Raw genomic sequence first — 56514 nt, 5'->3', positions numbered from 1 at the left:
AGCCCAGTGGTAAATGCAGTTGTACACCGGACATGGTTCAGCGCTATCGCAACAAACTGTCGGGGCCGCTGCTGGACCGCATCGATCTGCACCTGACGGTTGCTCGCGAAGCCACGGCGCTGAATCCTGCGTCGAAACCCGGCGACGACACTGCCACCGCCGCCGAGTTGGTCGCCGATGCACGAGAACGGCAACAAAAACGCCAGGGCTGCGCCAATGCATTCCTCGATTTGCCCGGCCTGCGCAAACATTGCAAGTTATCCACAATCGACGAAACCTGGCTGGAAACGGCGTGTGAACGGCTGACCTTGTCGCTGCGAGCGGCTCATCGACTGCTCAAGGTTGCTCGCACGTTGGCGGACCTTGAGCAAGTCGATGGCATTACCCGCGAGCACTTGGCCGAAGCGCTGCAATATCGGCCGACAACGCTCTAATCGGCATCACCCCTTGGTGAGATCAACCAACGGCGTCTGTCGCACCTCAGTCTCCCGCCCACCCTGAATCTCGCTCACCCGCTTCAACGCCTTATCCACAGCAGCCTTATCCGCCAACAAGCTGTAGCTGATCCCGAACTGCTTCTGTTCCTTAGGCCCAATCGTCGGCACCAGATTCAGTGGCCGCTGATACCGGCGGTTGTAGGAAAAACTCGTCCCCGGCTCCAGCCCCGTGACATAGCCCTGCCCTTGGGTATCGGTGTTTTTCCACAGGGAGAACACTGGCAGTGTTTGAGTGTTGAAGCCGACCGAAACCCCCAAGCTGCCGGCCTTGTTATGCAACACGGTCAATGTGTCGCCCTTGGCATCGGCATACGGCACCACGTTGTAGACCGTTTCGTCGTAGTCCTTGGTCGGTGCGCGGTAGGTTTGCCAGTCGGGCAGATCGCCCTTGGCCTTGTCGTTGAATGGCGACACTTGTTTCACCGGCGCGGCGAAGCGGGCGCCCTGTTCCAGGAATGGGGTGCTGAAGTTGCTGTGATACAGCGCCTGGTATTCCTTCGGATAGTCGCCGTTATTGGTCAGGGTGTCGTTGAGGGCGAACGCTACGCTGCCGGGTTCGGTGACCAGTTCGGTCGCGACGGAGAAGTCGACTTTCTTGAACGCCTGTTCTTTAAGCTCGCCGCGCAGAGTGATGGCGTACGGCGGTTTTTCATCGATGTGCAGGGTGACTTTGTTCGCAGGGATGTTAGCGGCCCGGCCGTGCAGGGTCAGCAGTTCGCCGTTGTCCATGCCGGGGTGGCCTACCCATTCGTAGCCGCAGCGGGTGACCAGTTCATTGAAACCTTCCAGCCAGCCCAGGCCACCACGGCCGTTGAGTTCGATGAAGGAAGGATTGACCACTTCCTTGACCGGCGAATCCCAGCCCATGCGCACATCGCCGACCGAGGCCTGCAGGACGTTCATGCCGCGAGTCGGTACTAGCGAAAGTTTCATCGTGCCGTTATCGATGTCGACGATGCTGACCCCTTCTTGCCGACCGCCGTGCAAGGTGCGCAGGGTGACGCTGAAGGGTTTGTCGGTTTTTACGCCGAGTTGCTGGCTGGTGATTTGCCAGTTCTGGGCGGCTTTATCGGTATCGAGCAGGACATAGTCCCAAGCCATGGCTTGGGAGGCAGCGGACAGTGCGCTGAGGGCAACAAAGAGTTTGAGCGGGGTCATGGCAGCAGCCTTTCTTGGAGTTGTGCCAATTTTATAGACTTGAAGAAACGTTTCAGCAAGCATAAAAATCGAGACACTGGTGCTAAATGCCAAGGAAGACTATTAGTGAGGAATTGATCCACAGCGTTGAGACAAATTGGGAATCGAGTCGATCCCTTCGCGGGCAAGCCCGCTCCTGATCTCCAGCGTTCACAAATACTGTGTTCACCGCAGATCTACTGTGGGAGCGGGCTTGCTCGCGAAGGCGATTTCAGAGGCGACTCAACGAAACCGGTCAACCTCATGCCGCAAGTCCGCCGCCAGCTTCTCCAGCTCTTTGGCAGTCACAGCCAGGTTCGACACCACTTCGCGCTGCTCACTGTTCGCCAAAGCGATACTTTGCAGATTGCTGCTGAGCAAGGTCGCGGTGCTGCTTTGCTCCTGGGTCGCAGTGGTGATCGCGGCGAATTGCTGACCGGCCGAGCGGCTTTGTTCATCGATCCGTGCCAGCGCCGAGGCGACGTTGGCGTTGCGCGACAGGCCTTCCTGCATCAGCACGTTGCCCTGCTCCATGGTGCTGATGGCGTTGCCGGTTTCCTGCTGGATGCTTTGGATCATCCCGGAAATTTCGTCAGTGGCCTGGCGGGTACGTGAGGCAAGGTTGCGCACTTCATCGGCCACCACCGCAAACCCACGACCTTGCTCTCCGGCGCGGGCAGCTTCGATGGCGGCGTTGAGCGCCAGCAAGTTGGTTTGCTCGGCGATCGCGGTAATCACCCCGACAATGCCGCCGATTTCCTGGGAGCGCTGCCCCAAGGTATTGATCACCGTCGCGGTGCTGTTCAGTGCACCGGCGATTTGCTCCAGGGATGAGGACGCTTCGTCCATCGACGTACGACCGATCTGGGTTTGCTGTGCGTTTTCCTGCGCCAGACGCTGGGTGTTGCCCATGTTGTCGGCGATGTTCAGCGAGGTGGCGCTGAATTCTTCTACGGCGCCAGCCATGCTGGTGATCTCGCCAGACTGCTGCTCCATCCCTTCATAGGCACCACCGGACAAACCGGATAAGGCCTGGGCACGGCTGTTGACTTCTCCCGACGCTCGGCGGATGTGCTCGACCATGGTCGACAAGGCCTGGCTCATCTGGTTGAAGGCGCGGGCAAGTTGACCGATTTCGTCATTGCTCGACACGTTCAGGCGAACGCTCAAATCACCGGCACCCAAGGCTTCGGCCTGACGCACCAGATCACCCAGTGGAGCCAGTTTGCTGCGCAGCAACCAGACCGCCGCACCGACCGCCAGCAGCATCGCCAGCAGACTGCCGATCGCCAATTGAATGCCGACGCTCCAGGTCACGGCGCGGATTTCGGTTTTCGGCATGCTCGCCACCACCGACCACGGCCCGCCTTCGAACGGCACGGCAACACTGTAAAAGTCTTGCGACTTGTCGTTCCAGAAGTCGCCTTTGCCCGGTGTCTTGGCCAGACCGACGATGCTCGAGACCGCCTGATCCAGCGCTTGTACACCGGCAATCGGCACCAGCCATTTGCCTTGTTCATCCAGCAACGCCAGGGAACCGGTCTGGCCGATGCGGAAGCGTTTGAGGTTGGCGAACTGCGCGTTCTGCGCGTCGGTGTAATCGAATCCTACGTACAGCACGGCAATGATCTTACCGCTGCTGTCGCGTACAGGAGTGTACTGCGACATGTAGAAGCGTTCGAAAAGCAACGCTCGACCCACGTAGCTCTGCCCCGCCATCAAACGGGCGTAAGCCGGGTTCGCGTGGTCGAGCAGAGTGCCGATGGCACGGCTGCCATCTTGTTTGCTGACATTCGTGCTGACCCGAATGAACTCCTCACCGCTGCGCACGAACACGGTCGCGACGCCTGCGGTCATCTGCTTGAACTCGTCGACTTCTGCGAAGTTGTTGTTCAACACTTCACTGCCCAAGTGCAGGCCCGGAGTCTGCACACCCGCCACGGTCACCGGCTCATCCGGATGCACGCTCAAACCGGCGCTGAAGCGCTTCTCGAACAGGCCGGCCAGGCGCTGGGTGCTTTCACGCAAGGTGCCGTGAAAGGTGCTCAGCTGATCGGCAAGCAAGCGGGCCTCACTGGCCAGATGCTCTTCGCGGGTGGCGAGGTTGGCGGTGTCCAGCGAGCGCAGGGCGAATACTGTACTGCCACTGATGACAATCGCCAGAATCACGGCAAGCGCAAGACCCAGCTGTGAGGCAATCCGAGCACGAGGTTGAGACATGACAGCTCCTGACCCAGTGGCCGGATCATTCTGATCCCATCGCACACTCGGCAAAATTTCTGATTGTGGGGAAAACATGGAACCTGCACGAAGGTCCCATCAGCAGATTTTCGGCGGCAAAGCTGAATACTTGAGTAATTAACGGGGATATGGCTCAAGGCCGCCATTGCGGCGGCTCCATCGATTCAGCCCAGGCGTTCGACATCCGGTAATTCCATGGCCCGGACCTCGCCTTGCAGGAAATCGCTGAGGCGGCGCAAACGTTCACCTCCAGGGCGGGTTTTCGGCCAGACCAGGTAATAATTCTCACCACTGGCGACGGCCGTCGGCCACGGCAAACTCAGACGTCCCTGCGCAACATCCTCCGCCACCATCAGCAAGTCGCCCATGGACACGCCGTAACCTCGGGCGGCAGCAATCATGCCCAGCTCCAGCGTGTCGAACACCTGACCGCCCTTGAGCGAGACTTGATCGGTCAGGCCCATGCGCTCCAGCCAGTTGCGCCAGTCACGGCGGTCCGGCGTCGGGTGCAGCAACTCAGTACTGGCCAGGCGCGCAACGTCCCACGGTTGATCCTTCAGAAGATTCGGCGCGCCCACCGGAATCAGCTCTTCGGGGAACAGGAAAGTCGCCTCCCAGTCCGGTGGAAAATGCCCATTGCTGAGAATGACGGCGCAGTCGAAGGGTTCGTGGTTGAAGTCCACCCGATCGATGTCCATCCAGGCGCTGGTCAATTGCACTTCGTTCCCCGGTCGCAGGTGGCGAAAACGGCTGAGCCGGGCCAACAACCAACGCATGGTCAGGGTCGATGGGGCTTTCATGCGCAAGATGTCGTCCTCGGCGCGCAAGGTATTGCAGGCCCGTTCGAGGGCGGTGAAGCCTTCGCGAATGCCGGGCAGGATCAGCCGCGCCGATTCGGTCAGTTGCAGGTTGCGCCCGCTGCGATGAAATAGCCGACAGGCGAAATGCTCTTCGAGCGTACGAATGTGCCGACTGACCGCACTTTGCGTGATCGACAGTTCTTCGGCGGCGCGGGTAAACGAGCTATGCCGCGCCGCCGCTTCGAATGCTCGAAGGGCATACAAGGGAGGAAGACGACGAGACATCGGGAAAGCTCCTATAGCGCGATTGCATCAACTTATCAGAAACTCCCCAGCATGAGTTTTAATCATGCCACCCATCCTTTTTATCCCTTTGTGCAAACCCCGCAGAGCGCCGAGAATCGACGCTTCCTGTTCTCTCTGACAATCGAGCGTGATGATCATGCAGCATCCAGCGCGTATTGAACTCTGGGCCATCCTGCGGCTGGCGGGGCCGTTGATTGCCTCGCAGTTGGCGCACATGCTGATGGTTCTCACCGACACGTTGATGATGGCGCGCCTGAGCCCCGAGGCATTGGCCGGCGGAGGCCTGGGCGCGGCGACGTATTCATTCGTGTCGATTTTCTGCATCGGCGTGATCGCCGCCGTCGGCACCCTGGTGGCGATCCGTCAGGGCGCGGGCGACATCATTGGCGCGGCGCGACTGACCCAGGCCGGGTTGTGGCTGGCATGGTTGATGGCGCTGGTGGCGGGTTTGCTGCTGTGGAACCTCAAACCGGTGTTGCTGCTGTTCGGCCAGACCGAAACCAACGTCCAGGCTGCCGGCCAGTTTCTGTTGATTCTGCCGTTCGCCCTGCCCGGCTACCTGAGCTTCATGGCGCTGCGCGGCTTCACCAGCGCCATCGGCCGGGCGACGCCGGTGATGGTCATCAGCCTCGCCGGTACTGTGGCCAACTTCCTGCTCAACTATGCATTGATCACCGGCATGTTCGGTCTGCCGAAAATGGGTCTGGTGGGCATCGGCCTGGTCACGGCGATCGTTGCCAACCTCATGGCGCTGGCGCTCGCGCTGCACATTCGTCGGCATCCGGCCTACGACGCGTATCCGTTGCGCCAGGGTCTGTCGCGGCCCAACCGTCAGTACTTGAAGGAATTGTGGCGCCTGGGCCTGCCGATTGGCGGCACTTATGCGGTGGAAGTCGGCCTGTTTGCCTTCGCTGCGCTGTGCATGGGCACCATGGGCAGTACGCAACTGGCGGCGCATCAGATCGCCCTGCAAATCGTCTCGGTGGCGTTCATGGTGCCGGCGGGGCTTTCCTACGCGATCACCATGCGCATCGGCCAACATTATGGGGCAGGCCAATTGCTTGATGCGCGGCTGGCCGGACGGGTCGGGATCGCCTTCGGGGCGGCGGCAATGCTCGGCTTCGCAATGGTCTTTTGGCTGCTGCCGCATCAATTGATCGGCTTGTTCCTGGACCACAACGATCCGGCGTTCCGCGAAGTTATCAACCTGGCCGTGAGCCTGCTGGCAGTGGCGGCGTGGTTCGAGCTGTTCGATGGCACACAAACCATCGCCATGGGCTGCATCCGCGGGCTCAAGGATGCCAAGACCACATTCCTGGTGGGTTTGGGTTGCTACTGGCTGATCGGCGCACCGGCCGCCTGGTGGATGGCCTTCCATTTGAACTGGGGGCCAACGGGGGTCTGGTGGGGGTTGGCGCTGGGGCTGGCGTGTGCGGCGGTGAGCCTGACGTTGGCGTTTGAGTGGAAGATGAAGCGGATGATCAGGCGGGAGCCGTCGTCAGAGCAGAATTTCGAGATCGCCTAGCCCTGTAGGAGCGAGGCTTGCCCGCGAAGGCGTCGTGTCAGTTAACAACAATGTCGACTGACACGACGCCTTCGCGGGCAAGCCTCGCTCCTACAGGGCCTGAGGTTAGCTCACGACTTCCAGTACGTGCTGCTGACTGCTGCCGAATGTCAGGTACTCAACCAACTCCGTCAACGGCAACGGCTTGCTGATCAGATATCCCTGAACCTGATCGCAACCAAACCCGCGCAACAAATCCAGTTGCTCCAGCGTCTCCACGCCTTCGGCGACCACTTCGAGGTTGAGGTTATGCGCCAGGTTGATCATCGCGTGGACCAGTTTGCGATTCTCTTCCCGCTCCTCCATGCCGCCGACAAAGCTCTTGTCGACCTTCAACAAGGCAATCGGCAGGCTGTTAAGGTGCACGAACGAAGAGAACCCGGTGCCGAAATCATCCAGTGAGAAGCGCACGCCCAAACGCCCGAGGGCGTCCATGGTCTGCTTGACCAGATCGCTGCGACGCATCACCGCGGTTTCGGTCAGTTCGAATTCCAGCCATTGCGCCTCGACGCCACGCTCGGCAATCAGCCGGCTCAGGGTCGACAGCAACTGGCTGTCCTGAAACTGCCGGAACGACAGGTTGATTGCCATGTGCAGCGCTGGCAGACCTCGTTCGCGCAACGCTTGCATGTCCCGCAGGGCCCGGGAAATCACCCAGTAACCCAGCGGCACGATCAAACCACTTTGCTCGGCCAGCGGCACGAATTCGCTGGGGGGCAACAAGCCGCGTTCGCCATGACGCCAGCGCACCAAGGCTTCGAGGCCGACGATCTGGCCGTCCTCAAGGTTCAGGCGCGGCTGGTAATGCAATTCCAGCTCATCGCGACGCAAGGCCCGGCGCAGCTCGCTTTCGAGGTCGGCGATGCTGCGGGCATTGCGATTGATCCGCTCGTTGAAGATGTGAAAGGTACAGCCCTGAGTGCTCTTGGCCTGCTGCATGGCGATGTGCGCGTGCCACATCAACGGGTCGGGGCCGGCCTGCGCTCGTGCGTGAGCGATACCGAGGCTGGAACCGATCAACAGGCTTTCGCCATCGACCCAATAGGGTTCGGACAGGGCTTCGGTAATGCGTTCGGCCATCCATTCGGCACGCTGAGGGGCGCGACGGGTGTCGATCAGCAGGGCGAATTCATCGCTGCCCAGCCGCGCCAGTTGATCGCTGGCCTCCAGTTGGCTTTTCAGCCGCGAGACCACTTGCAGGATCAACCGATCGCCGGCCTGGTGGCCGAGGGCGTCGTTGGCGTGTCGGAAGTTGTCGAGATCAAGGTGACCGAGGGCCAACCCGCGGCCTTCGTTTTCAGCCAGGCGCGCCGCCAGCAAGGTCTGGAAACCCTGACGATTGGCGATACCGGTCAACGGATCCTGCTCGGCCAGGCGCTGCAAAGTGTTTTCCAGCACGCCGCGCTCACGCACATGGCGCAGGCAGCGGCGTAGCATGCCGGGATCCAGCAGATCGCGCACCAGCCAGTCGCTCACACCGTCGGGCGGCGCCAGCGGCTCGTGTTCAAGCAGCAACACGGTCGGCAAGTTGCAACGGCCGGGTGCTGGCTGGAGAGCAGGAATCGTCAACAACACCGCGCTGCGGTTGTCATCGAACAGGTTGCTGACTGACTCCCAGCTCGGCGCGCTGAGCAGCACAGCCGAACTCCCCATCGGAGCCAGACACTCGCGCAACAACGCTGCCCACGCCGGCTCTTCGGCCAGTAGCAGCAAACGCAAGGGTTCGACAGGCGTAGACAAGCTAGCTCCCTAGACTCTGCAAAGATGTAGGCGGCGGGCATTATGCCGCGCAGATAACCAATGACAACATGACATCGGTTATCAAACACGACTTTGGCGTATTGAATACGAACATTAGACGCAAATTCACTGCGCATCCTGCGTGAAAGAAGCAAAACCGGCAAATAGAGATAGCGTGTTGGGTCACAAGTCGGAGAGAGCAGCACAATTCGCTGAGCCTGTTAAAATGCCGGCCCATTTCGCTAATGACTCCCTGATTTCGTATGTCCCGACTCAATCCCCGGCAGCAAGAAGCCGTGAGCTACGTCGGCGGCCCTCTTTTGGTGCTCGCCGGCGCAGGCTCCGGCAAGACCAGCGTGATCACTCGCAAAATTGCGCACCTGATCCAGAGCTGTGGCATCCGCGCCCAATACATTGTCGCCATGACCTTTACCAACAAGGCCGCGCGCGAGATGAAGGAACGGGTTGGCACGCTGCTCAAGGGCGGCGAAGGCCGCGGCCTGACGGTCTGCACCTTCCACAACCTGGGCCTGAACATCATCCGCAAGGAACACGTGCGGCTGGGCTACAAACCGGGCTTCTCGATCTTCGACGAGACCGACGTCAAAGCCCTGATGACCGACATCATGCAGAAGGAATACTCGGGCGACGACGGCGTCGACGAGATCAAGAACATGATCGGCTCGTGGAAAAACGACCTGATCCTGCCGCCCGAAGCCCTGGAAAACGCACGCAATCCCAAGGAACAGACCGCCGCCATCGTCTACACCCACTACCAGCGCACGCTCAAGGCGTTCAACGCGGTGGACTTCGACGACCTGATCCTGCTGCCGGTAAAACTGTTCCAGGAACACGACGATATCCTGGAAAAATGGCAGAACAAGGTTCGCTACCTGCTGGTGGACGAATACCAGGACACCAACGCCAGCCAGTATTTGCTGGTGAAATTGCTGATCGGCAAGCGTAACCAATTCACCGTGGTGGGCGACGACGACCAGTCGATCTACGCCTGGCGCGGCGCCCGTCCGGAAAACCTGATGCTGCTCAAGGACGATTACCCGTCCCTGAAAGTGGTCATGCTCGAGCAAAACTACCGCTCCACCAGCCGCATCCTGCGTTGCGCCAACGTGCTGATCTCGAACAACCCGCACGAGTTCGAAAAGCAGCTGTGGAGTGAGATGGGCCATGGCGACGAAATCCGCGTGATCCGTTGCCGCAACGAAGACGCCGAAGCCGAGCGCGTGGCCGTGGAACTGCTGACCCTGCACCTGCGCACGGACCGGCCATACAGCGATTTTGCGATCCTGTATCGCGGCAACTACCAGGCCAAGCTGATCGAGCTGAAGCTGCAGCACCACCAGATTCCGTATCGCCTGTCCGGCGGCAACAGCTTTTTCGGACGTCAGGAAGTGAAAGACCTGATGGCCTACTTCCGATTGATCGTGAACCCGGACGACGACAACGCCTTCCTGCGGGTGATCAACGTCCCACGCAGGGAGATCGGTTCGACCACGCTGGAGAAGCTGGGCAACTACGCCACCGAGCGCAAAATCTCGATGTACGCCGCCACCGACGAAATCGGCCTGGGCGAGCATCTGGACACGCGCTTCACCGATCGCCTGTCGCGCTTCAAGCGTTTCATGGACAAGGTCCGCGAGCAGTGTGCCGGCGAAGACCCGATCTCCGCCCTGCGCAGCATGGTCATGGACATCGACTACGAGAACTGGCTGCGTACCAACAGCTCCAGCGACAAGGCCGCCGATTACCGCATGGGTAACGTCTGGTTCCTGATCGAGGCGCTGAAAAACACCCTGGAGAAAGACGAAGAAGGCGAGATGACCGTCGAGGACGCCATCGGCAAACTCGTTCTGCGCGACATGCTGGAGCGTCAGCAGGAAGAGGAAGACGGCGCCGAAGGTGTGCAGATGATGACCTTGCACGCCTCCAAGGGTCTGGAGTTTCCCTACGTGTTCATCATGGGCATGGAAGAAGAAATTCTCCCGCACCGCTCCAGCATCGAAGCCGACACCATTGAAGAGGAACGTCGCCTGGCCTACGTCGGGATTACCCGAGCGCGTCAGACGTTGGCGTTCACCTTCGCCGCCAAGCGTAAGCAATACGGCGAGATCATCGACTGCGCGCCCAGCCGTTTCCTCGATGAACTGCCGCCGGACGACTTGGCCTGGGAAGGTAATGACGACACTCCCGTTGAAGTCAAAGCCGTCCGCGGTAATACCGCACTGGCGGATATACGCGCGATGTTAAAGCGCTAGAATTGAGCACTTTTTAACCGAACACTTTTTACAAGCTAGGCGCACACGGCGCCGGTAGAGGAAAGCTTCATGGAAGCACTGCACAAGAAAATTCGCGAAGAAGGCATCGTGCTTTCCGATCAGGTTCTGAAAGTCGACGCCTTTCTGAACCACCAGATCGACCCGGCCCTGATGAAGCTGATCGGCGACGAATTCGCCACGCTGTTCAAGGATTCGGGCATCACCAAGATCGTCACGATCGAAGCCTCGGGCATTGCCCCGGCGATCATGACCGGCCTGAACCTTGGCGTGCCGGTGATTTTCGCCCGCAAGCATCAGTCCCTGACCCTGACTGAAAACCTGCTGTCGGCGACCGTTTACTCGTTCACCAAGCAAACCGAAAGCACCGTGGCAATCTCCCCGCGCCACCTGACCAGCAGCGACCGCGTGCTGATCATCGACGACTTCCTGGCCAACGGTAAGGCGTCGCAAGCGCTGATCTCGATCATCAAACAGGCCGGCGCGACCGTTGCAGGCTTGGGTATTGTGATCGAGAAGTCGTTCCAGGGCGGCCGTGCGGAACTGGATGCCCAAGGTTATCGCGTTGAATCGTTGGCGCGGGTGCAGTCGCTGAAGGATGGCGTTGTAACCTTCATCGAATAAACCAGCTGCATCACCGAACCTGTGGGAGCGGGCTTGCCCGCGATGAGGTCATGACATTCAACATTGATGTTGGCTGTTCCACCGCCATCGCGGGCAAGCCCGCTCCCACAGGTTTTTGTGGTGGCAGTTATTGCGCGGTGGCTTTGAGGCCGGTGAGCAACAGCCGCTGAAACAAATCCTCTTTCAGCCCTTCCGGTTTCGTCAGCTGCATCCTTTCCAGATGCACCGGGAATTCCGAAGCCGCTGGCGCATCCAGCGCTGCCTTGCCCAGCTCCAGAATCTCCGTGAGCTTGAACTTGCTCTTCAACCAGTTCAGCGCCCGCAATAAGTCCCGTTCCTCAGCGGTGAAATCACAGCCCAGCGGATACTCTGGAAACAGATTCGAATGCCGCCCCTGAATGGCCTGCAATCGCTGTGGGCTGTTGTCGGCGAAATGCGGATCGAGTCGAAAATGCTTCGGCAATTTGCCAACGCTCTGCGCCTGCTCGATCAGCCCCGATTGGAAACGTGAGTCGCTGATATTCAGCAACGCCTCGATCACCGCCGCGTCGGTTTTTCCGCGCAAATCGGCGATGCCGTACTCGGTGACGACGATGTCCCGCAGGTGCCGTGGGATCGTGCAGTGGCCGTATTGCCAGACGATATTCGAACTGACGTCACCGCCCGACTCGCGCCAACTGCGCAGCAGCAGGATCGAACGCGCGCCTTCCAGCGCATGGCCCTGGACGACGAAGTTGTATTGCCCGCCGACACCGCTCAGCACCCGCCCGTCTTCGAGTTGATCGGCCACGCCGGCACCGAGCAAGGTCATGGTGAAGACGGTGTTGATGAAGCGCGCATCGAGGCGCTGCAAGCGTTTGAGTTCTTCCTGACCGTAGAGCTCGTTGATGTAGCTGATGCGGGTCATGTTGAATTCGAGCCGTTTACCTTGAGGCATCTCCCGCAGGCGTTCATAGAAACTGCGCGGCCCGAGGAAAAACCCGCCATGCACCGAGATGCCGTCAGTCTGCGCGGCCTCGTCCAGCGTTCCGGCATTTGCCTGCTGCTGGGTCGGCACGTCCGGGTAAACTTTGCGCCGCACGATCCCGGCGTCGGCCAACACCAGCAAGCCGTTGACGAACATTTCGCTGCAACCGTAAAGGCCCTTGGCGAACGGTTCGATACCCCCTTCGCGCTCAATCAACTGCGCCCACTGGCTGAGATTCAGATCCGCCAACAACGCCTTGTAACCCTCACTGTCAGCCTGTCGCGCCAGCAACGCTGCCGTCAGGGCATCACCCATGGCGCCGATGCCAATCTGCAGCGTGCCGCCATCGCGCACCAGCGTACTGGCGTGCAGCCCGATGAAGTGATCCTGGAAACCCACCGGCATATTCGGCGTGGAAAACAGCGTGGTGCGGTCCTTCGCGTCGATCAGCAGGTCGAAGGAGTCGATGCCGATTTCCGCATCGCCGGGCATGTACGGCAAATCGTTGTGCACCTGGCCCACCAGAAGGATCGTTTCCCCCGCCGCCCGGCGCTTGGCGATCATTGGAAACAGGTCGAGGGTGATGTCCGGATTGCAGCTCAGGCTCAGGCGATCGGGATGCTCACTATGGCTGGCGACCAGTTGCGCGATCAGGTTCAATCCGGCGGCATTGATGTCCCGGGCGGCGTGGCTGTAATTGCTGCTGACGTAATCCTGCTGGGCCGATGCGCTGTTAAGCAGGCTGCCTGGCTGCAGGAAGAATTGATGGACGTGAATGTTGGCAGGCAGGCTGTCGCGATGCAGGTCGGCGAGAAAATCCAGCTCCGGATAATCGCCGAACACCCTTTCGATGAAGGGTTCGAGGAAGCGCTTTTGCAAGCCATCTCCCAATGGCGGGCGTCCGAGGCACAGGGCGGTGTAAATCGTCAGTTGCCGCTTAGGCAGTTGCGCGATCCGTTGATACAGCGCGTTGACGAAGTGGTTGGGCTTGCCCAGCCCCAGCGGCAATCCCATGTGAATGTGCGCTGGTAACCGCGCCAGAACATCATCGACCGCCTGCTCGATAGAGCACAACTGCACCATCTGATCCTCCCGCCCGTTCCATGAATTGGGGTTGGGTCTTTGCAGCAAAGAATAGCCTCAGGGAAAAATCGCAGGCACAAAAAAGCCGCTCGAAAGCGGCTTTTCGTTGAAGACCGGGCTTACTTCAGACCGGACATCTTCTGGATGGCGCCCTTGAGATCGGCATCAGAGCAATCGGCGCAGGTGCCTTTTGGGGGCATCGCGTTGACGCCGGAGATCGCTTTCGCCAGCAAGCCGTCAAGGCCGCCTTCTTTCTTGGCGCGCTCGCCCCAGGCTGCGGCATCACCGACTTTCGGTGCGCCCAACAGGCCGGTACCGTGGCAAGCGTTGCAATGTTTTGCAATCACCGAGTCAGGGGTCTTGGCATCACCACCCCCCGCAGAAGCAGTGACTTCCATCCCCTTGCACTCTTTGCCCTGCACACAAACCTGGCCGACTGGCTCAAGACGTTTAGCGATATCGTCGTTGGTCGCTGCTTGTGCGCTGACTGCCCAAAGGGCCAATACGGTTGCTGGTACGGCCAGCATTTTCATAATTAGATTCACGCGTTCACCCTCAATGGTGGCTAGTCACGCCCACGGCCACGGTTCGCAGGCGGGCGCAAGTATAGCGGTAAGCCCGCCACACTGAAACAACCCCAAAGTCGAAGGGGTTTTGTCGTGGGATGGGAATACAGCATGGGCGTCTCCACAATCCGGGCAGGACGCCTCTTCTCTTAGAAATTCGCTGGGGTAGCTGCGCTGATTAGTCGCGCCGGGGCATCGAACGGATTACGGAAGCGATGCGGCTTGGTACTTTCAAAGTAGTAGCTATCGCCGGCTTCGAGCACAAATGTTTCGAGCCCGACCACAAGCTCCAGCCGACCTTCCACCAGAATCCCGGTTTCCTCGCCCTCATGGGTGAGCATCTCGTCACCGGTATCGGCGCCTGGCGGGTAGATTTCGTTGAGGAACGCGATAGCCCGGCTCGGGTGAGCCCGACCGACCAGTTTCATGGTCACTGCCCCATCGGAAATATCGATCAGCTCGTGGGCTTTGTAGACGATCTGAGTCGGTTTTTCCTGCAGGATTTCTTCGGAAAAGAACTCGACCATGGACATGGGAATCCCGCCCAGTACCTTCCTCAGCGAACTGATCGAGGGGCTGACGCTGTTCTTCTCGATCATCGAAATGGTGCTGTTGGTTACACCCGCGCGTTTGGCGAGCTCACGCTGGGAAAGACCTTTGAGCTTACGGATCGATTGCAGTCGTTCACCGACGTCCAATGCTGGAGCCTCCAGGGATTCAGGTTTGCAGGAATATTGAGCGTTATCATGGCGACAGCGTTCAGTATTTACAACACTTGGACCTGAATCCTGTTTGGCGAAGCGACTTTCGGTCGGGAACCTTATTCGTCAGGCCCCGGAATAGAGCAGCGGCACTCGACGCAGGTTGCAGAAGATCTGGTAAGGAATCGTGCCCGCGGCCGTCGCAACGTCACTGGCGAGGATATTTTTGCCCCACAACTCGACGGGCGAACCGAGGCCGGCTTGCGGCACGTCGGTCAGGTCGATGCAGAGCATGTCCATCGACACGCGGCCAATCAACTGGCTGCGCTGCCCGGCGACCATCACGGGCGTACCGGTCGGTGCCTGACGTGGATAGCCGTCGGCATACCCCATCGCCACCACGCCAACGCGCATTGGCTTGGGGGTGACGAATTTCGCGCCGTAACCAATCGGCTCGCCGGCCGGCAGTTCACGCACGCAAATCACTTTCGATTCCAGAGTCATCACCGGTTGCAGGCGGGCTGCCACGGCATTGGCCTCTTCGAAAGGTGTCGCGCCGTAGAGCATGATGCCCGGACGCACCCAATCGCTCGGAATCTGCGGCCAACCGAGCACCGCTGGCGAATTACGCAGGCTGATTTCAGCCGCCAAACCCTGACGCGCCGCCTCGAACACCGCGACCTGCTCGGCGCTGGTCTGGCAATGTAGCTCATCGGCGCGAGCGAAGTGACTCATCAGCACGATCTTCGCCACTTTGCCGCTGGCCAGCAGCCGTTGATAGGCCGCCTGGTAATCCGCCGGGTGCAAGCCAACCCGATGCATGCCCGAGTCGAGCTTGAGCCAGACTGTGATCGGTTTGCTCAGCGCGGCTTTTTCGATGGCTTCGAGCTGCCACAGCGAATGCACCACGCACCAGAAATCATGCTCGACGATCAGCGACAGCTCATCAGCTTCGAAAAAACCTTCGAGCAACAACACCGGCGCACGAATACCGGCGGCACGCAGCTCCAACGCCTCTTCGATGCACGCCACGGCAAACCCGTCCGCCTCGGCTTCCAGCGCCTGGGCGCAGCGTACCGCGCCATGGCCATAGGCATCGGCCTTGATCACCGCGAGGGCTTTTGCCCCTGTGACTTCACGGGCGATCCGGTAGTTGTGGCGCAGGGCTTGAAGGTCGATCAGGGCACGGGCTGGACGCATGGCGGCAGACTTCTAGTCGGTCATTTGAAAAAAAACCGGCGCTGGCTGACAGCGTGAACCGCCAACAGCGCCGGGAGAGGGATCTTTCTGGCTGAGCGTTATGGCAGCGCGGCAACAACCGACAGCTCGACCAGGATTTGCGGTTCGCACAGCTTCGATTCAACGGTAGCGCGGGCCGGGGCGACGCCTTTTGGCAGCCACTGGTCCCACACCGAATTCATGCCTTCGAAGTGCGCATCGATGTCTTTCAGGTAAATCGTCACCGACAGCAGACGGTTCTTGTCGGTCCCGGCCAGATCCAGCAAACGCTCGATGTTGGCGAGGGTTTCACGGGTCTGCTGTTCAATCCCGGCGCTCATGTCATCGCCGACCTGCCCTGCCAGATACACGGTACTGTTGTGGACAACGATCTGGCTCATGCGCTCATTGGTGAGCTGGCGCTGGATTGACATGTTTTGCAGACTCCTTGAGTTTGTTGCCATAACGGGAGATATCGAGACCTTCGGCGCTGATCTGCGGCGTTCTCTTGGCCATCAGGTCCGCCAGCAAACGACCGGAACCACAGGCCATAGTCCAGCCGAGCGTACCGTGGCCCGTGTTCAGAAACAGATTTTTGAACGGCGTGGCACCGACAATCGGCGTGCCATCCGGAGTGGTCGGACGCAGACCGGTCCAGAAACTCGCCTGAGGCAGATCGCCGCCCTGAGGATAAAGGTCGTTGACGATCATCTCCAGGGTTTCACGCCGACGCGGGTTCAATGACAGGTCAAAACCGGCTATTTCAGCCATGCCGCCGACGCGAATGCGGTTGTCGAAACGGGTGATCGCAACCTTGTAGGTCTCGTCGAGAATGGTCGACGTCGGGGCCATCGCCGGGTTGATGATCGGCACGGTCAGTGAGTAACCCTTGAGCGGATACACCGGAGCCCGGATGCCCAACGGCTTGAGCAATTGCGGCGAGTAGCTGCCCAACGCCAGCACGTAGCGGTCGGCAGTTTCCAGCTTGCCGTCGATCCATACGCCGTTGATGCGATCACCGGCGAAGTCGAGGCGCTGAATGTCCTGGCCGAAACGGAATTCCACACCCAGTTTCGTAGCCATCTCGGCCAGGCGGGTGGTGAAGATCTGGCAGTCGCCGGTCTGGTCGTTCGGCAGGCGCAAGGCACCGGCGAGGATGTCGGTGACACTGGCCAGGGCCGGTTCGACCCGGGCAATGCCGGCGCGGTCGAGCAATTCGAACGGCACGCCGGACTCTTGCAGCACGGCGATGTCTTTGGCGGCGCCATCAAGCTGCGCCTGGGTGCGGAACAGCTGGGTAGTCCCCAGGCTGCGGCCTTCGTAGGCAATGCCGGTTTCGGCGCGCAATTCGTCGAGGCAGTCGCGGCTGTACTCGGACAGGCGCACCATGCGTTCCTTGTTCACCGCGTAACGGCTGGCGGTGCAGTTGCGCAGCATCTGCGCCATCCACAGATATTGGTCGATGTCGGCGGTGGCCTTGATCGCCAATGGCGCGTGACGCTGCAACAGCCACTTGATGGCTTTGAGCGGCACGCCCGGCGCGGCCCACGGCGAGGCATAACCCGGCGAAACCTGCCCGGCGTTGGCGAAACTGGTTTCCATGGCCGCTGCTGGCTGACGGTCAACCACCGTCACCTCAAAGCCGGCCCGTGCCAGATAATAGGCACTGGCGGTACCGATGACGCCGCTACCCAAGACCAGAACGCGCATTTTCATATCCCTCATCGCGGCTTACCGCTGACGTTTATTGTGCAGACCGAAGATGTGGGCAGTTTAAAAAAGATTAGCCAGTGCTTTTCACTATATAAGTGCCTATATTTGGCGACAATTCTCGGCAAAAACCCTTTTCACGGAGGCGCATCCCCTATGCGGACCAACACTCAGACCAAACGTGAGCTGGACAAGATCGACCGCAACATCCTGCGGATCCTGCAAGCGGACGGGCGCATTTCCTTTACCGAACTGGGGGAAAAGGTCGGCCTCTCCACCACGCCCTGCACCGAGCGGGTACGGCGACTGGAGCGCGAAGGGATCATCATGGGCTACAACGCCCGCCTGAATCCGCAGCACCTCAAGGGTAGCTTGCTGGTGTTCGTCGAGATCAGCCTCGACTACAAATCCGGCGATACTTTCGAAGAGTTCCGACGCGCGGTGCTGAAACTGCCCCACGTACTGGAATGCCATTTGGTGTCAGGTGACTTCGATTACCTGGTGAAAGCACGGATATCCGAGATGGCCTCGTACCGCAAACTGCTGGGCGACATCCTGCTCAAGCTGCCGCATGTGCGCGAATCCAAGAGCTATATCGTGATGGAAGAAGTGAAAGAGAGCTTGAACCTGCCGATTCCGGATTGAGGCTTTGTGGTGCATGTTCGGGCCCCATCGCGGGCAAGCCCGCTCCCACAAGATCGGCGCAACACCTGTGGGAGCGGGCTTGCCCGCGATGGAGTCGACTCGGTGAGGCTGATTCACGCAACAGTCAGACCAACACCTGTCGGGTAGAAGCCATGTACTCATGAATCTGCTTCTCGACCCGCGGATGGATCAGCTCCACCGGCCGCCGCCCGTTGGGGCATGGCAACGTCTTGGTGGTACCGAACAGCCGACAGATCAGCGGTCGCTCGTCATACACTGTGCAACCGTTGGGCCCCAAATGAACGCAATTGAGTTCATCCATCGCCGCATCCTGCTCCGCCCGGGTCTTGCGCGGCAGGCGGGACATTTCTTCGGGCGAGGTGGTCACCGGCCCACAGCAGTCATGGCAGCCGGGCACGCACTCGAAAGAGGGAATCTGCTGGCGTAGCGTGCGAATCTTCTGACTGTTGCAACTCATCGAAGCGGTGACCGAATGTGGAATAGACCGGGATTCTGACGCAAAAGCCCCGATCCAGACAGCGCCAACCGACCGGTGTTGCTCGCGTGCGAAGCGGCGGCTTATGCTCCGTCAACTTTTTCAAACACACGCATCAGGATGACGGATATGAACGCCCCCGTTCAGCAACCTGCCTCGAGCCATCAACACGCGGCCTCTTATTACGCCGCCAGCAGCTTGCCGCAACCCGATCTTGCGGTGCTCACAGGTGAGCTGGTTGCGGACGTGTGCGTGGTGGGCGGCGGATTCTCCGGGCTGAACACCGCGATTGAATTGGCCGAGCGTGGCTTCAGCGTAGTGCTGCTGGAAGCGCACAAGATCGGTTGGGGCGCCAGCGGACGCAATGGCGGGCAATTGATTCGTGGTGTCGGGCATGGCCTTGATCAGTTCACCAACGTGATCGGCGTCGACGGTGTGCGTCAGATGAAACTGATGGGCCTGGAAGCGGTGGAAATCGTCCGACAGCGGATCGAGCGTTTTCAGATCCCTTGCGACCTGACCTGGGGTTACTGCGACCTCGCCAACAAGGCTCAAGACCTGGAAGGCTTCGCCGAAGACGCCATCGAGCTGCACAGCCTCGGTTACCGTTACGAAACCCGTCTGCTGCAAGCCCACGAAATGCACAGCGTGGTGGGTTCCGACCGCTATGTCGGCGGCTTGATCGACATGGGCTCCGGGCATCTGCATCCCTTGAACCTGGCACTCGGCGAAGCGGCCGTCGCCGGGCAATTGGGCGTGAAGCTGTTCGAACAATCGGCGGTGACCCGCATTGATTACGGCCCCGAGGTCAAAGTCCACACCGCCCAAGGCACGGTTCGCGCGAAGACACTGGTGCTGGGTTGCAACGCGTACCTCAACGATCTCAATTCGCAACTCGGCGGCAAGGTGCTGCCCGCCGGTAGTTACATCATCGCCACCGAACCCTTGAGTGAAGAACAGGCTCACGCCTTGCTGCCGCAAAACATGGCGGTCTGTGATCAACGGGTGGCGCTGGATTATTACCGACTCTCGGCGGACCGACGCTTGCTGTTCGGCGGCGCCTGCCATTATTCAGGACGCGACCCGAAAGACATCGCCGTGTACATGCGACCGAAGATGTTGGCGGTGTTCCCGCAACTGGCCGGAGCGAGAATCGACTATCAATGGGGCGGGATGATCGGCATCGGCGCCAATCGCCTGCCGCAGATCGGCCGGCTCAAGGAGCAGCCGAATGTGTATTACGCCCAGGCCTATTCCGGTCATGGGTTGAATGCCACGCACTTGGCGGGGAAGTTGTTGGCTGAGGCTATCAGTGGTCAGCAGAGTGGAGGGTTCGATCTGTTCGCCAAGGTGCCGCACATCACCTTCCCCGGCGGCAAGCATTTGCGTTCGCCGTTGTTGGCGTTGGGGATGTTGTGGCATCGGATGAAGGAGTTGGTCTGATCGGTTAGCTGCGTTCTTTCGGGCCTCATCGCGGGCAAGCCCGCTCCCACAATGGTCGCTGGTGTTCACAAGAATTGTGTTCACCGCCAATCCCTGTGGGAGCGGGCTTGCCCGCGATGAGGCCCGAAAAAACGCCCTGGATCTCAGATCCGCCAGAACGGTTTAAGCCCCTCCTCCAACGCCTGCTCCTGACTCAATCCGACATCCCTGAGCTGCTCCGGCGTCAATTCCAGCAACGCCTTGCGCGTGTGCAGACGATGCCAGAACAGGCCCCAGCGACCCAGGCCGGACGGTGCGTTGCGCATGACCGCCTCGCGTGCGCCGTTTTTTTGCCCTGCCGCCAGTTCCTGACTGTGTAACGTCAGCCGCACATCGCTCAAGCCGTTCATTTTCATTGCTCCTGTTTACTTGGGTAGCCAGAGCTTTCATGATGCGCGGACGGCGAAAAGCATTACAGATTCAACGATGGTGTATTAACTCCATACAGATTTTTCGTTTCAGCCTCTGAATCACATATTTTTGCCCCATCTGTACTGGTTAACCGAATCACCCACACCGAGACTGCGCCATGACCCTTTACGTCAACCTCGCCGAATTGCTCGGCACGCGTATCGAACAGGGCTTCTATCGCCCCGGCGACCGGTTGCCCTCGGTGCGGGCACTGAGTGTCGAACACGGGGTCAGCCTGAGCACGGTGCAACAGGCCTATCGAGTGCTGGAAGACGTTGGTCTGGCGATGCCCAAACCCAAGTCCGGCTACTTCGTACCGGTGAGTCGCGAACTGCCGGAGCTGCCAGTGGTTGGCCGGCCAGCCCAACGACCAGTGGATATTTCGCAGTGGGATCAAGTGCTGGAACTGATCCGCGCCGTACCGCGCAAAGATGTCGTGCAACTAGGTCGCGGCATGCCGGACATCACCACGCCGACCATGAAACCGCTGCTGCGCAACCTGGCGCGAATCAGCCGTCGGCAGGATATGCCCGGTCTGTATTACGACAACATCTGCGGCACCCTCGAACTGCGCGAACAGATCGCGCGGCTGATGCTCGATTCCGGCTGCCAGTTGAGCGCCAACGATCTGGTGATCACCACCGGTTGTCACGAAGCTCTATCCACTAGCATCCGCTCCATCTGCGAACCGGGCGACATTGTCGCCGTGGATTCGCCAAGCTTTCACGGCGCCATGCAGACGCTCAAAGGCCTGGGCATGAAAGCGCTGGAAATTCCCACTGATCCGCTCACCGGCATCAGCCTCGAAGCTTTGGAACTGGCGTTGGAGCAATGGCCGATCAAAGCCATACAGTTGACCCCCAACTGCAACAACCCGCTGGGCTACATCATGCCGGAGTCACGCAAACGTGCGTTGTTGACGCTCGCACAGCGATTCGACGTGGCGATTATCGAGGACGATGTGTATGGCGAACTGGCCTACACCTACCCGCGCCCCCGCACGATCAAATCCTTCGACGAAGACGGCCGCGTTTTGCTCTGCAGTTCTTTTTCCAAGACTTTGGCACCAGGCCTGCGCATTGGCTGGGTCGCACCGGGTCGTTATCTGGAACGGGTGCTGCACATGAAGTACATCAGCACCGGCTCCACCGCGCCGCAACCGCAGATTGCGATTGCCGAATTTCTCAAGGCGGGGCATTTCGAACCGCATTTGCGGAAGATGCGCACGCAATACCAGCGCAATCGCGACGCAATGATCGACTGGGTGACCCGCTACTTCCCCGCTGGCACCCGGGCCAGCCGTCCGCAAGGCAGCTTCATGCTGTGGGTCGAACTGCCGGAGGGCTTCGACACCCTGAAACTCAATCGGGCGCTGCATGATCAAGGCGTACAGATTGCTGTCGGCAGTATCTTTTCCGCCTCGGGTAAATACCGTAATTGCCTGCGGATGAACTACGCAGCCAAACCAACACCACAGATCGAAGAAGCGGTGCGCAAGGTCGGCGCGGCGGCGATCAAACTGCTGGCGCAAACCGACTGACCTTTCCGCGGGATCCGGCGTCCATATGCTAACCGCCACCACCGGAACACGCGCCGTGAGAATCAGACAGCCCTTGCTCGCTCTTCTGTTACTCGCCTCGTTCCTGGGTGGCTGCGCGACACTCAACGTCCCTCGCGAACCGAGTCAGGCCCTGCCGGCGGCCGATTCAGCGTTCGGCCGTTCGATCCAGGCACAGGCCGCCCCCCATAAGGGCCAATCGGGCTTTCGCTTGCTCTCCGATAGCGCCGAAGCCTTCACCGCCCGCGCCGAGCTGATTCGCAACGCCCAAAGCAGCCTCGATCTGCAGTACTACATCGTCCATGACGGCATCAGCACACGAATACTGGTGAGCGAACTGCTCAACGCCGCCGACCGCGGCGTGCGGGTGCGGATTCTGCTCGACGACACCACCAGCGATGGCCTGGACCGGATCATCGCAACCCTCGCCGCCCACCCGAAGATTCAGATCCGCGTGTTCAACCCGCTGCACCTGGGCCGCAGCACCGTCGTTACGCGAACCATGGGCCGATTCTTCAACCTGTCGCTGCAACACCGGCGCATGCACAACAAACTGTGGGTGGCGGACAACAGCGCTGCGATCGTTGGCGGGCGCAACCTGGGGGACGAGTATTTCGACGCTGAGCCCAACCTGAATTTCACCGACATCGACATGCTCAGCGTGGGCCCGGTTGCAGAGCAATTGGGGCACAGCTTCGACCAGTACTGGAACAGCGCCCTGAGCAAGCCGATCGAACAGTTTCTCTCAAGCAAGCCGACAGCCAGGGATCTGAGAAACACCCGGACCCGACTGGACGAATCCCTGGAGGAAACGCGCAAACAGAACCATGCCCTTTATCAGCAGTTGATGGCCTACACCACTCACCCGCGCCTGGATGTCTGGCGCCGGGAGCTAATCTGGGCGTGGAACCAAGCGTTGTGGGACGCACCGAGCAAGGTGCTGTCCAAGGGCGAGCCGGCTCCGCACTTGCAGTTGACCACCCAGTTGGCGCCCGAGCTCAATGGGGTCAGTAAGGAGCTGATCATGGTCTCGGCTTACATCGTGCCCGGCCAACCGGGGCTGGTGTATCTGACCGGTCGCGCCGATGCCGGCGTGTCGGTGAGTTTGCTGACCAATTCACTGGAAGCCACCGATGTACCGGCCACACATGGTGGTTACGCACCTTATCGCAAAGCCTTACTGGAGCATGGCGTGCAGCTGTTCGAATTACGCCGTCAGCCTGGCGACAACGGCGACAACGGCAGCGGCCCGAGCCTGTTTCATAAAGGGAGCAGCTCCTCCCGCAGTTCCGACTCCAGCCTGCACAGCAAGGCGATGATTTTCGACCGACAGAAAGCCTTCATCGGCTCATTCAATTTCGACCCGCGCTCGGTACTGTGGAACACCGAAGTCGGGGTATTGGTGGACAACCCGCAGCTTGCCGGGCGGGTGCGCGAACTGGCACTGGAGGGCATGGCGCCTGCCCTCAGCTATCAGGCCCGGCTGGAAAAGGGTCAGATCGTCTGGGTCACCGAAGATGACGGCAAGCAGCACACATTGACCAAAGAACCAGGAGGTTGGTGGCGACACTTCAATTCATGGCTCAGCAGCATGGTTGGGCTGGAGCGGATGTTGTAGCTTAAATTGCCAGGATCGCAGCCTTCGGCAGCTCCTACAGGGATCGCATTTCAAATGTAGGAGCTGCCGAAGGCTGCGATCTTTTGATCTATGCCGGCTGCACCACACCAAACGCCCCTTGCCGCGACACCAGAATCACCAGCCCCAACGCGCCCGCCGCCATCAGCAATGGCAAGGCATGCCCGCTGATCCACTGGCTCCCGGCACCGGCCGCCAAGGGCCCGATCAGGCAACCAATTCCCCACAGCTGGGCGATATGGGCATTGGCGCGCACCAAGGCATCGTCGCGATAACGTTCGCCGATCAGGATCAGCGACAAGGTGAACAAGCCACCGGCACTGGCGCCAAACAACACCCACAGCGGCCAGATCAGCAGCGTATCTATCAGCAGCGGAATCGCCAGACTCGACAGCAGCAAGAGCATCGCGCAACCGGTAAACAATGTACGCCGCGACAAGCGATCGGCCAGCGCGCCAATCGGCAATTGCAGCAAGGCATCACCCACCACCACCGTGCTGACCATCGCCAAGGCGATTTCCGTGGTAAAGCCCTGACGCAGGCAATAGACCGGCAGCAACGTCAGGATCATCGCTTCGAATGCGGCGAACAGCGATACCGCCCAGGCAATCGCCGGCAAGCCGCGGCAGAAGGTCAACAAGTCAACGAGGGTTACGCTACAGGCTTCGCTGGTGGGTGCGCCGCCGCGGCCCAGCAGCAGAAACGGTGACGTCATCAGCAAACCGACGCCGACCCAAAAACCATAATCGTGCTCGGTGCCCAATGCACCCAACAACAACGGCCCGGCCAGCTGACTCAACGCATAACTGCTGCCATACAACGCCACCAGTCGACCGCGCCATTGCTCGACCACCAATTGGTTGATCCAACTTTCGCCGAGGATGAAGACGAGCGTCAGAATTACCCCGATCATCAACCGCAACACGAGCCAGACTGGATAGCTCGGCCACACGGCCAGCAAACCGATAGATATCGCACCGGCCCACAGGCACAGGCGCATCAGATTGGCCGTGCCTAGACGCGCCGCGAGGTGACTGGAGATCTTCGCCCCCAGCAATACGCCAATGGCCGGCATCGCCGCCATCACGCCGATCGCGAACGAGCCGTAACCCCAGCCTTCCAGACGCAGCGATACCAACGGCATGCTGACACCCAGGGCCAGGCCGACGCTCAAGACAGACGCCAAAACGGCGAAATACGTCGCCCAACGCATGTTCCACACTCCTGTGGATATTTTTATGTACAGCACAAAACAGTGTGGGAGTGGGCTTGTGTGGCGAGGGGGCTTGCCCCCGTTGGGTCGCGGAGCGGCCCCAAAACCTGCAATTGCGGTGCATCAAGTACGCCGCGCGCAACGATTTTGCGACTGCTTCGCAGCCGAACGGGGGCAAGCCCCCTCGCCACACAAGCCCGCTCCCACAGGGATCTCTGTCCTTCAGGAGCCCGATGTTCAATCGGGCTCCCTTACTGACTTACAACTTGATCCAGGTCGCCTTCAGCTCGGTGTACTTGTCGAACGCGTGCAGCGATTTGTCGCGACCGTTGCCGGACTGTTTGAAGCCACCGAACGGCGCGGTCATGTCGCCGCCGTCGTACTGATTGACCCACACGCTACCGGCGCGCAAAGCCTTGGCGGTCAGGTGAGCCTTGGAGATGTCGGCGGTCCAGACTGCAGCGGCCAGACCGTAAGGCGTGTCGTTGGCGATCTGGATGGCTTCTTCAGCGCTGTCGAAGGTGATGACCGACAACACTGGCCCGAAGATCTCTTCCTGGGCGATTTTCATCGCGTTGCTTACGCCATCAAAAATCGTCGGTTCAACGTAAGTGCCACCGGTTTCCTGAAGAATGCGCTTACCGCCGGCCACCAGTTTGGCGCCATCGGTGTGACCGGACTCGATGTAGGACAGCACGGTGTTCATCTGCTGGGTATCCACCAGCGCACCGACGTTGGTCGCAGGGTCCAGCGGATTTCCCGGCTTCCAGGTTTTCAGGGCCTCGATCACCAACGGCAGGAATTTGTCCTTGATCGAACGCTCCACCAGCAGGCGCGAACCGGCGGTGCAGACTTCGCCCTGGTTGAAGGCAATGGCACCAGCAGCGGCTTCGGCGGCGGCTTGCAGGTCCGGCGCATCAGCGAACACGATGTTCGGGCTCTTGCCCCCAGCTTCGAGCCAGACGCGCTTCATGTTCGATTCGCCGGAGTAGATCAGCAGTTGCTTGGCGATCTTGGTCGAACCGGTGAACACCAGGGTGTCGACGTCGTTGTGCAGGGCCAGGGCCTTGCCGACGGTGTGACCGTAGCCCGGCAGCACGTTCAGCACACCTTTCGGGATACCGGCTTCAACGGCCAGCGCCGCAATGCGAATGGCCGTCAGCGGCGATTTTTCGGAAGGTTTGAGGATCACCGAGTTACCGGTGGATAGCGCCGGGCCGAGTTTCCAGCAGGCCATCATCAACGGGAAGTTCCACGGCACGATCGCACCGACCACGCCGACCGGCTCGCGTGTCACCAGACCCAGCTGATCGTGCGGAGTGGCGGCGACCTCGTCGTAGATCTTGTCGATGGCTTCACCGCTCCAGCTCAGGGCTTGCGCCGCGCCGGGAACGTCGATGTACAGGGAATCGCTGATCGGCTTGCCCATGTCCAGGGTTTCGAGCAGGGCCAGCTCTTCGGCGTGCTGTTTCAGCAGGCCGGCAAAACGAATCATGGTGGCTTTGCGTTTGGTCGGCGCCAGGCGCGACCAGGCGCCGGAATTGAAAGTGGCGCGGGCGTTGTCCACGGCACGTTGGGCATCGGCGGCGTCACAGCTGGCAATCTTGCCCAGCAGACGGCCATCGACCGGGCTGATGCACTCGAAAGTCTCACCGGAGACGGCATCGGTGTATTCGCCATTGATGTAGGCGCGGCCTTCGATCTTCAGATCGCGAGCCCGTTGTTCCCAGTCGGCACGAGTCAGGGTGGTCATTCGAGTGTCCTCCTCTTATTGAATACGAGTGCCCCGCGTTCTATGCGGGCGCTGTCAGGAATTCTGCCCGGCCAGCCTGCTTTTCGGCTCAAGGCAACCGTTACCCTAAACCAGCGGCCGGTAAAGTTTCAATATATTTGACACAAGGCCAGCAAACGGCCTTGCGATGTTCATTTTAATAAACATAGACTTTCAATTTTCCAGCGCAATCACGGGGGAATACCAGCATGAGCATTCAGGATATCGTCGATTTCAACCAGGCCAACACCCAGCCCGATCGTTATCGGCCCGACCCTGCAAAAATCCTCAAGGGCGACCCCGAGCAAGCGGTGTACAACCACTACAACAGCCCGTGCGGCCAGATGAGTGCAGGTGTCTGGGAAGGCGAAGTCGGCCAGTGGCTAGTGAACTACACCGAGCACGAATACTGCGAAATCGTCCAAGGGGTTTCAGTGCTGCGCGACGGCGATGGCAACGCCAAGACCCTGCGTGTGGGCGATCGCTTCGTGATTCCGGCCGGTTTCAAAGGCACCTGGGAAGTGCTGGAGCCGTGCCGCAAGATTTATGTGGTGTTTGAACAGAAGGCTTGAGGATTTGTGCTGTCCGGGCCGGCCTCATCGCGGGCAAGCCCGCTCCCACAGGGATCTGTGTCGATCACAAAACCTGTGGGAGCGTGGCTTGCCCGCGATGAGGCCCTGCCAGACAACACAAAACCCACAGGCAACAAAAAAGGCCCGTATCTCGCGATACGGGCCTTTTTCGTAAGAGGGAAAAATCAATTACTTGATTTTGCCTTCTTTGTAGATCACGTGCTTACGAACAACCGGATCAAATTTCTTGATCTCGATTTTGTCCGGAGTAGTGCGCTTGTTCTTGTCGGTAGTGTAGAAGTGACCAGTACCGGCGCTCGAAATCAAACGAATCAATTCACGCATGATTAGCTCCCTTAGATCTTGCCAGCTTTGCGGATTTCGGCCAGCACGACAGTGATGCCACGCTTGTCGATGATACGCATGCCTTTGGCAGATACGCGCAGACGCACGAAACGTTTCTCTTCTTCAACCCAGAAGCGGTGATGCTGCAGGTTCGGCAGGAAACGACGACGGGTTTTGTTGTTTGCGTGGGAAATGTTATTCCCAGTCACCGGACCCTTACCGGTAACTTGACATACTCTCGACATGCCTCAGCCCTCTAAAACCACATGCCCAACCCGGCATGGGTTGGCCGCTTAATCTCTCAGTCATTTGGCGCCAGGCGCCGCGTTTCTTTAGAGGTCTTACCGGCTACACCTACAGTGAAGGAACCGGGCCCCTAGAAAAGAGCGCTGCTTTATACCAGAAAGACTGGAGAGCAACAACATTCCGTGTGCGCGGACTCGATAAATTCCCCATTTTTCGGGCGGCGGGCGCCTTGGATAAAGGCTGTGGTCAATGAAGACCGCTCGTCGCAGAGAATCGGCCAACCGACCGATTCCGGGTTTTCCTCGGCCCGCATCACGGAAACAAGCGCCCATAGTCCCCTTAAAACGAAAAAGGGGATAGTCATTTGCAAAAGAGCCTACTAGGGTAAGCCTTTTCCAGACTGCACTTGCAGATGGGCCTTCGATCTGTAAAGGAATCCGACCATGCGCCTCGCTGCCCTACCGCTGCTGCTCGCCCCGCTTCTACTGAGCCCACAGGCTATGGCTGCCGCCCTGAGCGTCTGCACCGAAGCCAGCCCGGAAGGGTTCGACGTGGTGCAATACAACTCGCTGACCACCACCAACGCCTCGGCCGACGTGCTGATGGACCGCCTGGTGGACTTCGACACGGCCAGCGGCAAAGTGGTCGCCAGCCTGGCGGACAGCTGGGAAGTCACACCCGATGGCCTGACCTACGTCTTCAAATTGCACCCACAGGTGAAATTCCACAGTACCGAATACTTCAACCCGACGCGCGACCTGACCGCCGAAGACGTGAAGTTCAGCTTCGACCGCATGCTCGACCCGGCGAACCCGTGGCACAAAGTCGCCCAGAGCGGCTTCCCGCACGCCCAGTCGATGCAGTTACCGGCGCTGATCAAGAAGATCGACGCACTGGACCCGCTTACCATCCGCTTCACCCTCGATCACCCGGACTCGACTTTCCTGCCCACCCTGAGCATGGGTTTCGCCTCGATCTATTCGGCCGAATACGCCGACCAACTCATGAAGGCCGGCACTCCGGAAAAACTCAACAACCAGCCGATCGGCAGCGGCCCGTTCATCTTCTCGCGCTTCCAGAAAGATGCCTCGATTCGCTACAAGGCCAACCGCGACTACTTCCGCGGCAAGCCATCGGTAGACCCGCTGATCTTCGCCATCACCCCCGATGCCAACGTGCGCCTGCAGAAATTGCGCCGCAACGAGTGCCAGATCGCCCTGTCGCCCAAGCCGCTGGACGTACAGGCCGCGCTGAAAGAGCCGACCCTGAAAGTCGAAAAGACTGACGCCTTCATGACCGCCTTCGTTGGCATCAACAGCCAACATCCGCCGCTGGATAAACCTGAAGTACGCCAGGCGATCAATCTCGCGTTCGACAAGGCCAACTACGTCAAAGCCGTGTTCGAAGACACCGCCGAACCCGCCAACGGCCCGTACCCACCTAACACCTGGGGCTACGCCAAAGGCTTGCCGGGCTACCCGCATGACATCGAAAAGGCCAAGGCACTCATGGCCAAGGCCGGGCTCAAGAATGGTTTCCAGACCACCATCTGGACCCGCCCTTCCGGCAGTCTGCTAAACCCGAACCCAAGCCTCAGCGCGCAAATGCTGCAATCCGACCTTGCGGAAATCGGCATTCAGGCCGAGATTCGCGTGATCGAATGGGGCGAACTGATTCGTCGCGCCAAGGCCGGCGAGCACGACCTGCTGTTCATGGGCTGGGCCGGCGACAACGGCGATCCGGACAACTTCCTCACGCCGCAGTTTTCCTGCGCGGGGCTCAAATCCGGCACCAACTTCGCCCGCTACTGCAACCCGGACCTGGACAAACTGATCAGCGCCGGCAAGACCACTGGCGAGCAAGGTGTACGCACCAAGCTCTACGAACAGGCCCAGGCGCAGATCCAGCAACAGGCGTTGTGGCTGCCACTGGCGCACCCGACGGCCTTTGCGCTGACACGCAAGGATGTGCAGGGTTATCAAGTCAGCCCGTTCGGTCGTCAGGATTACTCGAAGGTCAGCCTCAAGTAATCCGCCTCGCCACAAAACCCTGTGGGAGCGGGCTTGCTCGCGAAAGCGGTCTGTCAGTAGACATTGATATCGACTGACACGACGCCTTCGCGAGCAAGCCCGCTCCCACAGGGGTTGCTTACCTCTAGCCCTCTTACATCCACCCATACTCGGCCATGGACAGCGGATCGCCGTCACCAACTATGAAATGGTCGAGCACCCGCACATCGATCAGATCCAGGGCCTCTTGCAGGCGCTTGGTCAGCATTCGGTCGGCTTGACTGGGGTCTGGGTTACCCGACGGATGGTTGTGACACAGGATCAGCGCTGCGGCGTTGTGAGCCAGGGCGCGCTTGACCACCTGCCGCGGATAAACGCTGGTGCTGTCGATGGAGCCGCGAAACAGCGCCTCAAAGGCCAGCACCCGGTGCTTGGAATCGAGAAACAGGCAACCAAACACCTCGTGAGGCTCATGGCGCAGCATCGACTTGAGGTAGTCACGCACCGCCAATGGATTCTCCAGCACCGAGTTGTGACGCAAGCGCTCGGCCAGATGCCGCCGGGCCATTTCCAGCACTGCCTGCAACTGGGCGAACTTTGCCGGCCCAAGGCCAAGCTGACCGCTGAAGGTCGGCTGATCGGCCTCCAGCAAGGTGCGCAGGCTGCCAAATTGATGCAGCAGGTGTCGCGCCAGATCGACCGCGCTTTTACCGGACACGCCGGTTCGTAGAAAGATTGCCAGCAACTCGGCGTCTGAAAGACTTGCCGATCCCTGCTCAAGTAGCTTCTCCCGCGGTCGCTCCGCCGCCGGCCAATCGCGAATGCTCATAGCACCTCCATGTATGTGGGCGCCGCTGTTCCATAGCGGTCGCTGTGATATCGTAGCCCATCTTTTTTGCTGGCGAATTCATCCCTGGGGAGGGGGTATCGCCAAGCAGTCATCAACGAAATGAAAGGCAGACCTATGCAGCGGCTGTATCGGAAACGCATCGTTCTGGGCGTCGGCGGCGGCATTGCTGCCTACAAGAGCGCCGAGCTGGTTCGCCGCCTGATCGACCAGGGCGCCGAAGTGCGCGTGGTCATGACCCGTGGCGGTAGCGAATTCATTACCCCGCTGACCATGCAGGCGTTGTCCGGGCATCCGGTCCATCTCGATTTGCTGGACCCGGCGGCCGAAGCCGCGATGGGCCACATCGAGCTGGCCAAATGGGCCGACCTGGTGCTGATCGCTCCCGCCACCGCGGACCTGATCGCCCGACTGGCCCAAGGCATTGCCGACGACCTACTGACCACGCTGGTGCTGGCCACCGACGCGGTGGTCGCGGTTGCCCCGGCGATGAACCAGGCCATGTGGCGCGACCCGGCGACCCAGGCCAACCTGCAAACCCTCGAAAGCCGTGACCTCAAGGTTTTCGGCCCAGCCTCCGGCAGCCAGGCCTGCGGCGACGTCGGCATGGGCCGCATGCTCGAAGCCACCGACCTCGCCCAGTGCGCGGCAGACTGCTTCCAGCGCCAGGCGCTGACCGGCAAACATGTGCTGATCACCGCTGGTCCGACCCAGGAAAACATCGACCCGGTGCGCTACATCACCAACCACAGCTCCGGTAAAATGGGATTTGCCCTGGCCGAAGCCGCGGTAGAAGCCGGCGCCCGCGTGACCCTGATCACAGGTCCCGTGCACCTGCCGACCCCGGATCGCGTCACGCGCATCGATGTGGTCAGTGCCCGCGACATGCTCGCCGCCTGCGAAGCGGCGATCCCTTGCGACCTGTTCATCGCCTCTGCCGCGGTCGCGGACTACCGTCCGGAAGTCGTCGCCCCACAGAAACTCAAGAAAGATCCTACGAACGGCGACGGCTTATTGCTACAGATGGTCCGCAACCCGGACATCCTGGCAACCATCGCCACCCGTCCCGACCGTCCGTTCAGTGTCGGCTTCGCTGCCGAAACCGAACATCTGCTCGATTACGCTGCCCGCAAGTTGAAAGACAAAAACCTCGATCTGATCGTCGCCAACGACGTCGCGAACCCGAGTATTGGCTTCAACAGCGAAGAAAACGCCTGCAGCGTGATCGACCGTGAGCTGCACGCCACACTCTTCGCCCAGACCAGCAAGAGCAAAATCGCTCGCCAGCTGATCACTTTTATCGCCGAACGTCTGAACCAGGTTTAATTTACATGCACGCTTTGCAAGCCAAGATCCTCGACCCCCGCATTGGTACCGAATTTCCGCTGCCGCAGTACGCCACGCCAGGCTCCGCCGGCCTCGACCTGCGCGCCATGCTGGAAAAAGACACCGTCATCAAGCCGGGCGAAACCCTGCTGATTCCGACCGGCCTGTCCGTCTACATTGGCGATCCAGGTTTAGCCGCGCTGATTCTGCCGCGCTCCGGCCTGGGCCATAAACACGGCATCGTGCTCGGCAACCTGGTCGGCTTGATCGACTCCGATTACCAGGGCCCGCTGATGGTGTCGTGCTGGAACCGTGGCCAGACCGATTTCAATATGGTGGTAGGCGAACGCCTGGCCCAATTGGTGCTGGTGCCGGTGGTTCAAGCGCATTTTGAAATGGTCGAAGAGTTCGTCGAAACCCAGCGCGGCACTGGCGGGTTCGGCCATTCGGGTAGCCACTGATCATCGGCATTCAGGCTGGGAGCCCTACCCGGCCTGACCTGTCCTCTGCATTTTAAGGATGAAAATTGCAAAGACGTCATCTGGAAGGTTTACCACTGGAAATCAAGGCATTGGCCGGCCAATTGCTCGCCGATGCTGATGGCATGGCACTTACACACCACGAACTCTCTGCCGAAAACGCCGTCATACCCTTCAGTTTGAGCCAGCCCACGAATTTTTCGCAGGCTTGTCCAGCCACTTTAGAGATGGAGCATTCCTACAGATGAGCACCCCAGCCCAAGTCGCACCCAAGTTCCCCGACAGCATCTTCCGCGCCTACGATATTCGCGGCACCGTCCCGGAATTCTTGAACGCTGAAACCGCTTATTGGCTTGGTCGCGCCATCGGCTCCCAGAGCCTGGCCCAGAACGAACCCAACGTATCCGTTGGCCGTGACGGTCGCCTGTCCGGCCCGGAACTGGTCGAGCAACTGATCCAGGGCCTGGCCGACAGCGGTTGCCACGTCAGCGACGTCGGCCTGGTGCCAACCCCAGCGCTGTACTACGCCGCCAACGTACTGGCTGGCAAATCCGGCGTGATGCTCACCGGCAGCCACAACCCGTCGAACTACAACGGCTTCAAGATCGTCATTGCCGGCGACACCCTGGCAAACGAACAGATCCAGGCCCTCCATGAACGCCTCAAGACCAACAACCTGAGCAGCGGCAAGGGCAGCATCACCAAGGTCGAGATTCTCGACCGCTACAACACTGAAATCGTCCAGGACATCAAACTCGCCCGCCGCTTGAAAGTGGTGGTCGATTGCGGTAACGGCGCGGCTGGCGTGATCGCCCCGCAGCTGATCGAAGCCCTGAACTGCGAAGTCATCCCGCTGTTCTGCGACGTCGACGGCAACTTCCCGAACCACCACCCGGACCCGGGAAAGCCTGAAAACCTCGTCGACCTGATCGCCAAGGTCAAGGAAACCAACGCCGACCTGGGCCTGGCTTTCGACGGCGATGGCGACCGTGTGGGCGTCGTTACCAATACCGGCAGCATCGTCTACCCGGATCGCCTGTTGATGCTGTTCGCCCGCGACGTCGTGGCACGCAACCCGGATGCGGAGATCATCTTCGACGTCAAATGCACCCGTCGCCTGACACCGTTGATCAAGGAATACGGCGGTCGCCCGCTAATGTGGAAGACTGGTCACTCGTTGATCAAAAAGAAAATGAAACAAACCGGCGCCCTGTTGGCCGGCGAAATGAGCGGGCACATCTTCTTCAAGGAGCGCTGGTTCGGTTTCGACGACGGTATTTACAGCGCCGCGCGGCTGCTGGAGATCCTGAGCAAGGAAAAATCCACCGCGGAAGAGCTGTTCGCAACCTTCCCGAACGATATTTCTACGCCAGAGATCAATATCCATGTGACCGAAGAGAGCAAATTCAGCATCATTGATGCACTGCACGATGCGCAATGGGGTGAAGGCGCCGACCTGACCACCATTGACGGCGTGCGAGTCGACTATGCCAAAGGCTGGGGCCTGGTTCGCGCCTCCAACACCACACCGGTGCTGGTGCTGCGCTTCGAGGCCGATGACGAGGCTGAATTGCAGCGCATCAAGGATGTGTTCCACGTCCAGCTGAAACGCGTTGCCCCTGATCTCCAATTACCGTTTTGATCTTCTGAAGCACCCGGAGCCCTGAATGACCCTCGAACGCGAAGCCGCCGCCAACACCGCCAAGGTCCTGTCCGAAGCGCTGCCTTACATTCGCCGCTATGTCGGAAAGACGCTGGTGATCAAATACGGCGGCAACGCGATGGAAAGCGAGGAGCTGAAAACCGGCTTCGCCCGCGATATCGTGCTGATGAAAGCCGTGGGCATTAACCCGGTGGTGGTTCATGGTGGCGGCCCGCAAATCGGCGACCTGCTCAAGCGCCTGTCGATCGAAAGCCACTTCATCGATGGCATGCGCGTGACTGACGCGCAAACCATGGACGTGGTGGAAATGGTCCTCGGTGGCCAGGTCAACAAGGACATCGTCAACCTGATCAACCGGCATGGCGGCAGCGCCATCGGCCTGACCGGTAAAGACGCCGAGCTGATTCGCGCGAAAAAGCTCACTGTCACCCGTCAGACGCCGGAAATGACCCAGCCGGAAATCATCGACATCGGTCAGGTGGGCGAAGTGGTCGGTATCAACACCGACCTGCTGAACCTGCTGGTCAAAGGCGATTTCATTCCGGTGATCGCGCCAATCGGCGTCGGTGCCAACGGCGAGTCGTACAACATCAACGCCGATCTGGTGGCCGGTAAAGTGGCCGAGGCACTAAAGGCTGAAAAGCTGATGCTGCTGACCAACATCGCCGGCCTGATGGATAAGTCGGGCACGGTTCTGACCGGCCTGACGACTCAACAGGTCGACGACCTGATCGCCGACGGCACTATCTACGGCGGCATGCTGCCGAAGATTCGGTGCGCGCTGGAAGCGGTACAGGGCGGCGTGGGCAGCTCGTTGATCATCGATGGTCGGGTGCCGAACGCGATTCTGCTGGAAATCTTCACCGATACAGGTGTGGGTACGCTGATCAGTAATCGCAAGCGTCACTGATTCAAACCTTAGAAAGGTCGCAGCCTTCGACAGCGCCTACGACAGCGGATTTTCGGACGTACGAAAACCCTGTAGGAGCTGACGAAGTCTGCGATCTTTTTTATGCGCGCAGGAAATGCCTGACCTGACTAAGCGAAACGTCTGACATCGCGAAGTAAGCAATCTGCATAGGATCTTCCCTGAGCCCACAGGAGATCTATCCATGCAAAAAGACTATGTTCCATACGGCAGCGATGTTTCACCTGGCACCTATGCCTGCGTCGATTGCGGTCATGAGTACTCGAATCAGGCCAAGACCTCGATGCCGCCGTGCCCGCAACTCCGGAAAACACCACACACCCGTCATGGCTGGAAAATTCTTACCGGTCAGGGCGATGCGGCTATTGATCCGTACCCAGAGAAAACCAATAAACCCGTCGGGATCAAAAAGGCCGAGACGCTCAGCAGCACCAGCAAAAAATAATCCTGGAGGACTGAGCCATGCAGATCTCGTTCACGATCGACGCCCAGGCCTTCGACCTGGAACAAAAAGAACCGGTCAAAAAGACCCTGAGGATTTCCGATCATGAAATCGCTCATGCCCTACAGCGAATAGCCAAGGCGAGTCTGACCGAATACTTGAAAATGCTGGTCGAAGGCGGCATGCCCAGCAGGGCCGATGAGGCGAAACAGGATCGTCTGCTGTATCTGATTCAAAGCTACTTCGGGCAAACGCTGCCGACCGAATCGCAGATATCAACAATCTTCCAACTGACCCAGAGCCAAAGCAAAACGCTCCTGAAGAACACGGTCTCGCGGTTTCGCAACCAACTCGACGAAATCCTCCACAACAGCATGCGGGCCGTGATCGAAACCGCAGAGCATGCGCAGACGGTTTACCTGGTGGTCATCAGCTCCGACGTCATTCGTGACGAATTGAACATGCTGATCACCCAGAACGAGCCGACCTTCAAACCCATCACCAAACGCAAAGGCAGCGCCGGGCTGTTCGAAATCAGTGAAGACTCTCACGACCTGTTGTGCCGGACGCTTGGCCTGAATGCCGTTCAGTGACATCGTCGCGGTCAGCGGCCTGCTGCTGACCCTGACCACTTTCATGTTCAACCTGGCGTGGCCCAGGCTGCATGAAGCGCTGGAACTGGATGAAAAACAATCAGGTCCGCAGGCGAGAAAACGCAGCCGGGAACAGGTGATCAATGTTTTCTTCAGCTGTGCATTGCCGCTGACTTGCACCTTCGTGGCGCTGTTTTACGTCAATTTGCCCGCCGCCGTGCGGATCATGCGCAGCAGCACGCTGGATCTGTGGGATTTCGAGGTGGATCGCACGCTTTACGTGTTAGTTGTCCTCGCACTGCTGGTGTTTGCCCTGTTCAACCTGGGATTGGCATTCAAACTGTTAGGGAAATGGCGAAGACTTCACTGACGGCACAAACAAAAGCCCCCTGTAGGAGCGAGGCTTGCCCGCGAAGAGGTCGTCACATCCAACATGGATGTTGGCCGTTAGATCGCTTTCGCGGGCAAGCCTCGCTCCCACAAGGGATAGCGTCAAACGCCGAATTGGGCGCGGTAGGCTTCAACTGCTGGCAGGTGTTGCTTGAGCTGCGGGTCATCCGCCAGGAACTCGAGCACCTGATTCAGCGACACAATGCTGATCACCGGGATGCCGAAGTCACGCTCCACTTCCTGGATGGCAGACAATTCGCCGTTGCCCCGCTCCTGACGGTTCAGGGCGATCAACACGCCCGCGGCCTTGGCGCCGTCCTGGGAAGCGATGATCTGCATCACTTCCCGGATGGCGGTGCCTGCGGTGATCACGTCGTCGATGATCAGCACGTCGCCGGTCAATGGCGCGCCGACCAGGCTGCCGCCTTCGCCGTGGGCCTTGGCTTCCTTGCGGTTGAAGCACCATGGCAGATCACGGCCATGATGCTCGGCCAGCGCCACGGCAGTAGTCGCCGCCAGCGGGATGCCTTTGTAGGCCGGGCCGAACAGCACGTCGAACGAAATACCGCTCTCGACGATGGCTGCCGCATAGAAACGACCCAGCTGCGCCAGGGCGGAACCCGAGTTGAACAGGCCGGCATTGAAGAAGTAAGGACTGGTGCGTCCGGACTTCAGGGTGAACTCACCGAAGCGCAAAACGCCACGATCAATGGCAAAACGAATGAAGTCGCGCTGATACGCTTGCATGAAAAAAACCCCAAATACCACGGATTTAGCTAATTAGGTAGACGCCGTGTATCATACCCGCACGCGATTTTTGGGGCCACTTATGCGGATCATCAGTGTGAACGTCAATGGTATTCAGGCTGCAGTCGAGCGTGGTTTGCTCAGTTGGCTGCAAGCACAGAATGCCGACGTCATCTGCCTGCAGGACACCCGCGCCTCCGCCTTTGAACTGGACGATCCAGCCTTCCAACTGGATGGCTACTTCCTTTATGCCTGCGAAGCTGAAGTTCCCGCCCAAGGTGGCGTGGCTTTGTACTCGCGGTTGCAACCGAAGGCAGTCATCAGCGGTCTCGGCTTCGAGACGGCCGACCGCTACGGGCGTTACCTGCAAGCCGATTTCGACAAGGTCAGCATCGCGACCTTGCTGCTCCCTTCGGGGCAGAACGGCGATGAAGACTTGAACCAGAAGTTCAAGCTAATGGACGACTTCGCCCGTTATCTGGATAAACAGCGACGCAAACGTCGCGAGTACATTTATTGTGGCTCGCTGTACGTGGCGCAACAGAAGCTGGATATCAAGAACTGGCGCGACAGCCAGCAATCTCCGGGCTTCCTGGCACCTGAGCGTGCCTGGATGGACGAGATTGTCGGCAACATGGGTTATGTCGATGCCCTGCGCGAAGTCAGCCGTGAAGGCGACCAGTACAGCTGGTGGCCGGACAACGAACAGGCCGAGATGCTTAACCTGGGCTGGCGCTTCGACTACCAGATACTGACCCCGGGCCTGCGCCGCTTCGTACGCAGCGCACGCCTGCCACGTCAGCCACGGTTCTCGCAGCATGCACCGCTGATCGTGGACTACGACTGGACGCTGACTATCTAAGCGTCTTTTCGCAGATGCAAAAAAGCCGACATCGCTGTCGGCTTTTTTGTGGGCAATGATTTTCTAATGCGGGAGCGAGCTTGCTCGCGTAGGCGTCGTGTCAGGCGACATTAGTATCGACTGACCCACCGCATTCGCGAGCAAGTCGAATCGTCGCACCGCCGCTCCCACAGGGGATCAGCGGCGTACTTATGTCACCAACCGCCAGGTGAAGGGATAACGATAAGGCACCCCGTCATTGGCCTTGAGCCCGGCAATGATGCACAGCACCATCGCCCCGATCAGCACCAACGGCAGCAGCGCAAAGCCAATCAACACCAGCATCAGCAGATAACAGATGCCCGAGACCAGGGCCACGGTGATCTGAAAGTTCAGTGCTTCCTTGCCTTGGGCGTCGATGAACGGATCGGTTTCACGCTTCCACTGCCAGAGTATCAGCGGCCCGATCAGGTGACCGAATGGAAACCAGACACCGAGAAACGCCGAGAGGTGACAAAACATCGCCCACTGGCGAGCCTCGGGACTCGGGGTGGGAAGCAACTGCTGTTCATCACTCATGGCGCTCTCCTTGCCGGGCGTCAAAACAATCAGTCGGCCAGTGCAGCCTTCTGCAGTTCGAAAATCTCGTTCATGCCTTTCTTCGCCAGCGCCAGCATCGCGTTCAGCTCTTCCGGCTGGAACGGCGCGCCTTCGGCAGTGCCCTGAACTTCGATGAAACCGCCAGTGCTGGTCATCACCACGTTGAGGTCAGTCTCGGCAGCCGAATCTTCCAGGTAGTCGAGGTCAAGCACAGGCTCGCCCTGGTACATGCCCACCGAAACGGCCGCGATCATTTGCTTGAGCGGGTCGCCACCTTTCAGGCCGCCGCGCTTCTTGATCACTTTCAAGGCGTCGATCAGTGCAACCATGGCACCGGTGATGGACGCGGTGCGGGTGCCGCCGTCAGCCTGGATCACGTCGCAGTCGACGTACAGGGTGACGTCGCCCAGCTTGGACATGTCCAGCGCAGCGCGCAGGGAACGGCCGATCAAACGCTGGATTTCCAGAGTACGGCCGCCTTGCTTGCCGCGGCTCGCTTCACGCTGGTTACGTTCGCCAGTGGCGCGCGGCAGCATGCCGTATTCTGCGGTCAACCAACCCTGGCCCTGACCTTTCAGGAAACGTGGCACGCCATTCTCGACGCTGACGGTGCAGATGACTTTGGTATCACCGAACTCGACCAGTACAGAACCCTCGGCGTGTTTGGTGTAGTTGCGGGTAATGCGGATCGAGCGGAGCTGATCGGCAGCGCGACCACTTGGACGTTTCATAGGGATTACCTGTACGGGGGACGGAAAACTGCCGAGCATTATAGAGCCGTGGGCCGCGTGTGGGCACTTCTAAAAAAATCGCCCGACGATTGAAGCCCCTGAATAGAGCTTAGCCGACGGCCTGCAGCTCTTTGTCACAGCGTGTGTTTGGGCGCATCCGCCCCACTGCGCTACAATCCTGCGCCTTTGCTGCCTGTCGGCTTTAATTCACAGATAGCGGGTCCGCGAACCATGGGTTACGCGCCGACCTGCATTGCGAGGTACCTCCATGGTGCACAGCATGACCGCCTTCGCCCGCGTCGAGAAAGCCGGCGTCCAGGGCACCCTGAGCTGGGAATTGCGCTCGGTCAACAGCCGCTACCTGGAACCCCACCTGCGTTTGCCGGAATCTTTCCGCGACCTCGAAGGCGCGGTCCGCGAAGGCCTGCGTCAGGAACTGTCCCGGGGCAAGCTCGAATGCACCCTGCGCTTTACCGAAGAAAGCACCGGCAAACCGCTGCAAGTGGACCGCGAGCGCGCCGCGCAACTGGTCGCCGCCGCCGAGACGGTCGCCGGTCTGATCAAGAACCCGGCCGCACTGAACCCGCTGGAAGTCCTGGCCTGGCCCGGCGTGCTGGTCGCCGATGCCGCCGACCCGCAAGCGCTGAATGCCGAAGCCCTGGCGCTGTTCCATCAGGGCCTGAAAGAACTCAAGGCCGGTCGCGAGCGCGAAGGCACTGAACTGGCGCGATTGATCAACGAGCGCCTGACCTCTATTGAAGGGGATGTGGTGATCCTGCGTGAACTGGTCCCGCAGATGCTCGCTACCCAACGCCAGAAAGTTCTCGACCGCTTCACCGACATGAAGGCCGACCTCGACCCGCAGCGACTGGAACAGGAAATGGTCATGCTCGCGCAAAAGAGCGACGTCGCCGAAGAACTGGATCGCTTGAGCACTCACATCATCGAAGTTCGCCGAGTGCTCAAATCCGGCGGCGCTGCCGGTCGGCGCCTCGACTTCCTGATGCAGGAACTCAACCGCGAAGCCAACACACTGGGCTCCAAAGCCTTCGACCCGCGCAGCACGACAGCGGCGGTCAACCTCAAAGTGTTGATCGAGCAGATGCGCGAACAAGTGCAGAATATTGAGTAAGGCAAACCCGACATGACCCACAGCACCGGCACCCTGTACATCATTTCCGCCCCTTCGGGCGCGGGCAAGAGCAGTCTGGTCAAGGCCCTGACCGACGCTGATCAGGAGATCCGTGTCTCGGTCTCCCACACCACCCGCGCCATGCGCCCCGGCGAAGCGAACGGCGTGAACTATCATTTCGTCGAACGCAGCGAGTTCGTGAAGATGATCGAGCACGGGGATTTCCTCGAGCGCGCCGAAGTGTTCGGCAATCTCTATGGCACCTCGCAAAGCCACCTGCAGCAGACCCTGGATGAAGGCCACGACCTGATTCTGGAAATTGACTGGCAGGGTGCCGAGCAAGTGCGCAAGTTGATGCCCCAAGCACGTTCGATCTTCATCCTGCCGCCGTCCCTGCAAGCCTTGCACCAGCGCCTGACCAATCGTGGCCAGGACAGCGACGAGATCATCGAAGGCCGGATGCGCGAAGCCGTCAGCGAGATGAGCCACTACGTCGACTACGACTACCTGATCATCAACGACGATTTCGCCCATGCACTGCGCGATTTGCAGGCGATTTTCCGCGCCAATCAGCTGCATCAGAAGCGTCAGCAGCAGCGTCATGGCAAATTATTGGCTGAATTGCTCGGCTAAACAGCGCTTCCCAAAACCGCTGCAAGGGCTTTACATTGGCACTTATAGCGCGTTGAAGAGCCTGGTCAAAAAATCAGCGCTTCCCTAATCGCTGGTGATTTTTTAAACTGTTGAGTCCGCTCGCCCACCCGGGCAGCGCGCATATTGCATTCGCTCCGAGGAATACCATGGCCCGCGTAACCGTTGAAGACTGCCTGAACCACGTGGAAAACCGTTTTGAACTGGTCATGCTGTCCACCAAGCGTGCCCGTCAACTGGCCACCGGCGGCAAAGAGCCCCTGGTTCAGTGGGAAAACGACAAGCCTACTGTTGTAGCGCTGCGTGAAATCGCCGAAGGCCTGATGAGCTACGAGTTCATCGCCAACGCAGAAATCGTCGAAGACGAACCGCTGTTCGCAGCGTTCGAGGACGAGTCCAACGAGGCAGTATAAGTCCATGCCTGGTCGACGTAGCACGGCGCGGGGTCACAACGAACGGCAGGAATTATCATGCCGAGCATAGACGCCCTCGCCGATCGCTTATCGACCTACCTCGGCAAGGACCAGGTCAATCTGGTCCGCCGAGCGTACTTCTACGCCGAACAAGCCCACGATGGCCAACGCCGTCGCAGCGGTGAGGCGTACGTCACGCACCCACTCGCGGTTGCGAATATTCTTGCCGATATGCATATGGACCATCAGAGCCTGATGGCGGCCATGCTGCATGACGTGATCGAAGACACCGGTATTGCCAAGGAAGCGCTGCAAGCGCAGTTCGGCGAAACCGTGGCCGAACTGGTCGACGGGGTCAGCAAACTGACCCAGATGAACTTCGAGACCAAAGCCGAAGCCCAGGCCGAAAACTTCCAGAAAATGGCCATGGCCATGGCGCGCGATATTCGCGTGATCCTGGTCAAGCTGGCCGACCGCCTGCACAACATGCGTACCCTGGAAGTGCTGTCAGGCGAAAAACGCCGACGGATCGCCAAGGAAACCCTGGAAATCTATGCGCCCATCGCCAACCGGCTGGGCATGCACGCCATCCGCATAGAATTCGAAGACCTCGGCTTCAAGGCCATGCACCCGATGCGTTCCGCGCGAATCAACCAGGCGGTCAAGCGCGCCCGGGGCAACCGCAAGGAAATCGTCAACAAGATCGAAGAGTCACTCAGTCACTGCCTGGCCATCGACGGCATTCAGGGTGAGGTCAGCGGTCGTCAGAAACACCTCTACGGCATCTACAAGAAAATGCGCGGCAAGCGTCGGGCCTTCAACGAGATCATGGACGTCTACGCGTTCCGGATCATCGTCGACAAGGTCGATACCTGCTACCGCGTGCTGGGCGCTGTACATAATTTGTACAAACCGTTGCCGGGGCGCTTCAAGGATTACATCGCGATCCCCAAGGCCAACGGCTATCAGTCGTTGCACACCACGCTGTTCGGCATGCACGGCGTACCGATCGAGATCCAGATCCGCACCCGTGAAATGGAAGAGATGGCCAACAACGGCATCGCCGCCCATTGGCTGTACAAATCCAGCGGCGACGAGCAGCCCAAAGGCACTCACGCCCGCGCCCGCCAGTGGGTCAAAGGCGTGCTGGAAATGCAGCAACGGGCCGGCAACTCGCTGGAATTCATCGAAAGCGTGAAGATCGACCTGTTCCCGGACGAGGTCTACGTGTTCACGCCCAAAGGCCGGATCATGGAGCTGCCCAAAGGCTCCACGGCGGTCGACTTCGCTTACGCGGTGCACACCGACGTGGGCAACAGCTGCATCGCCTGTCGGATCAATCGTCGTCTCGCGCCGCTGTCCGAACCGCTGCAAAGCGGCTCCACGGTCGAGATCGTCAGCGCTCCGGGTGCGCGGCCGAATCCGGCATGGCTCAACTTTGTGGTCACCGGCAAGGCGCGGACGCACATCCGCCATGCGCTGAAACTGCAACGACGTTCCGAGTCCATCAGCCTCGGCGAACGCCTGCTGAACAAGGTGCTCAACGGTTTCGACAGCTCCCTGGAAAAAGTCCCGGTCGAGCGCGTGCAGTTGATGCTCCACGAATACCGCCTCGAACTCATCGAAGACCTGCTCGAAGACATCGGCCTGGGCAATCGCATGGCTTACGTGGTCGCCCGCCGCCTGCTCGGCGAAGGCGAGCAATTGCCAAGCCCGGAAGGTCCGCTGGCGATTCGCGGCACCGAAGGTCTGGTGCTCAGTTACGCCAAGTGCTGCACGCCGATCCCGGGCGACCCGATTGTCGGGCACCTCTCCGCCGGCAAAGGCATGGTGGTGCACCTGGACAACTGTCGCAACATCAGCGAAATCCGCCACAACCCGGAAAAATGCATCCAGCTCTCGTGGGCCAAGGATGTCACCGGCGAATTCAACGTCGAGCTGCGCGTCGAACTGGAACACCAGCGCGGCCTGATCGCCCTGCTGGCCAGCAGCGTCAACGCGGCCGACGGCAATATCGAAAAAATCAGCATGGACGAACGCGACGGTCGTATCAGCGTGGTCCAACTGGTGGTCAGTGTGCACGACCGCGTGCACCTGGCCCGCGTGATCAAGAAACTGCGCGCCCTGACCGGGGTCATCCGCATCACCCGCATGCGCGCGTAGCCCACCCTTCACAAGGAGTCATACATGACCAAGACCGTTATCAACAGCGACAAGGCCCCGGCCGCCATCGGTACTTATTCCCAGGCGATCAAGGCTGGCAATACCGTTTACATGTCGGGTCAGATTCCTCTGGACCCAAAAACCATGGAACTGGTCGAAGGCTTCGAAGCCCAGACCGTCCAGGTGTTCGAGAACCTCAAAGCCGTGGCTGAAGCGGCCGGTGGTTCGTTCAAGGACATCGTCAAACTGAACATCTTCCTCACCGATCTGAGCCACTTCGCCAAGGTCAACGAGATCATGGGCAAGTACTTCGACCAACCTTACCCTGCCCGCGCCGCCATCGGCGTAGCAGCCCTGCCAAAGGGTTCGCAGGTTGAAATGGATGCCATTCTGGTCATCGAGTAATGTGTCCGGCGCAGCCTTTCAACGGCTGCGCCGATCTTGCTTTGAAAGGATTCCACCATGCGCCAAGCGCTTGTTCTCTCGCTGCTCGCCCTTCTCTTGGGCGGTTGTGCCAGCGACCCTGCCGACCGTGATATCAGCGGCACCTGGATCAATCAGTCGGCGATCGATGCTGCATCCGAAGGTGCCCCCCTGCGGGAAGCGCTCCAGGCCTATGGCCCGAATCTGGAATGGGACGTCAACACCCGAGCCGGTCAGGCCCGCTACACCAATGGTTTTGAAAACGTCGACGGCAAGCTGCTGGGCGAAGAGTCCGGCGCCTGGAAAGTCGACTTCTATGGCAGCTCCGCCAGCGAGCTGAAGCGTGATGGCAAGCAACTGAGCCAAGCCGCCAACGACAACGAGCCGGAGCAAGTCTTCGACCGTGCAACGGTCCCGGTGCCCGAAGGCGCACCGATTGGCGCGAGTTTCGAGCGGGCGTTGTATTCGGCTTATATGGGCGGCAGCTGGAAAATTCTCAGCGGCCCGGGCGAAGGCAATACCGTGCAATTCCAGCCCGACGGCCAGGTTGCCGGCCTGCCCGGAGCGGATCGTTATGCCCTGTGTCTGGCGGGCGATTGCGCGTCGATGAGCGGCGGCAACGACAACATCTGGCTGCAGGTGAACGGCCAGGGCAATACCTGGATCTTTGCGCGCAAGGGCAAGGAACTGGAGATTTTCCAGACGGTGAATGCCGCACTGGCGGACGAGATGCCTTCGTTTACGCCGGGTGATCGCAAGTGGTTGCTGGAAAAGCAGTAACCCGGCCCTAAGGCCAACGCAGAATCCATGTGGGAGCGGGCTTGCTCGCGAAAGCGGTGTAACAGTCAACGATGATGTTGAATGTTATGACCCCTTCGCGAGCAAGCCCGCTCCCACATTTGGTTTGTGGTGACTGGAAATCATCAGCGGCCTTCGAGGATCGCAGCGTAGCCTTCGCGGAAACTCGGATACTTCGGCACCCAACCCAACGCCTTCGCCCGGGCATTGCTGCAGCGCTTGCTGCCGGCACGACGCACACTCGCATCCTCGGCCCATTCGGTCACGCCCAGATACTCACGCAACCAGCCCACCACCTCAGCCAATGACGCGGGCGCATCGTCGACGCCTATATAGACATCATCCAGCGCCACGCCACGCCAATCCGCCTCAAGCAGGAATGCCAGCAACCCCGCCGCGTCGTCGACGTGAATGCGGTTGGCGTACAACGGCGGATCGATCGCCACGCGATAACCGCGACGGACCTGGGTCAGCAGCCACTCCCGACCCGGACCATAAATGCCGGTCAGGCGCACGATGCTGGCCGGAATGCCGCTATCACGCGCCACTTGCTCGGCTTCCAGCATCACACGCCCTGAATAGCCAGCCGCCACAGCCGGCGAGGTCTCGTCGACCCACTCGCCCTCTTGCTGGCCGTAAACGCTGCTGCTGGAAACGAATAGCAGTCGATTGGGCACTTGCCCATAGTCGCCCAGCCATTCCAGCACGTGCTGCAAACCCTGAATATAAGCGGCTCGGTATCCGGCCTCATCGTGATCGGTAGCCGCCGCGCAATACACCAGGTAATCCACCGCTCCGATTGGCCAGGTCGCCGGGCAGTCTTTATTGAACAAGTCACCGGCAACGCCAATCACCCCTTGGGGCAGGCGTGAGACGTCACGCCGCAAGCCGTGAACCTCCCACCCCGAATTCAACAATTGCGTGGCCAGACGACTGCCGACATCACCGCAGCCGGCGATCAAAACAGAAGGCGCGGACATCAGAAAACTCCTATCGGAAAGCTACAGACTAGCGTCGACAAAGGACACGCGGCTAGCAATGCAGGAAAAAAAGATACTCTATTACTTTTGTTAACAAGAATTACTTGCAATAATGCACGCCACTTTTGTTCTCGGCCTCACGAGGCCTGGAAGAACATTTACCGTCTTTTCCTTTCAGGTCCGGCCAGCATGACACGCAATCAATTCCCCGCTTCGCCAACCAAACGACCTCGCGCCTGGAGCGCGGTGGCCGCCCTGCTGCTCAGCCTGATGCTGGCGCCGACCGCCGCCTTCGCTGATGCACAAGCGCCGGCCACACAGCCTGCCGCCGCTCAAACACCCGCCGCGCCTGCCGTGACCCCAGCCGCGACCGATCCGGTCCAGGCCGTAGACGCCGCTGACGTGCCGGAAGTCCTCGAAGCCGACAACACCCTGGGCATGGCCCATGACCTGTCGCCGTGGGGCATGTACCAGAACGCCGACATCATCGTGAAGATCGTGATGATCGGCCTGGCCATCGCCTCGATCATCACCTGGACCATCTGGATCGCCAAGGGCTTCGAGCTGATAGGCGCCAAGCGTCGTCTGCGCGTTGAAATCGCCCACCTGAAAAAAGCCGCCACCCTTAAGGAAGCCAGCGCTACGGCGGCCAAGGAAGGCACCCTCGCCAACCTGCTGGTTCATGACGCGCTGGAAGAAATGCGCCTGTCGGCCAACAGCCGCGAGAAAGAAGGCATCAAGGAACGCGTGAGCTTCCGCCTCGAGCGCCTCGTCGCTGCGTGCGGTCGCAACATGAGCAGCGGCACCGGCGTACTCGCCACCATCGGTTCCACCGCGCCGTTCGTCGGTCTGTTCGGCACCGTATGGGGCATCATGAACAGCTTCATCGGCATCGCCAAAACCCAGACCACCAACCTCGCCGTCGTAGCTCCCGGCATCGCCGAAGCCCTGCTGGCAACCGCGCTGGGTCTGGTTGCAGCGATTCCTGCGGTGGTCATCTACAACGTCTTCGCCCGCTCCATCGCCGGTTACAAGGCGCAAGTGTCCGACGCCTCGGCAGAAGTCCTGCTGCTGGTCAGCCGTGATCTCGACCACCTGCCGGCCGAGCGTAGTAGCTCGCAACCGCACATGGTGAAAGTGGGGTAATCGGCCATGGGCCTGCATTTGAAAGAAGGCGCAGACGACGATCTGGCCGAGAACCACGAAATCAACGTCACGCCGTTCATCGACGTGATGCTGGTGCTGTTGATCATCTTCATGGTGGCAGCCCCGCTGGCCACCGTGGACATCAAGGTCGACCTGCCTGCTTCCACCGCCAAACCGGCGCCGCGGCCAGAGAAACCGGTGTTCCTCAGCGTGAAAGCTGACCAGCGCCTGTTCCTCGGCGAAGACGAAGTGAAGGCCGAAACCCTCGGCGTCACACTCGACGCCAAGACGAAGGGCAAGAAAGACACGACGATCTTCTTCCAGGCCGATAAAGGCGTGGACTACGGCGACCTGATGAGCGTGATGGACGCCCTGCGCGCCGCCGGTTACCTGAAGGTCGGCCTGGTCGGACTCGAGACGGCAGCCAAGAAATGATCAACACGCGCCAAAAGCTGACGCGTTACAGCGGGAGCCTGGCCGTGGTGCTGGGCGTCCATGCGCTGGCCATTGCGCTGGCGCTGAACTGGACGTCGCGCCCGCCGATCGAGCTGCCGCCGCAGGCGATGATGGTCGAACTGGCGCCGGTTCCGGCCCCGCCACCGCCCGCACCGCCAAAGGTGATCACGCCGCCACAGCCACCGGCTCCGGTGGAAGAACTGCCGCTGCCAAAACTCGCTGAAGCGCCGAAGGCCGAGATTGCCGTGCCCAAGCCGGTCAAACCCAAGCCGAAGCCTCAACCGCCCAAGCCTGTGGAGAAAAAGCCGGAGCCGCCGAAGGAAAAGCCTTCCGAGGAAAAACCGAGCGACGCGCAACCGACTCAGGCACCGACGGAGAAATCCGCTCAGCCGGCACCCGGCCCATCGCCAGCGCAACAAGCTGCCAAGGCCAGCTGGCAAGGCACCCTGCTCGCACACTTGGCCAAGTACAAAAAGTACCCGGCCAGTGCACAGGCGCGGGGCAAGGAAGGTTTGAACCGTCTGCGCTTCGTGGTCGATGCTGAAGGCAACGTGTTGTCGTTCGAACTGGTGGGCCGCTCCGGCAACGCCGATCTGGACCGGGCCACCCTGGAAATGATCCGCCGCGCCCAACCGCTGCCCAAGCCACCGGCCGACATGCTGAACAACGGCTCCATCGAAATCGTTGCACCGTTTGTTTACTCGCTGGAACGTCGCCGTTAAAACAGAAGATCAAAACATCGCAGCCTTCGGCAGCTCCTACCTGGGATTGATGTACATCCTGTAGGAGCTGCCGAAGGCTGCGATCTTTTTGCTTTTTGCATATCCGCAAACGCCAAACCTGCATTGCCCTGTGTCACTCAACACACTCAGTCTGATAACGTGCGTCTATCGATTGCAGCCGGTATGCTTGGCCCGCAACTTCATGGACGCTTGCTATGACTCTCACAGAATTACGCTACATCGTTACCCTCGCCCAAGAGCAGCACTTCGGCCATGCGGCCGAGCGTTGCCACGTCAGCCAGCCGACCCTGTCGGTGGGCGTGAAAAAGCTTGAAGACGAACTCGGTGTGCTGATTTTCGAGCGCAGCAAGAGCGCCGTGCGCCTGACCCCGGTCGGCGAAGGCATTGTCGCCCAGGCACAGAAAGTCCTGGAGCAGGCCCAAGGCATCCGCGAACTGGCCCAGGCCGGCAAGAACCAGCTGACCGCACCGCTGAAAGTCGGCGCGATTTATACCGTCGGCCCGTACCTGTTCCCGCACCTGATTCCGCAACTGCACCGGGTCGCCCCGCAGATGCCGTTGTACATCGAAGAAAACTTTACCCACGTGCTACGCGACAAACTGCGCAACGGCGAACTCGACGCGATCATCATCGCCCTGCCGTTCAATGAAGCCGACGTACTGACCTTGCAGCTCTACGACGAGCCGTTCTACGTCTTGATGCCGGCCCAGCACCCATGGACCCAAAAAGAATCCATCGACGCCGCCCTGCTCAACGACAAGAGCCTGCTGTTGCTCGGCGAAGGCCACTGCTTCCGCGATCAAGTGCTGGAAGCCTGCCCGACCCTGGCCAAAGGCAACGACGGCGCCAAACACACCACGGTGGAATCCAGCTCGCTGGAAACCATTCGCCACATGGTCGCGTCCGGCCTGGGCATTTCGATCCTGCCGCTGTCGGCGGTCGACAGCCATCACTACGCTCCCGGTGTGATCGAAGTTCGTCCATTGAGCGCGCCAGTGCCGTTCCGCACCGTGGCCATCGCCTGGCGCGCGAGCTTCCCGCGGCCGAAGGCGATTGAAATCCTCGCCGACTCCATTCGCCTGTGCTCGGTGGCCAAGCCGCCAGCGCCGGTGGTGGCCGGTTAAGTCGCTGCCATGACCGAGTTGTCGCAAGTGTCGGTGACGGCACTCAAGGGTGTCGGCGAAGCCATGGCCGAGAAACTGGCCAAGGTCGGCCTGGAGAATCTCCAGGACGTGCTGTTCCACTTGCCGCTGCGTTATCAGGACCGCACCCGTGTGGTCCCGATCGGCCATTTGCGACCCGGGCAAGACGCCGTGATCGAGGGCACCGTCAGCGGCGCCGACGTGGTCATGGGCCGGCGCCGCAGCCTGGTTGTCCGTCTGCAGGACGGCACCGGCGGGCTCAGCCTGCGCTTTTATCATTTCAGCAACGCCCAGAAAGAAGGCCTCAAACGCGGCACGCGTATTCGCTGCTACGGCGAAGCGCGGCCCGGCGCATCGGGGCTGGAGATCTACCACCCGGAATACCGCGCCATCACCGGCGACGAGCCGCCGCCGGTGGATGAAACCCTGACCCCGGTCTACCCGCTCACCGAAGGCCTGACCCAGCAGCGTTTGCGCCAACTGTGCATGCAAACCCTGACCCTGCTCGGCCCCAGCAGCCTGCCCGACTGGCTGCCGACCGAACTGGCCCGGGACTATCAACTGGCGCCGCTGGCCGATGCAATCCGTTACCTGCATCACCCGCCCGCCGATGCCGATGTCGACGAACTCGCCCTCGGTCATCACTGGGCCCAGCACCGTTTGGCCTTCGAAGAACTGCTGACCCATCAACTGTCCCAACAGCGCCTGCGCGAAAGCATGCGTGCCCTGCGTGCCCCGGCAATGCCAAAAGCCACCAAGCTGCCCGCTCAGTATCTGGCCAACCTCGGCTTCACCCCAACCGGCGCCCAACAACGGGTCGGCAACGAAATCGCTTACGACCTCAGTCAGCATGAGCCGATGTTGCGGCTGATCCAGGGCGACGTGGGCGCAGGCAAAACCGTGGTTGCTGCCCTCGCCGCGCTGCAAGCGCTGGAGGCCGGTTATCAGGTCGCATTGATGGCGCCCACAGAGATTCTCGCCGAGCAGCACTTCATCACCTTCAAGCGCTGGCTCGAACCGCTGGGTATTGAAGTCGCGTGGCTGGCCGGCAAGCTCAAGGGTAAAAACCGCGTAGCTGCGCTGGAGCAAATCGCCAGCGGTACGCCAATGGTGGTCGGCACCCACGCGCTGTTTCAGGAAGAGGTGCAGTTCAAGAACCTGGCGCTGGCGATCATCGACGAACAACACCGCTTCGGCGTGCAGCAGCGCCTGGCATTGCGACAGAAAGGCGTCGGCGGGCGGATGTGTCCGCACCAGCTGATCATGACCGCCACGCCGATCCCCCGGACGTTGGCCATGAGCGCCTACGCCGACCTCGACACCTCGATCCTCGACGAACTGCCGCCCGGCCGTACGCCCGTAAATACGGTGCTGGTCACCGACACCCGGCGCGTCGAAGTAATCGAAAGGGTGCGTGGCGCCTGTGCCGAAGGGCGTCAGGCTTATTGGGTGTGCACGCTGATCGAAGAGTCGGAAGAGCTGACTTGCCAGGCCGCCGAAACTACTTTTGAAGACCTGACCGCCGCCCTCGGCGAGTTGAAAGTCGGGCTGATCCACGGCCGCATGAAGCCCGCCGAGAAAGCCGCGGTGATGGCCGAGTTCAAGGCCGGTAACCTGCAACTGCTGGTCGCCACCACCGTGATCGAAGTCGGCGTCGACGTGCCCAATGCCAGCCTGATGATCATCGAAAACCCTGAACGTCTCGGCCTCGCGCAACTGCACCAACTGCGTGGCCGTGTCGGTCGGGGCAGTGCCGTCAGCCATTGCGTGCTGCTTTACCATCCGCCGCTGTCGCAGATCGGCCGTCAGCGGCTGGGCATCATGCGCGAAACCAACGACGGTTTTGTCATCGCCGAAAAAGACCTCGAACTGCGCGGTCCCGGCGAAATGCTCGGCACGCGCCAGACCGGTCTGCTGCAATTCAAGGTCGCGGACCTGATGCGCGACGCCGATTTGCTGCCCGCCGTGCGCGACGCCGCTCAAGCATTGCTCGAGCGTTGGCCGGATCACGTCAGCCCGCTGCTCGACCGCTGGCTACGCCATGGGCAGCAATACGGCCAAGTGTGAGCACTGTCGCAGTTTCTGAACCCTGGCTTTAAACAAGCTGGTTATACTCCCGCAATTGTTTGCAAACGGATACAGACCATGACAGAAGCTGCCCTTGCCCCCGAAACCCCGCACGCTCCGTCTGTTATTCGGCTGCTGCTCGGCAAGTTGGGCATCGCCTACGAAGAAGTCCTCGACCATCACGGCCTGAACGCCGCACGCAAAGTGCAGGCAGTTCTGCTGGACGATGCCGTCGGCGCGCTCATGGTGCTGTTCCCCCAGAGCCAATTGCTCGACCTCAACCGCCTCGCCGAACTCACCGGCCGCCGGTTGACCGCCGTATCCACCGAACGCCTGGGAAAAATGCTTGGCAAACACAGCCTGAGCCTGCTGCCCGGCCTGCCGGCGCTCACCAGCTCGCCGTGCCTGTACGAAGAAAGCCTGCTGCGCGAACCGATGTTGCTGATCAACTCGGGCGAGCCGGGCGTGCTGCTGGAAATCTCCAGCGACGCTTTCAAAACCATGCTGACCAAGGCCAGCGCCGGCAATTTCGGCGAAGCCGTGAACCGCATCCGCCCGAACCTCGACCGCCCCGACGATGACCGCGAGGAAATCACCCAGGCCGTACAAGCGTTCACCGCGCGGCGCATCCAGCAGCGTCTGGAAGAGACCATCGAGATTCCACCGCTGGCCGAAACCGCGCAGAAAATCATCAAACTGCGGGTCGATCCCAACGCCACCATCGACGACATCACCGGCGTGGTCGAAACCGACCCGGCGCTGGCCGCACAAGTCGTCAGCTGGGCAGCGTCGCCGTTCTATGCCTCGCCGGGCAAGATTCGTTCAGTGGAAGACGCCATCGTCCGGGTGCTGGGTTTCGACCTGGTGATCAATTTGGCGCTGGGCCTGGCCCTCGGCAAAACCCTCAGCCTGCCGAAAGACCACCCGCAACACACCACACCGTACTGGCAGCAATCGATCTACACCGCCGCCGTCATCGAAGGCCTGACCCGCGCCATGCCCCGCGCCCAGCGCCCGGAAGCCGGCCTGACCTACCTCGCCGGCCTGCTGCACAACTTCGGCTACTTGCTACTGGCCCACGTATTCCCGCCGCACTTCTCGCTGATCTGCCGCCACCTGGAGGTCAACCCGCACCTGTGCCACAGCTACGTGGAACAACACCTGCTGGGCATCAGTCGCGAACAAATCGGCGCGTGGCTGATGCGCTTCTGGGACATGCCCGAAGAACTGGCCACCGCCCTGCGCTTCCAGCACGACCCAAGCTACGACGGCGACTACGCCGAATACCCGAACCTCGTGTGTTTGGCGGTGCGTTTACTGCGCAGTCGCGGGATTGGGTCTGGGCCGGATGAAGACATCCCCGACGCCCTGCTGGAACGCGTAGGCCTGAGCCGCGATAAAGCCAATGATGTGGTCAGCAAAGTGCTTGAGGCTGAAGTGCTGCTGCGGGAATTGGCTTCGCAATTTAGCCAGGCCTGAAAAGCATCGCGAGCAGGCTCGCTCCCACAAGGATCACCTAAATCCCTGTGGGAGCGAGCCTGCTCGCGATGAATCCAACTCGGTTTACCTGACCACCTCAAACCTGAGCCCCGCTATGATTCGACTGCAAATAGAGGGCTTTCCGATGATCCGAACAACGGCTGTCAGTGTTGCAAGTCAAATCCGCAAGCTTGCTAAAGATCACGAGGCTACTGCTGATCCTGACGACCTGAGCCGTATGGCCGTGAACATTACCCGCTTGGCTGGCGATTTCGTTGAGTTGGATGGCATCGAACAGTTGCTCGTCAATCTCAAGAGAAAAGGCGTTCTGAGCAAGTCTGAGATCCTGGCACTCCAAGGAGGCTACCTTCAGGAAAGGCGCTCACAGAAACATAGCGCATGACTTTTGATCCGTTCAGCGCCTTAGAGGCCAGCCACTCGACGCCCACGAGCCTCTAGAGTCGGATGGTTGAAGAGGCGAGCTTGCCTCTCGAAGATCTTGGCGAGCTACTTGAAGGACCTTAAGCTTTCGGCTTGGCCTTCCTAGGCTTCAAATACTTGGTCAACCCCTGAAACCAGATCACCAACGCCGGGTTGCCCTTGATCTGAATCGACTTGTCCTGAATCCCCGTCATAAACGCCAATTGCTTGTTCTTCGCCTGCATCGTGGCAAAGCCATACGCCGCGCCCTTAAACGCAATCGCAAACGCCGGCTCGGCATACACGCCCGACTTGCTGGTAATGCGCTGATCCTTCACAAAGAAATGCCGCGCCACCTTCCCGTCCAGGGTCTGTAATTGGAAAACAAGCTCCTTGTCACCCAACTGCTGCTGAAACGCAGGATTAGTCCGACTGGCCTTACCCATCAACAAACCCAGCATCCACAGAAGAAAACGAAATTTCATGCGCACAGCCTCATGAGAAAAGTGAACGGCCGGCGCAGTGTAGCCGCTTCAAACCGGAACGCCACCATCTGGTTGCGTTAGAAGAAGATGAACCGCTTTTCCCGCATGATGACCACCAAGTCACACGTTCCCTCCTCCACCTTGATCGTTCCCACGCTCCCGCGTGGGAATGCATCCCGTGACGCTCCGCGTCACACCCAACACCCGCCCTACACCTGAAGAAACACATTTCTGTAGGAGCTGCCGAAGGCTGCGATCTTTTGATCTTGATGCCCTCAAACCTCTCGGACATTTCCTTCAAAACGCCGGGCTGTTCATGAACTAGGCAGCCCTCACCTTCACCGATAACCTCTGTTCGTCACCGCAAAAAACGGTGACACGGACGTGCAAGTCCGGTGGAGTACACATTCGGTTATGGCAATTCATCGAGCGTTTTCCTATGCTCGCGAATCGTTATGGCGGCTGTGTATGGGAGATCTTCGGGTCTGCCGGGTGACTCCACCGGTCTTGCACACCTATGCACAGCTGCCACCTCTTTCGAAGTGCACGCGAAACGGTGTCAGCTCCTTAAATCATGGAGTAACACTTAATGATCAAGCCAACACCCAATCCTCCAGAAAACCCAGCCACATCCCCCTACGAATCCTTCGATTCGAAAAAGCTCCACGAAGCCGCCGAACGCGCCCTCGACCACCATTTCGCCCCACCACCCAACGAAAAACCCAAGCGTAAAGGCAAACTCTTCACCGTCTCCCCCGACATCGACACCGAAGCCCTCCTGGCCAACGCCTCGGAAGACCTGCTGTCCATCAGCGCCATCGCCGCCAACTTGGCCGACGATGTTGATGGAACACGGCGCTCCTTAGCCTTGGCGCTAAGCAGATTGGCGGATGGGGTTCGGTTGTTGGTGGAGCGAGCGCTGGATCACATTGATTCGCCGAATCCGGCGGAGCATCGGGCTAAGGCATAACGGACAGCGGATAGAAAAAGGGGACGTTAAGTCCCCTTTCTTGATGACCCCTGGCTCACCACTGGCAGCCTGTCTCGGGCGGCGAGTCCATATTGCTATCCTGCTCGAATACGTATTTCTTTCCGGATTTGTAGTTCGTATAGACCATTCCGTAAATCAGAGCCCCCTGACCGACCATTCCATAATCTCCGGTCACCGAACCTTCAGACACTTCAACCCATCTTGTCGTGAACTGAGAGGGCCGACTCGGATCGAGCACCTCTTCTTCGGAATCTTTATAGACGAGAGAAATGGCCTCCTTCGATTTACTGTACTTGACGCTTGCGCCGCTCCATTTGGAAACCGAGTCGTAATAGCTTCTAAACTCAAAATTGATGTCTTTGCCTTCCTGCGAGCGGAAGCAATAGACCTCAGTTGTGACTTCGCTGTGAGCCGCCATCGGACAGATGAGTAGCAGGGCTACAAAAAACAACGAAAAAGACTTCAACCCGATCATTCCTTTTAGCGGTTCATGGGCAACTGAAAGCGCATTCGCACAGCGCAATAAGCGAGGTCTTCACGAAACAGTCGAAAACGCATCTCACACTGCCCATCCGCATATTGCTTCCAAACCGGATCGTCGAAGTCACCCCCTCCCAGCAGATTGATCGAGGTCTTCAGACCGTTTTCACGGTCCTGCCCTGCCATCAACGATGCAGCTTTGTAAAAGCCATCATTGGGCAGGCCGGTCTGTAGATAAATGAGCTCACCCAAGCGGGCACTGGTTGTCTGCGCCAAACACGCTAGCTTCTCGATAGGCGCCTCAGCTCCCGGCAAAACGGCCTGATACAGATCCTCGCAATACGCCTCTTTGAAGCGCACCCAACTCCTTTGCACATCGGTTAGTTGCTTCTTGTCTGTGAGAGACAAGCTGGTCAGGGTTTTCTTGTATTGCTCATTCAACACAGCGTCGACTTTTTCGTAGCTTTGCTGGCCGCAAGTGATCAAATCGGGATTGGTAAAGCTGTCGTGGTTGCAGGTTTCCTGTGCATGAACCGAAACCATCGACGCCGCGAAGGCGACGCTCATCAGTGCTACGGCAGACCTTTTAAACTTCGTTGTCACGGTTGACCCTCGACGCCACGACCGATCACAGGAGAAAAATAATAAAGCATAGAAAAGCGGGACAGATTTACTTACCCACACCTAACTTTCTTTACATAAACCCACCTGCTTTTTTGACAGCCGCTCATGTACCAGACTCATATTAAACCAAAACTTTCTACCACCCCACTACCTATCTTCACTGGCAACCAAATGGAATTCATTACCATCAAACTCATAATATCTAGTTCTATATTTTCGCGAGACTTTATTGTTGTTAGCATCCACTTCCCGATTTTGAGCGACCCCCATTATCACAACCAACCTGCTATTAGCCCTAAAGTCTATATCGAACGACTCCTCAGTTTCCTCATCGTCTGCCTTGTAAGCATTCGGCAAGCTCCTTACAACCTCCCCAGTTTTCGCATCAATGACTTCTCCACAAATTGAACCACCACCACACTCACCGGTAAAAAGAATGTAATGACCTGCAAAGTTTACTGCTTTT

The 56514-nt window shown here is 59.6% G+C and carries 57 protein-coding genes and 1 pseudogene (2 of these 58 only partly in view); 33 read left to right on the top strand and 25 right to left on the bottom strand.

From position 1 onward, the window contains the following. A protein-coding gene (locus F6R97_RS15665; protein ID WP_038980774.1) for a YifB family Mg chelatase-like AAA ATPase crosses the window boundary here: on the top strand, positions 1–434 show its final stretch. It extends 1060 nt beyond the left edge of the window; the window shows 434 of its 1494 coding nt (coding positions 1061–1494); the start codon falls outside the window, past its left edge; it ends in the stop codon at positions 432–434. Positions 435–440: 6 nt separating this feature from the next. Here the strand turns inward: F6R97_RS15665 and F6R97_RS15660 are convergent, their stop codons facing one another. The 3 genes from F6R97_RS15660 to F6R97_RS15650 all read right to left on the bottom strand — a co-directional run bounded on the left by F6R97_RS15660 (position 441) and on the right by F6R97_RS15650 (position 4999). After that, on the bottom strand, positions 441–1655 hold the full coding sequence (locus tag F6R97_RS15660) for an aldose 1-epimerase family protein (protein WP_315866787.1): 1215 nt from the start codon (positions 1653–1655) through the stop codon (positions 441–443). Positions 1656–1916: 261 nt separating this feature from the next. Beyond that, positions 1917–3893, bottom strand: coding sequence for a methyl-accepting chemotaxis protein (locus F6R97_RS15655; protein WP_048396277.1), 1977 nt, complete (start codon positions 3891–3893; stop codon positions 1917–1919). A gap of 185 nt (positions 3894–4078) precedes the next feature. Next, positions 4079–4999, bottom strand: a complete 921-nt coding sequence (locus F6R97_RS15650; RefSeq protein ID WP_048396276.1) for a LysR substrate-binding domain-containing protein — start codon at positions 4997–4999, stop codon at positions 4079–4081. 157 nt (positions 5000–5156) lie between these two features. Between F6R97_RS15650 and F6R97_RS15645 the strand changes: the two genes are divergently transcribed. Continuing rightward, on the top strand, positions 5157–6545 hold the full coding sequence (locus tag F6R97_RS15645; protein WP_048396275.1) for a NorM family multidrug efflux MATE transporter: 1389 nt from the start codon (positions 5157–5159) through the stop codon (positions 6543–6545). 105 nt (positions 6546–6650) lie between these two features. On the opposite strand, the gene F6R97_RS15640 is transcribed toward F6R97_RS15645, so the two are convergent. Next, on the bottom strand, positions 6651–8324 hold the full coding sequence (locus tag F6R97_RS15640; RefSeq protein ID WP_315866786.1) for a bifunctional diguanylate cyclase/phosphodiesterase: 1674 nt from the start codon (positions 8322–8324) through the stop codon (positions 6651–6653). 263 nt (positions 8325–8587) lie between these two features. On the opposite strand from F6R97_RS15640, the gene rep reads away from it, so the two are divergent. Next, complete coding sequence (gene rep, locus F6R97_RS15635) at positions 8588–10597, top strand: DNA helicase Rep (protein WP_007894754.1); 2010 nt, start codon at positions 8588–8590, stop codon at positions 10595–10597. 69 nt (positions 10598–10666) lie between these two features. Further along, complete coding sequence (locus F6R97_RS15630; protein ID WP_007934646.1) at positions 10667–11239, top strand: xanthine phosphoribosyltransferase; 573 nt, start codon at positions 10667–10669, stop codon at positions 11237–11239. Positions 11240–11366: 127 nt separating this feature from the next. On the opposite strand, the gene F6R97_RS15625 is transcribed toward F6R97_RS15630, so the two are convergent. The 6 genes from F6R97_RS15625 to dadA all read right to left on the bottom strand — a co-directional run bounded on the left by F6R97_RS15625 (position 11367) and on the right by dadA (position 17484). Next, positions 11367–13289 carry an acetyl-CoA hydrolase/transferase C-terminal domain-containing protein gene (locus F6R97_RS15625; RefSeq protein WP_315866785.1) on the bottom strand — a complete coding sequence of 641 codons (1923 nt, stop codon included), beginning with the start codon at positions 13287–13289 and terminating at the stop codon, positions 11367–11369. A 119-nt stretch (positions 13290–13408) separates the two neighbouring features. Next, a complete protein-coding gene (locus F6R97_RS15620; RefSeq protein WP_082157860.1) occupies positions 13409–13834 on the bottom strand; it encodes a c-type cytochrome in 426 nt (141 codons plus the stop codon). Positions 13835–14004: 170 nt separating this feature from the next. Then, positions 14005–14553 (bottom strand): cupin domain-containing protein, encoded by a 549-nt coding sequence (locus F6R97_RS15615; RefSeq protein WP_007894746.1) that lies wholly within the window; start codon positions 14551–14553, stop codon positions 14005–14007. Between the two features lie 129 nt (positions 14554–14682). Then, positions 14683–15756: an alanine racemase gene (gene alr / locus F6R97_RS15610; RefSeq protein WP_315866784.1), complete on the bottom strand. Its 1074-nt coding sequence runs from the start codon at positions 15754–15756 to the stop codon at positions 14683–14685. Positions 15757–15854: 98 nt separating this feature from the next. Beyond that, positions 15855–16208: a RidA family protein gene (locus F6R97_RS15605; protein ID WP_217856856.1), complete on the bottom strand. Its 354-nt coding sequence runs from the start codon at positions 16206–16208 to the stop codon at positions 15855–15857. Next, entirely contained in the window at positions 16180–17484 is a 1305-nt protein-coding gene (gene dadA, locus F6R97_RS15600; RefSeq protein ID WP_048396415.1) for a D-amino acid dehydrogenase, read from the bottom strand. The genes F6R97_RS15605 and dadA overlap by 29 nt, the downstream gene beginning before the upstream one ends. Before the next feature lie 156 nt (positions 17485–17640). On the opposite strand from dadA, the gene F6R97_RS15595 reads away from it, so the two are divergent. Then, on the top strand, positions 17641–18129 hold the full coding sequence (locus tag F6R97_RS15595) for an Lrp/AsnC ligand binding domain-containing protein (protein ID WP_003206849.1): 489 nt from the start codon (positions 17641–17643) through the stop codon (positions 18127–18129). A 124-nt stretch (positions 18130–18253) separates the two neighbouring features. On the opposite strand, the gene F6R97_RS15590 is transcribed toward F6R97_RS15595, so the two are convergent. Then, complete coding sequence (locus F6R97_RS15590) at positions 18254–18607, bottom strand: YkgJ family cysteine cluster protein (protein WP_007894729.1); 354 nt, start codon at positions 18605–18607, stop codon at positions 18254–18256. 147 nt (positions 18608–18754) lie between these two features. Between F6R97_RS15590 and F6R97_RS15585 the strand changes: the two genes are divergently transcribed. Then, positions 18755–20068 carry an FAD-binding oxidoreductase gene (locus F6R97_RS15585; protein ID WP_315866783.1) on the top strand — a complete coding sequence of 438 codons (1314 nt, stop codon included), beginning with the start codon at positions 18755–18757 and terminating at the stop codon, positions 20066–20068. Positions 20069–20211: 143 nt separating this feature from the next. On the opposite strand, the gene F6R97_RS15580 is transcribed toward F6R97_RS15585, so the two are convergent. Beyond that, positions 20212–20457 (bottom strand): DUF1127 domain-containing protein, encoded by a 246-nt coding sequence (locus tag F6R97_RS15580; RefSeq protein ID WP_038980761.1) that lies wholly within the window; start codon positions 20455–20457, stop codon positions 20212–20214. Between the two features lie 179 nt (positions 20458–20636). Here F6R97_RS15580 and F6R97_RS15575 point away from each other — a divergent pair, with 179 nt between their 5' ends. Both F6R97_RS15575 and F6R97_RS15570 read left to right on the top strand, forming a co-directional pair. Then, on the top strand, positions 20637–22058 hold the full coding sequence (locus F6R97_RS15575; RefSeq protein ID WP_048396269.1) for a PLP-dependent aminotransferase family protein: 1422 nt from the start codon (positions 20637–20639) through the stop codon (positions 22056–22058). 55 nt (positions 22059–22113) lie between these two features. Further along, positions 22114–23694: a phospholipase D family protein gene (locus F6R97_RS15570; RefSeq protein WP_315866782.1), complete on the top strand. Its 1581-nt coding sequence runs from the start codon at positions 22114–22116 to the stop codon at positions 23692–23694. Positions 23695–23782: 88 nt separating this feature from the next. Here the strand turns inward: F6R97_RS15570 and F6R97_RS15565 are convergent, their stop codons facing one another. Beyond that, the gene (locus tag F6R97_RS15565; RefSeq protein ID WP_315866781.1) at positions 23783–24925 is read right to left on the bottom strand and encodes an MFS transporter; all 1143 of its coding nucleotides are present in this window, start codon (positions 24923–24925) and stop codon (positions 23783–23785) included. 259 nt (positions 24926–25184) lie between these two features. Then, positions 25185–26678, bottom strand: coding sequence for an aldehyde dehydrogenase (locus F6R97_RS15560; protein WP_038980753.1), 1494 nt, complete (start codon positions 26676–26678; stop codon positions 25185–25187). 227 nt (positions 26679–26905) lie between these two features. Between F6R97_RS15560 and F6R97_RS15555 the strand changes: the two genes are divergently transcribed. Continuing rightward, positions 26906–27268 carry a cupin domain-containing protein gene (locus F6R97_RS15555; RefSeq protein ID WP_050681646.1) on the top strand — a complete coding sequence of 121 codons (363 nt, stop codon included), beginning with the start codon at positions 26906–26908 and terminating at the stop codon, positions 27266–27268. Between the two features lie 189 nt (positions 27269–27457). Here F6R97_RS15555 and rpmG read toward each other — a convergent pair whose 3' ends face one another. Beyond that, positions 27458–27613: a 50S ribosomal protein L33 gene (gene rpmG, locus F6R97_RS15550; RefSeq protein ID WP_007894709.1), complete on the bottom strand. Its 156-nt coding sequence runs from the start codon at positions 27611–27613 to the stop codon at positions 27458–27460. Between the two features lie 11 nt (positions 27614–27624). Further along, positions 27625–27858 (bottom strand): 50S ribosomal protein L28, encoded by a 234-nt coding sequence (gene rpmB / locus F6R97_RS15545; protein ID WP_007894701.1) that lies wholly within the window; start codon positions 27856–27858, stop codon positions 27625–27627. 444 nt (positions 27859–28302) lie between these two features. Between rpmB and F6R97_RS15540 the strand changes: the two genes are divergently transcribed. Continuing rightward, complete coding sequence (locus F6R97_RS15540; RefSeq protein ID WP_038980748.1) at positions 28303–29889, top strand: ABC transporter substrate-binding protein; 1587 nt, start codon at positions 28303–28305, stop codon at positions 29887–29889. 133 nt (positions 29890–30022) lie between these two features. Here the strand turns inward: F6R97_RS15540 and radC are convergent, their stop codons facing one another. Then, positions 30023–30697: a RadC family protein gene (gene radC / locus F6R97_RS15530; protein WP_038980746.1), complete on the bottom strand. Its 675-nt coding sequence runs from the start codon at positions 30695–30697 to the stop codon at positions 30023–30025. Between the two features lie 135 nt (positions 30698–30832). On the opposite strand from radC, the gene coaBC reads away from it, so the two are divergent. The 8 genes and pseudogenes from coaBC to F6R97_RS15490 all read left to right on the top strand — a co-directional run bounded on the left by coaBC (position 30833) and on the right by F6R97_RS15490 (position 36516). Next, positions 30833–32041, top strand: coding sequence for a bifunctional phosphopantothenoylcysteine decarboxylase/phosphopantothenate--cysteine ligase CoaBC (gene coaBC / locus F6R97_RS15525; protein WP_007894693.1), 1209 nt, complete (start codon positions 30833–30835; stop codon positions 32039–32041). A gap of 5 nt (positions 32042–32046) precedes the next feature. Then, positions 32047–32502 (top strand): dUTP diphosphatase, encoded by a 456-nt coding sequence (gene dut / locus F6R97_RS15520; protein WP_007894692.1) that lies wholly within the window; start codon positions 32047–32049, stop codon positions 32500–32502. 65 nt (positions 32503–32567) lie between these two features. Continuing rightward, a complete protein-coding gene (locus tag F6R97_RS15515) occupies positions 32568–32768 on the top strand; it encodes a hypothetical protein (protein WP_080772077.1) in 201 nt (66 codons plus the stop codon). Positions 32769–32785: 17 nt separating this feature from the next. After that, positions 32786–34162, top strand: a pseudogene (locus F6R97_RS15510) (phosphomannomutase/phosphoglucomutase); the annotation flags it as partial. Between the two features lie 25 nt (positions 34163–34187). Then, entirely contained in the window at positions 34188–35093 is a 906-nt protein-coding gene (gene argB, locus F6R97_RS15505; protein WP_008007602.1) for an acetylglutamate kinase, read from the top strand. 202 nt (positions 35094–35295) lie between these two features. Continuing rightward, on the top strand, positions 35296–35556 hold the full coding sequence (locus F6R97_RS15500; protein ID WP_050681650.1) for a hypothetical protein: 261 nt from the start codon (positions 35296–35298) through the stop codon (positions 35554–35556). Between the two features lie 17 nt (positions 35557–35573). Next, complete coding sequence (locus tag F6R97_RS15495) at positions 35574–36146, top strand: hypothetical protein (RefSeq protein WP_050681651.1); 573 nt, start codon at positions 35574–35576, stop codon at positions 36144–36146. Next, positions 36133–36516 carry a hypothetical protein gene (locus tag F6R97_RS15490; RefSeq protein WP_038980738.1) on the top strand — a complete coding sequence of 128 codons (384 nt, stop codon included), beginning with the start codon at positions 36133–36135 and terminating at the stop codon, positions 36514–36516. The genes F6R97_RS15495 and F6R97_RS15490 overlap by 14 nt, the downstream gene beginning before the upstream one ends. A 122-nt stretch (positions 36517–36638) precedes the next feature. On the opposite strand, the gene pyrE is transcribed toward F6R97_RS15490, so the two are convergent. Continuing rightward, on the bottom strand, positions 36639–37283 hold the full coding sequence (pyrE, locus tag F6R97_RS15485; protein WP_007894680.1) for an orotate phosphoribosyltransferase: 645 nt from the start codon (positions 37281–37283) through the stop codon (positions 36639–36641). An 82-nt stretch (positions 37284–37365) separates the two neighbouring features. Here pyrE and F6R97_RS15480 point away from each other — a divergent pair, with 82 nt between their 5' ends. Continuing rightward, complete coding sequence (locus F6R97_RS15480) at positions 37366–38145, top strand: exodeoxyribonuclease III (RefSeq protein ID WP_008030595.1); 780 nt, start codon at positions 37366–37368, stop codon at positions 38143–38145. Positions 38146–38334: 189 nt separating this feature from the next. On the opposite strand, the gene F6R97_RS15475 is transcribed toward F6R97_RS15480, so the two are convergent. Together F6R97_RS15475 and rph are read right to left on the bottom strand one after the other, a co-directional pair. Then, on the bottom strand, positions 38335–38703 hold the full coding sequence (locus F6R97_RS15475) for a DUF4870 domain-containing protein (protein WP_048396258.1): 369 nt from the start codon (positions 38701–38703) through the stop codon (positions 38335–38337). Between the two features lie 29 nt (positions 38704–38732). Continuing rightward, positions 38733–39455: a ribonuclease PH gene (gene rph / locus F6R97_RS15470; RefSeq protein WP_030132447.1), complete on the bottom strand. Its 723-nt coding sequence runs from the start codon at positions 39453–39455 to the stop codon at positions 38733–38735. Between the two features lie 268 nt (positions 39456–39723). Between rph and F6R97_RS15465 the strand changes: the two genes are divergently transcribed. The 6 genes from F6R97_RS15465 to F6R97_RS15440 all read left to right on the top strand — a co-directional run bounded on the left by F6R97_RS15465 (position 39724) and on the right by F6R97_RS15440 (position 45017). Then, entirely contained in the window at positions 39724–40587 is an 864-nt protein-coding gene (locus tag F6R97_RS15465; RefSeq protein ID WP_048396257.1) for a YicC/YloC family endoribonuclease, read from the top strand. 12 nt (positions 40588–40599) lie between these two features. Further along, on the top strand, positions 40600–41220 hold the full coding sequence (gmk, locus tag F6R97_RS15460) for a guanylate kinase (protein ID WP_315866780.1): 621 nt from the start codon (positions 40600–40602) through the stop codon (positions 41218–41220). Between the two features lie 167 nt (positions 41221–41387). After that, on the top strand, positions 41388–41651 hold the full coding sequence (gene rpoZ / locus F6R97_RS15455; protein ID WP_007894670.1) for a DNA-directed RNA polymerase subunit omega: 264 nt from the start codon (positions 41388–41390) through the stop codon (positions 41649–41651). A 57-nt stretch (positions 41652–41708) separates the two neighbouring features. Then, the gene (spoT, locus tag F6R97_RS15450; protein ID WP_038980727.1) at positions 41709–43814 is read left to right on the top strand and encodes a bifunctional GTP diphosphokinase/guanosine-3',5'-bis pyrophosphate 3'-pyrophosphohydrolase; all 2106 of its coding nucleotides are present in this window, start codon (positions 41709–41711) and stop codon (positions 43812–43814) included. A 24-nt stretch (positions 43815–43838) separates the two neighbouring features. Continuing rightward, complete coding sequence (locus tag F6R97_RS15445) at positions 43839–44219, top strand: RidA family protein (protein ID WP_003177257.1); 381 nt, start codon at positions 43839–43841, stop codon at positions 44217–44219. Positions 44220–44276: 57 nt separating this feature from the next. Next, the gene (locus F6R97_RS15440; RefSeq protein ID WP_050681655.1) at positions 44277–45017 is read left to right on the top strand and encodes a hypothetical protein; all 741 of its coding nucleotides are present in this window, start codon (positions 44277–44279) and stop codon (positions 45015–45017) included. A 143-nt stretch (positions 45018–45160) separates the two neighbouring features. Here F6R97_RS15440 and F6R97_RS15435 read toward each other — a convergent pair whose 3' ends face one another. Beyond that, positions 45161–46015: an SDR family oxidoreductase gene (locus F6R97_RS15435; protein ID WP_315866779.1), complete on the bottom strand. Its 855-nt coding sequence runs from the start codon at positions 46013–46015 to the stop codon at positions 45161–45163. A 189-nt stretch (positions 46016–46204) separates the two neighbouring features. Between F6R97_RS15435 and exbB the strand changes: the two genes are divergently transcribed. The 7 genes from exbB (at position 46205) to F6R97_RS15400 (ending at position 53451) form a co-directional block, all read left to right on the top strand. Then, a complete protein-coding gene (gene exbB, locus F6R97_RS15430) occupies positions 46205–47161 on the top strand; it encodes a tonB-system energizer ExbB (RefSeq protein ID WP_038980720.1) in 957 nt (318 codons plus the stop codon). Between the two features lie 6 nt (positions 47162–47167). Further along, the gene (gene exbD, locus F6R97_RS15425; RefSeq protein WP_315866778.1) at positions 47168–47596 is read left to right on the top strand and encodes a TonB system transport protein ExbD; all 429 of its coding nucleotides are present in this window, start codon (positions 47168–47170) and stop codon (positions 47594–47596) included. After that, positions 47593–48339, top strand: a complete 747-nt coding sequence (locus F6R97_RS15420) for an energy transducer TonB (protein ID WP_038980715.1) — start codon at positions 47593–47595, stop codon at positions 48337–48339. The genes exbD and F6R97_RS15420 overlap by 4 nt, the downstream gene beginning before the upstream one ends. A 215-nt stretch (positions 48340–48554) precedes the next feature. Further along, positions 48555–49484: a hydrogen peroxide-inducible genes activator gene (locus F6R97_RS15415; protein WP_008007618.1), complete on the top strand. Its 930-nt coding sequence runs from the start codon at positions 48555–48557 to the stop codon at positions 49482–49484. A 9-nt stretch (positions 49485–49493) separates the two neighbouring features. After that, entirely contained in the window at positions 49494–51569 is a 2076-nt protein-coding gene (gene recG / locus F6R97_RS15410) for an ATP-dependent DNA helicase RecG (protein WP_052964479.1), read from the top strand. Positions 51570–51647: 78 nt separating this feature from the next. Further along, a complete protein-coding gene (locus F6R97_RS15405) occupies positions 51648–53048 on the top strand; it encodes an aminoacyl-tRNA deacylase and HDOD domain-containing protein (protein ID WP_315866777.1) in 1401 nt (466 codons plus the stop codon). A 145-nt stretch (positions 53049–53193) separates the two neighbouring features. Continuing rightward, complete coding sequence (locus F6R97_RS15400; protein ID WP_315866815.1) at positions 53194–53451, top strand: hypothetical protein; 258 nt, start codon at positions 53194–53196, stop codon at positions 53449–53451. A gap of 118 nt (positions 53452–53569) precedes the next feature. Here F6R97_RS15400 and F6R97_RS15395 read toward each other — a convergent pair whose 3' ends face one another. After that, positions 53570–53953: a helicase gene (locus F6R97_RS15395; protein WP_315866776.1), complete on the bottom strand. Its 384-nt coding sequence runs from the start codon at positions 53951–53953 to the stop codon at positions 53570–53572. Between the two features lie 589 nt (positions 53954–54542). On the opposite strand from F6R97_RS15395, the gene F6R97_RS15390 reads away from it, so the two are divergent. After that, positions 54543–54923, top strand: a complete 381-nt coding sequence (locus F6R97_RS15390) for a DUF6124 family protein (protein ID WP_038980707.1) — start codon at positions 54543–54545, stop codon at positions 54921–54923. A gap of 55 nt (positions 54924–54978) precedes the next feature. Here F6R97_RS15390 and F6R97_RS15385 read toward each other — a convergent pair whose 3' ends face one another. The 3 genes from F6R97_RS15385 to F6R97_RS15375 all read right to left on the bottom strand — a co-directional run. Beyond that, positions 54979–55419 carry a hypothetical protein gene (locus F6R97_RS15385; RefSeq protein WP_038980705.1) on the bottom strand — a complete coding sequence of 147 codons (441 nt, stop codon included), beginning with the start codon at positions 55417–55419 and terminating at the stop codon, positions 54979–54981. A 5-nt stretch (positions 55420–55424) separates the two neighbouring features. Then, positions 55425–55991 (bottom strand): lysozyme inhibitor LprI family protein, encoded by a 567-nt coding sequence (locus F6R97_RS15380; protein WP_315866775.1) that lies wholly within the window; start codon positions 55989–55991, stop codon positions 55425–55427. 204 nt (positions 55992–56195) lie between these two features. After that, on the bottom strand, positions 56196–56514 hold the 3' portion of the coding sequence (locus F6R97_RS15375) for a hypothetical protein (RefSeq protein WP_315866774.1). It continues 185 nt past the right edge of the window; only the last 319 of its 504 coding nucleotides appear in the window; its start codon lies off the right edge, out of view — the gene reads right to left on this strand; the stop codon is at positions 56196–56198.

It is taken from the genome of Pseudomonas sp. JV414, assembly GCF_032424305.1.
Taxonomy (GTDB): Bacteria; Pseudomonadota; Gammaproteobacteria; order Pseudomonadales; family Pseudomonadaceae; genus Aquipseudomonas; species Aquipseudomonas lini.
Note: the sequence above shows the minus strand (reverse complement) of the source record. Positions and strands in the feature narration are given on the sequence as shown.

Coding starts and splice junctions, on each gene's coding strand:
- F6R97_RS15660 (WP_315866787.1), bottom strand. CDS start 1,655: ATGACCCCGCTCAAACTCTTTGTTGCCCTCAGCGCACTGTCCGCTGCC.
- F6R97_RS15655 (WP_048396277.1), bottom strand. CDS start 3,893: ATGTCTCAACCTCGTGCTCGGATTGCCTCACAGCTGGGTCTTGCGCTT.
- F6R97_RS15650 (WP_048396276.1), bottom strand. CDS start 4,999: ATGTCTCGTCGTCTTCCTCCCTTGTATGCCCTTCGAGCATTCGAAGCG.
- F6R97_RS15645 (WP_048396275.1), top strand. CDS start 5,157: ATGCAGCATCCAGCGCGTATTGAACTCTGGGCCATCCTGCGGCTGGCG.
- rep (WP_007894754.1), top strand. CDS start 8,588: ATGTCCCGACTCAATCCCCGGCAGCAAGAAGCCGTGAGCTACGTCGGC.
- F6R97_RS15630 (WP_007934646.1), top strand. CDS start 10,667: ATGGAAGCACTGCACAAGAAAATTCGCGAAGAAGGCATCGTGCTTTCC.
- F6R97_RS15625 (WP_315866785.1), bottom strand. CDS start 13,289: ATGGTGCAGTTGTGCTCTATCGAGCAGGCGGTCGATGATGTTCTGGCG.
- alr (WP_315866784.1), bottom strand. CDS start 15,756: ATGCGTCCAGCCCGTGCCCTGATCGACCTTCAAGCCCTGCGCCACAAC.
- F6R97_RS15605 (WP_217856856.1), bottom strand. CDS start 16,208: ATGTCAATCCAGCGCCAGCTCACCAATGAGCGCATGAGCCAGATCGTT.
- dadA (WP_048396415.1), bottom strand. CDS start 17,484: ATGCGCGTTCTGGTCTTGGGTAGCGGCGTCATCGGTACCGCCAGTGCC.
- F6R97_RS15595 (WP_003206849.1), top strand. CDS start 17,641: ATGCGGACCAACACTCAGACCAAACGTGAGCTGGACAAGATCGACCGC.
- F6R97_RS15590 (WP_007894729.1), bottom strand. CDS start 18,607: ATGAGTTGCAACAGTCAGAAGATTCGCACGCTACGCCAGCAGATTCCC.
- F6R97_RS15585 (WP_315866783.1), top strand. CDS start 18,755: ATGAACGCCCCCGTTCAGCAACCTGCCTCGAGCCATCAACACGCGGCC.
- F6R97_RS15580 (WP_038980761.1), bottom strand. CDS start 20,457: ATGAACGGCTTGAGCGATGTGCGGCTGACGTTACACAGTCAGGAACTG.
- F6R97_RS15575 (WP_048396269.1), top strand. CDS start 20,637: ATGACCCTTTACGTCAACCTCGCCGAATTGCTCGGCACGCGTATCGAA.
- F6R97_RS15565 (WP_315866781.1), bottom strand. CDS start 24,925: ATGCGTTGGGCGACGTATTTCGCCGTTTTGGCGTCTGTCTTGAGCGTC.
- F6R97_RS15560 (WP_038980753.1), bottom strand. CDS start 26,678: ATGACCACCCTGACTCGTGCCGACTGGGAACAACGGGCTCGCGATCTG.
- F6R97_RS15555 (WP_050681646.1), top strand. CDS start 26,906: ATGAGCATTCAGGATATCGTCGATTTCAACCAGGCCAACACCCAGCCC.
- rpmG (WP_007894709.1), bottom strand. CDS start 27,613: ATGCGTGAATTGATTCGTTTGATTTCGAGCGCCGGTACTGGTCACTTC.
- rpmB (WP_007894701.1), bottom strand. CDS start 27,858: ATGTCGAGAGTATGTCAAGTTACCGGTAAGGGTCCGGTGACTGGGAAT.
- F6R97_RS15540 (WP_038980748.1), top strand. CDS start 28,303: ATGCGCCTCGCTGCCCTACCGCTGCTGCTCGCCCCGCTTCTACTGAGC.
- radC (WP_038980746.1), bottom strand. CDS start 30,697: ATGAGCATTCGCGATTGGCCGGCGGCGGAGCGACCGCGGGAGAAGCTA.
- coaBC (WP_007894693.1), top strand. CDS start 30,833: ATGCAGCGGCTGTATCGGAAACGCATCGTTCTGGGCGTCGGCGGCGGC.
- dut (WP_007894692.1), top strand. CDS start 32,047: ATGCACGCTTTGCAAGCCAAGATCCTCGACCCCCGCATTGGTACCGAA.
- argB (WP_008007602.1), top strand. CDS start 34,188: ATGACCCTCGAACGCGAAGCCGCCGCCAACACCGCCAAGGTCCTGTCC.
- F6R97_RS15500 (WP_050681650.1), top strand. CDS start 35,296: ATGCAAAAAGACTATGTTCCATACGGCAGCGATGTTTCACCTGGCACC.
- F6R97_RS15495 (WP_050681651.1), top strand. CDS start 35,574: ATGCAGATCTCGTTCACGATCGACGCCCAGGCCTTCGACCTGGAACAA.
- F6R97_RS15490 (WP_038980738.1), top strand. CDS start 36,133: ATGCCGTTCAGTGACATCGTCGCGGTCAGCGGCCTGCTGCTGACCCTG.
- pyrE (WP_007894680.1), bottom strand. CDS start 37,283: ATGCAAGCGTATCAGCGCGACTTCATTCGTTTTGCCATTGATCGTGGC.
- F6R97_RS15480 (WP_008030595.1), top strand. CDS start 37,366: ATGCGGATCATCAGTGTGAACGTCAATGGTATTCAGGCTGCAGTCGAG.
- F6R97_RS15475 (WP_048396258.1), bottom strand. CDS start 38,703: ATGAGTGATGAACAGCAGTTGCTTCCCACCCCGAGTCCCGAGGCTCGC.
- rph (WP_030132447.1), bottom strand. CDS start 39,455: ATGAAACGTCCAAGTGGTCGCGCTGCCGATCAGCTCCGCTCGATCCGC.
- F6R97_RS15465 (WP_048396257.1), top strand. CDS start 39,724: ATGGTGCACAGCATGACCGCCTTCGCCCGCGTCGAGAAAGCCGGCGTC.
- gmk (WP_315866780.1), top strand. CDS start 40,600: ATGACCCACAGCACCGGCACCCTGTACATCATTTCCGCCCCTTCGGGC.
- rpoZ (WP_007894670.1), top strand. CDS start 41,388: ATGGCCCGCGTAACCGTTGAAGACTGCCTGAACCACGTGGAAAACCGT.
- spoT (WP_038980727.1), top strand. CDS start 41,709: ATGCCGAGCATAGACGCCCTCGCCGATCGCTTATCGACCTACCTCGGC.
- F6R97_RS15445 (WP_003177257.1), top strand. CDS start 43,839: ATGACCAAGACCGTTATCAACAGCGACAAGGCCCCGGCCGCCATCGGT.
- F6R97_RS15440 (WP_050681655.1), top strand. CDS start 44,277: ATGCGCCAAGCGCTTGTTCTCTCGCTGCTCGCCCTTCTCTTGGGCGGT.
- F6R97_RS15435 (WP_315866779.1), bottom strand. CDS start 46,015: ATGTCCGCGCCTTCTGTTTTGATCGCCGGCTGCGGTGATGTCGGCAGT.
- exbB (WP_038980720.1), top strand. CDS start 46,205: ATGACACGCAATCAATTCCCCGCTTCGCCAACCAAACGACCTCGCGCC.
- exbD (WP_315866778.1), top strand. CDS start 47,168: ATGGGCCTGCATTTGAAAGAAGGCGCAGACGACGATCTGGCCGAGAAC.
- F6R97_RS15420 (WP_038980715.1), top strand. CDS start 47,593: ATGATCAACACGCGCCAAAAGCTGACGCGTTACAGCGGGAGCCTGGCC.
- F6R97_RS15415 (WP_008007618.1), top strand. CDS start 48,555: ATGACTCTCACAGAATTACGCTACATCGTTACCCTCGCCCAAGAGCAG.
- recG (WP_052964479.1), top strand. CDS start 49,494: ATGACCGAGTTGTCGCAAGTGTCGGTGACGGCACTCAAGGGTGTCGGC.
- F6R97_RS15405 (WP_315866777.1), top strand. CDS start 51,648: ATGACAGAAGCTGCCCTTGCCCCCGAAACCCCGCACGCTCCGTCTGTT.
- F6R97_RS15400 (WP_315866815.1), top strand. CDS start 53,194: ATGATCCGAACAACGGCTGTCAGTGTTGCAAGTCAAATCCGCAAGCTT.
- F6R97_RS15395 (WP_315866776.1), bottom strand. CDS start 53,953: ATGAAATTTCGTTTTCTTCTGTGGATGCTGGGTTTGTTGATGGGTAAG.
- F6R97_RS15390 (WP_038980707.1), top strand. CDS start 54,543: ATGATCAAGCCAACACCCAATCCTCCAGAAAACCCAGCCACATCCCCC.
- F6R97_RS15385 (WP_038980705.1), bottom strand. CDS start 55,419: ATGATCGGGTTGAAGTCTTTTTCGTTGTTTTTTGTAGCCCTGCTACTC.
- F6R97_RS15380 (WP_315866775.1), bottom strand. CDS start 55,991: ATGAGCGTCGCCTTCGCGGCGTCGATGGTTTCGGTTCATGCACAGGAA.